The sequence below is a fragment of the Ruegeria sp. CE8 genome (assembly GCF_056537465.1).
This window is the reverse complement of record NZ_JBQFRP010000021.1, coordinates 1-49,499: the sequence shown is the minus strand read 5'-3', so window position 1 is coordinate 49,499 and position 49,499 is coordinate 1. Positions and strand designations below refer to the sequence as shown.

The window sequence follows — 49,499 nt, the reverse complement described above, 5'->3', positions numbered from 1 at the left end:
GCGCCATTTGCGCATCCGCAAGCCAGAAGAGATCAGACTTGTTCACCGCTCGTTTTTGAACCGTGAATCACGCCGTAAAACGGAAATCAATGGGTCCCGACGCTAGTATAGAGCGCGACCTTGATGAACCTCTCGACATGGGGCGCTGAACGGATTGGCCCTTCCGTTCCATATAGCGTAGAGTAAATCTCTCTTGATCAGGGTAAATGAAGCGGTCATGCGCTTTCAGAAATGCCATCGGTGGTTCGCTTTGGACCGCTGAATACTGGCCGCGGCGCGGGGTGGAGTAACGCCACGCCATGCCTCAGCAAGAAAATGGCCCAGGCAATACACCAGATCAGGGGCACCAATGCGTACCCTTGTGCATCGGTCGGGGCGAATACCCGCAAAACAGCAGCTACCCACAAAAACGCGAAACCGCCTTGGTCGATCAAAGACGGCTGCAATTGACTGCCGCGTTGCGCCACAGCACGCGAAGCGACAGCATAGATAGAACAGGCGATCGCCCCAGCGGTTAACGCATGCAGAGCTGCGCTGTCGGGCACCTTCCCCAAATCTGCCCTGCTCAGTACCACCAACAACAGGCCTAATGGCAGCCAAAAGTAGGCCAGTCTAAGCATGCTTAGTAAAGCGTCCCTGAAAGTGTCTGTAGAATGCCAAATCAACAATCGGGCGGCCTCGGTTGCGGCTGCAACTATCAGACCTGCAAAGACCCAATAGGATGCGCTTCCAATTGTGTCCAGAATGAGTGTGACGAGGAGTGCCGCCGCAGAAGCGTATCCGCACAGCTTCGCCAATTTGAAGCGCCTGGAGTAAGGAGCGGTGCAACTCAGCCTGTTCCAGGTAAAGGCGGCAACCATACGGCCGCCGACGACCGACAGCAGGGCGGCAAATCCCAGTACCGGGATGGACGGCATAGTTCCGCCGCGAAGCACTGCGATCTGGATACAGGTCATCGTTAGCGCAAAAAGCGCAAATCCCACACCTTTTATGGATGGGCGTCGCAAGGCCGCACACGCAAGGGTCACCGTGACAAAGCCCATAAAGGCTGCTGTTCCAAACACAACCACGGCGGGATCGGTTCCAATTGCGCCTGCCGCAGTCAGCCGGGCAAGGAGCCAAAGAACCAAAAGGAGAGCAACACTCCGGGCCGACATACGAGCTCTACTGGACCAGCTTGGCATCGCAGTCAGCACGTAGCCAGCAAACATGGCTGCGGCGAACCCAAAGACCATTTCGTGCCCGTGCCACGCCCACCGGTTACCAAACGGCGAATTCGTCAGATCTATTCCCGAGTTCCAGCCGACGATGCCTACCCCCACGATTGCCCAGGTCGCGCCAGCAAGAAACATGGGTCGATGGGGCATCACCATTGGACAGTCCCAACTGCGTGACAATGCCGGATTGTCGGTGATGAGGCGACGGTATCCGGCCTCTCCGAGAAAGAAGCCGTTTCTAAGGTGGGCGTGGTTTCTGAGTACTGTTTCAACTCCATTCGAACCCGATCGCGCCAGACTTTGGCCTGACAGACAACCAAAATGCGCCAAAAGCCCCTTGGTTCTCCTTCTGTTTGGTTCGAAAGCTCATCATCTAGTTTCTTTGCGAGTAAAAAGTGTATCTGATCATCTATGCGGAAATTACCTAGCCAAACCACCCGGTATTTCGAGCGCTGAGAAGGGCATCAAAGTGCTAGGGTACTACTTCTGGCTTTGCAACGGGCAAGTTTTTGACTGGCCCAATCAATCCAACCAAAAGGCATAGAAAGCGAAAATTGCTCTAGGACTGAAGAGAGCCGCCGATCTTCAAGCGCGACATCTCGAAGCCGGAGGGGACCGCTGGTTTGCCCTCGATTTTGCTCGACTCGCAGGTCTGCGTCGCTACGTGAAGCGTGGAAAAAGTTGTTCAAGGTTAATGCTTACGAAAGCCATACCGGGCCCCAAAACCCGTCTCACGACATTTCGATGTTTATGAACCTGCACGGCATCAACAATGATGCCCTCTAGGGCGGGAGAGTGGCAAGATCAGGGCGCTTCACAAACCATTATATAGGAAACTGTGCCAGTTGTTGTGAACTAGGTGTTTGATCCCAAGGTTTGATAGTCGGATCCATTCGATGGAATGGAAGGATGCCTTATGGGACAGATACGTCACGGCTGCGTCACGACATAGGATACTGGTTCGGGATAAGATTTGGAATTACTGCGTTTTCTCATGATTTTGAGCACCCCAAAATCCGTGTTAACCTCGTGGCAAGTTTCGTTTTTCGGCGAGGTTCGGCGATTTCCTCTCCGAATGCGCGAAATAAAGCCACCGGATCGAGCGTCGGACCTTCGTGCCTGCGTTACCGTGGAACAAGCCCACCGCCGCTTATCCCTGTACCGTCAAAACCTGTATCGGCAAGGAGTAGCACGTACCCCAAAGGTTCCAACTAAGTCAGTCGGGTCTGGCTCGCCAGAGACTCACCAGTATCTCCCGCTTCAAAGTTAACCGATCCTTTTTCAGCCGGGTTGAAAAACCCAACTTTTTCTCGATTTTCGGCTCCATTTCCGTGGGTTTCATGCACGACGGCAAAATCGCTTGACGCTCCATCGTTGAGCGCGCAGTTTCAGCCAAAAAAGGGATCACTGTCGACGTTCTCTGCTACATGTAACAGTACACAAGATTCAGTTCTAAGTATCGCCCAGAATTGAAGCTCTTGGCTGGACGTTTCCTGCATATGACCAATTGTCAGACGGAAGTTAGGTTTTTCCGAAACGGTCGGCATAAGCTTTCATGAGCTCAGGGCTGCGTCGGGCAAAGAGTGAATTGGGTATGTTTTTACCGGCGAGACGCCAGAATTCGAGACCTGTGGCGTTATAGTTTGGACCGATGAATTGGAAACTAGGATCCTTGCAAAGCTGATGCCCTATTGGGCTTGCGTCGATGGCGGCCAGATCCTTTAGATAAACCTCCCTTTCCACGAGGTCTTACAAGACTTTCACAAACCCATTTAGCAGATGATGCGCAGATTTTTGATGCCCGTGCGCGATGTAGACACCGGCGCAATAGCCGAAATAGTTGCCGGGAAGAACCGGGCGTCGAAGGGCTCCCAGACTGAATTCAGCTTCAACCAGTCGGCACTCGCGGAACCTGGCTTCCAAATCTTCATCCAGGAAAACAAGCGAGATATGAGCGGCCAATTCGTCTCCAACCATGACGTAAACGCCGGACATCGCCCCATTCTTTAGAATCTCCGCCCAGATGGGATCGCAAGCGGAGAACCCGTCGGGAAACTCATGAGCACTAGCGAGTTCCAAGGCCTAAACTGCAGCATCGGCAAATTCGATAGATCCGTATTCCAATGCCACTTCATGTTCGCAAAGAACCCGGTAGGAGTCGTGCTTTTCATTTGAACGGATTTCCCAATCCTCACGGCAAGCCACAACTTCGCCTTGCGTCCATCCGAGCTTTTCTATCAAAAGGTGTTCTAGGTCACCTCTGATGTACGACAGTGACCGTTCATATTTGCTGATCGCATCTACACTTAACCCTCGCAAAACAGCCAATTGTTCCTGTGACATTCGACCGCGCTTGCCGTTGCGAGCTCGATAGCTTCGAAGTTTGTCGGCGAAGATGGGAGATGAGGCGGTCATGTTGTCTCCGAAACGGTGGTGCCGCTGCTTATCAATATGCCTGACAATAGGTGATTGCCCAAGTGACTTACGGATGACTTACGGGTTTTGGCGGATCACGTCCGTGTCCAAGTTCCTTAAAACGAGCCAAGCTCGACGCATAAACAGAGAAGGAACATGCCATGTCACGTCGCATAAGTCAGCTACCCGGTTCGCTCGACGCAATGTTCGTTGGGTTTGCTTCCGGCCCCAAAACCCGGAGCCGTCGCAGACCTGACACCAGTTATCCAAAGCGAATGAGACGAGATGGGCCTGTGTCCCCAATGCGCCGCCATCGGTTTACGGGAAATCTTGACGACTAGATCGGAGCCACCATTTGTGAATTTGCTGCAGAAGTCCGATTGCTGACATCTCCAGCCCGAAGCAGCCCTAAGAAACCATTCTTTGTAATTCTCACTGTAGGCGGATTTTACCGGTTCATCCGTTTCTTTAATGTCTCTGACGGCAACTCGCCAAAGAACGAGCGATAATCCCGTGCGAATTGACCCATGTGCCAAAATCCATGGTTATTAGCAACGTCAGCGATTGACTCCCAGGACGACCCATTGAGCAACTCCTCTCGAACGTTATCCAGCCGCAGCCTGACATAGTAAGCTTTCGGACCTTGCCCGAAGCGCTCTTTGAACGCGCGATTTAGGGTGCGTAGAGAAGCTCCGCTTTCGACGCATAGTTCTTCGATAGAAACCGGTGACGCAAAATTGTCCTGCATTATTTCCAATGCTCGGTCGAGAGCCCGGCGTCTGGTTTGGGCCGTACTCTTGTCTTGATGGGCTTCGCTATTTGTCAGGATATTCAGCACTCCAAGCATGAGCGCTTCGTCAACGCCTTCGGTCCATTGCTCCTCGGGATTGCCGAGCAAGCTCGCTATCTCACGCTCCAACCAGTCCATCCTGCGCGCGTTGTCTTCGGATAGCAGCAATCTGACCGCTGGACCGCCCGTTGCCAGGTTATATCCGCAAGACTGCGCAAGTTTTTCGAAACAAGAGGTGTTGAACGAAACAACGTTGCCAAAAAAACGGTCCGTAGACACGCCATCAAAACCATCATTGTTCCCGAATGTGAGGAACGCGTCATGCTCCATGTTGCAACCTTGCCACGAATTGACTGTGCCACGGCGGGAGATACCAAACGTGCTCCAGCCATCGGGTGAGACACCTCGTTGGTGGACTGCCGCATCTAACGAGATCTTCAACACAGAAGAAGTCCGGCTGGTACGAACAGCTAACTGTGTTGTCAGAGGACCTGCGTCCAATTGACGAAAGTCCATTTCCCATGGCGTCATTTCCGCAAGGTCATTTGGGTGCATCAGGTTCAGCCGGATCGCACGTGAACTGTTTTCACCCATGTTATCGACAGAATTAGACAAGTTTGGCCGATTTTTGATGTGGTCCATTCCGGCATCCTGACAGTTTACCGGAAAAGAAAACTAATCCGATAGGGACTGAGTCAAGTGACACATCAAATCCCCAAGCCGCCTATGGGTCGGCCTCGCCTGCCGATCTCCGACGCTCGTTCGGAGAGGGTTGTGACTTTTCTTACCCCACCAGAGTACCAGCGCCTAACGGAACTGGCCAATCAATCCGAACAATCGCTGTCGGCCCAATGCCATGACTTGATTGCTGAGGCGTTGAAACAAGTCGCCACCAACAGGAGAACCCGTAATGAAGACTAGGCTAAAACAAGTTGCGTCGGTAACAGCCGTGCTGACATCACTCCTGGGCGCGCCGGTTGCCGCACAAAGCGAACCAATAATTCACGACGGCGAATTTTCGTACTTGCGAGCCCAATTCGGCGAACAATGGGATGCGCAAGATGCGGATATCGAGACAAGGCTAACTGAAATTCGTGACGCCAATGGTGGTCAGCCACCTAACTTTCTGTACATCCTGATTGATGACGTCAGTTTCGGCCAGATGGGCAACCGGACAATGAACTACGTCACTGGTTTTGACACACCCAACATCAATGATTTTGCATCAGAGGGCATGTCTTTGATGCGAATGTATACAGAGCCGTCCTGCACACCCACGCGTACGGCAATGCTGACAGGCCGCCACCCAGTTCGCGCGGGTGTCGAGGAGGTCAAAGTTGCCCTTGTTGGAGAAGGTCTCTCTGCTGAGGAAGTAACGATTGCCGAAATATTGAAAGAAGAGGGCTACAACACTGCGCACGTCGGCAAATGGCACCAGGGGGACATCGAGCAGGCATATCCGCATAACCAAGGTTTCGACTGGGCAGCATTTCCCCTGCATCAACAGGTCCAACTCAGCCTGATGACACGTGATGCGATGGTCGCCAACAATATGCTCGGCTATCATCCATCCGGCCAATCCAACCAGTTTCAACTGGATGAGCGTTTTAAGCCATACGGCCTAGTAACGGGCGTCGAAGCTGTGGCCGGAGGTCAGGCACGCGAAGTAGACTTGGAGCCGGGCGAGGAGTGGACGCAGGCCAAATACGAAGAGATGAACCTTCGGTATCAGCAACAGGCATTGGAACAGCTAGAACGGTTAGCCGCCAGCGATGAGCCGTTCTTCCTGCAATACTGGCCGCTGTATCCGCTGAACTTTGCTTATCCTGATGAGGCCGTATCTCGGAATGGCGGCTTTCACGCGGATAAACTCCAAGTTCTCGACGCATGGATCGGGGATGTCTTGGCCAAATTGGAAGAAACCGGCAAGGCAGACAACACAATTGTCATGATCATGGCCGACAACGGATTGATGTATCATTACGAGGGAACATCCGGTCTGAACCAGCTCATCTATCGAGGGGGCAAGACACAACATCTGGAAGGCGGGGTTCGGACAGACGCGTTCATCAGATGGCCCGGTGTAATCGAAGCGGGAAGCGCTGCCGGTGACATTGTTCACGTATCAGATTTGTTTACGACCTTCGCCCGAATTGCGGGTGCGACGGACCGAATTCCGCGCGACCGTGTTATTGATGGGGTCGATCAAACGGCACTGCTTTTGGAAGGCGAAGGCAATTCCCGACGCGACTATGTCTACATTTATGAAGGGCCGGTACTGCGTTCTGTCGTGAAGCAGGAGTTCAAAATGCACTTACCAGCGCCGGGACAGCCCGGAGCTGCAGCCCCGGTTTATAACGTCTATCGTGACCCGCGGGAAGAGCATCCCCTAGTGGGGTATTCGCTGTGGTCGGGTGCTTCGTTTCAAGACATGGTGAAGCGACACCAAAAGACCATCGAAAAACACCCTCATAATCCGCTTGGCAAGGGCGTCCCATATGAAGGGATCGAAAACCTCCGGCCCGAAAGTGAACTGGCCCGCGAAGTGTTCTCAAGCTGGCAATAAACCGATCCAAGTGGGTGTAGGGGCTTGAACCGCTGCACCAGCGCCCGAGTTGGGACAATCGCAAAGGCCCCGAAAATGAACACTAGCTCTTTGGCTGACCGAAAATGGCGATTGTCCGCGATGGCTTGCGCCCTTTGGATTGCGTTTGCCTCATCCGCACGTGCAGAAAACCCGACCTGGGAATTCACGGGCTACCTGTATCTTTGGGGACCCGCCTTGAGCGGAGAAACAACGACGGGGACCAACATCTACATCAGTTTCAGCGAGATGTTAGACAACCTGAACTTTGGCCTGATGGGTGCGGTGGAAGCGCGGCGCGGAAAATTCTCGGTCTTTGTTGACGGTTTGTATCTCAATTTGGGCAATGACCAGAATTCTGCCGCTAGTCCGGGTATCCCGGCACCCGGAGACGTCGATGTAAAAGGCACGGTGTTCACTGGTTCGGTCGGGTACGACATAACTGAAACACAAGATGCGCGCTTTTCAATACTGGGCGGAATACGAAGCTTAAACTTTGAAAACACAGTCAGCATCGCTGTCGCGGGCGGATCACGGCGCATTTCCGGCAAATCAACAACTGGGATGCTATCGACGGCTTTTGCTGGACACAGCAACTCACTGACCGTTGGGGGCTATCTTACTACGCCGATATCGGCACCGGAGACAGCGACCTGACAACCCAAGTAAGCCTGGCGGCGAACTACAGGATTAACAATTGGGATCTCGTGATGGGCTATCGGTATCTCGATTGGAATATTGGCAACTCGCGGTCGATCTCGGACTTGACCCTTGACGGTCCATTTGTCGGCGCAAGGTTTGATTTTTGAAACCGGAGCAAATCAGCACCTTTGTTTCATCGAACTCAAGTCTGCGCCTGACGGAGAACGGACCTAATGATCACTTGAGAGGAGGAAGCAAATGACCATCCTACGAATGTTGACCTTGGCCGCCGCTCTTACATGTGGTGGAGCCTTCAACTATGCACTGGCTTCTGAAGACCGCGTCATCCCCATTGAGGGCGTAGCAAACACACGGGATCTTGGCGGCCTGAAGACCGACGATGGGCGTTCTGTCCGTATAGGGCAGCTCATACGTTCCGGCGAAATAGATGGCATGGGCGCCGACGGGATGACTCTGTTAGAAGACCTCGGAGTGACGTCAATCGTTGATCTCAGAACCACATTGGAAGCGACTGCTCATCCGATCCTCTGGCCGGACGGACAAGGACCCGCGCGCTACAATTTTCCCGTTATGGAAAAAGAAGCTCAGATGATTGATGATATGCGCCACGATATTAAGTCTGGAACGGCTACCGAAGCTGTTACAGACGCGCTTTTCTTTGATGCCTTCGGATACATCCCGACCGATTATACTACTGAGTTGCGTGGCTTGTTCGACGTCTTGATCAACCAGCCGGAGGGTGAAGCCGTTCTTTACCATTGTTCGGGTGGGAAAGATAGAACCGGCGTTGCAACGGCCATGGTCCTCAGTGCATTGGGGGTCACGCGAGAGGACATCGAAGCTGATTTCATGATGAGCAATGTCCTCAAAGATGCTGACAACGCGTCTGTGAAGATTGCTGACCAAGTGAATGCCGAACACGGCACCAGCATGCCCCCAGAAGCTGTCTGGCCATCCTTGGGCGTTCGAATAGAGTACTTGGACAACTTCTACAGGAGCGTGAACGAAACCTATGGCTCGGTGGACAATTACTTGCATGAAGGGCTTGGCCTGACGGACGAGGACCTGGAAAAACTACGCAACCGGTACTTGAACTGATCAACCGCGCATGGAAGCTAGCGCCGCTGAAGTCAACTCGATTTAGACCTATAAAACCGTGTTTTGCAGTTCCCGCTTTGTGGGATGAAGCTGGCTTTTGGACAAGGATTGCTTAAGCTGTTCTCCGAAGGGAATTTCCGATGGAGCTAATCCGGATACTCGCGCTAGTCGGCGCTAGCACTCTCTTGGTTGCCATTCCTCGGCCGAACGTAGCATAGATTGTTGGAAACACGCTGGCGTACGGATTTTGCTTCAGCGCGATGACAGTGTTTGGCATAACTATCGGTGTGGCATTGCAACTTGTAGTCGTCGTACTTGGCCTGGCCGCGCTCCTCGAATTTGCGGCTTCTGCTATTCTATGACTGAAATGGATCGGAGTGGCCTATCTGGTCCATCTCGGCGTGAACGCATGGCGTCAGGGCATCGCGGACCTCGACATCCGAGGCGCCAGCCGTGAGCCGCTGACTGCAGTCTTTTGGCAGGGACTACGACTCGCCACGATCAATCCAAAGACGTTGGTATTCAACGCGGCTTTCCTGCCGCAGTTTGCGGTTGCCGGATCAGGCGTTTCTGCCTTGCTTATTACCTCTGCGATCTACCTTGCCGTAATCATGCTTGGTGATCTTAAGTCGGTCGCGTCTGCGCAGACGGCGCGACCCGCAGTAGCTAGGCTCAGGCGGTTGCGTCACAGGTTGACGGGTGTCCTTTTCTTTGGGTCGGGTATCGGTCTCGCTTTGGCGCGAGTTGATAGGTAAACGAATACTTCGAAACAGCAGTAAATTGCTCCGCCTTGTTTAATGGTCATTTTAGGCTCACTGCAGACATCGGAGTGAGCACAGCATCCTGTGATATCGTCGCTCGTCAACGTCGGGTTGTCGTTGTGGGAGAGTAATGCCGATCAGCGGATCAGTCGTGGAAACAACAAACTTACCTGCCATTCGAGCGCTTCGCCCAGTTTGGAACAAAGGACGTATCGTTGGTCAGAAGCAGCCGGAAAAAACCAAAACATGTCTGGGCAATCCGAGTTCTACGTAAGGGTTTTGTTTTCAGCGTGGAAGATCCGGATCATTGCATTCTTGTTCAGATCGTCGGAAAAAGAATGGACATTGCCCGGGAAGGCGCATGGGGTGATCGAAAACACGAAACAAAGCTCGTTGCGATTGGTACGCCGGGAGCCGTTTCAGAACGCACACTTTCCGATACGCTTTTGGAGATGGCATAGCAGCTTACCTACCGGACGTCATGCATAACCACGCTGCAGCCAAGTCAGCAGGCATTGGCATTCACATGCGCAATGACCCAGCGGTCGCAGTCCGCGGTTCAACAACTGACCGGCTATGAGCGGTTATTCAAGCCGTTCCCTAACCGCGCAGATGTCGCACTGCGGCCCGTCATTCCTGACACTCGCTGCAACTGCACAGTCTGGACGGGTGTAAATTCACAAATTCATCCCACGTAGTCGATCCGGCTTTAAAAGGTGGATTCCATAAAATCGAGTTCTCAGGTAATACGTATTGATGGATATCGTCGTCATTACGACCATCATAACTTCTCTTTTTGTAGTAATCGGCCTGGCGGAACCACTTGCCGCACGATTGCGCTTGCCTTACAGCGTTATCCTCGCCGTCCTCGGGATAGTGATTGGGCTTGGCGCGACATTCTTTCTCAACACTAACCTGACGGATGCCCTGAACCCAGGTGCGCAAGCGATTATTGATCTGCCGATCCGGTCTGACGTATTCCTCTATGTTTTCCTGCCAACACTGCTCTTTCAGGCGACGCTCGGCATGAACTTACGCAGGATGCTGGACGACTGGATGCCCATCCTGATGATGGCCGTTGTGGCAGTGATTGTAGCGACGCTTTCCATTGGCTATGCGCTCAGTTGGGTCAGTACGCTTCCGCTGGCCGCGTGCCTGCTGATCGGCGCTATTGTGTCGACAACTGATCCCTCGGCGGTTGTCAGCATTTTTCGATCGATCTCCGCACCACGCAGGCTGTCGCGAATAATTGAGGGCGAAAGCCTCCTTAACGATGCAGCTGCGATTGCGCTTTTCGGGCTTTTCATGAGCTTTGTCATGATCGGACGACCCGATCCGTTGCTAAGTGAAGCCGTGGGGCAATTTCCGCTGTTGATCGCAGGTGGAGCGCTCACAGGTTGGTTCATGGCGCGCATGGCAGTTTGGTTGATGGTTTACGTAGACCGCTGGGAAATGGCGCAGATTTCAATTTCTGTGTCGCTGCCGTATCTCGCGTATATCGTTGCAGAACAAAGCGTTGGGGCTTCGGGCGTCATTGCGGTGGTGGCCGCAGGTCTTACGCTTAACCTCACGGGCCCCGGTCGTTTGTCACCGGTTGCTTGGAGCAATCTGCAAGAAGTATGGGATCTTCTGGCACATTGGGCCGGAGCGCTGATCTTTATTCTTGCAGCATTGTTGATACCGAGATTGTTGGAAGGGGCGCGACCGTCTGATTTTGGCCTGTTGGCTGTGGTGGTTTTTGCCGCAACACTCGCGAGGGCGGCTGTTCTGTTTGGCTTGTTGCCCTTGCTCACGGCAATCGGTGTGTCACCCGCTGTGGAACCCCCCTATCGCACTGCGATGCTGTGGGGTGGGCTGCGGGGTGCCGTGACTCTGGCGCTGGCGCTGGCAGTTACCGAAAGCACGCATATCCCGCTAGAAACCAAGCGTCTGGTCGGCATCCTGGCCACTGGTTTCACCCTGTTTACACTGATTGTACAGGGCACAACCTTGCGTACAGTGATCACAAAACTGGGGCTCGACAGGCTTTCTCCGCTTGATACGGCACTTTCACGCCAAGTGGTCGCAGTGGCCTTACAATCGGTTCGCGAGGACGTATCCCGCACCGCAGAAAACTACGACTTGACCCATGATATCGTCAGAAACGAAGCTATACAGTTTAGCGAACGCCTCGACGAGGCTGTAAAGGCCGCCGAAGACAGCGCTCAGATCCTTGACCGTGACCGGATCACGCTTGGCCTTATTGCGCTGGCCGGTGCAGAACGGGATTCCGTGTTGGCCCGCATGCGAGAGCGCATCATGTCATCGGTTCTGAGCGAGAAGATTCTGTCCGACACTGATCGGCTCATTGAAGGCGCACGGACCGGAGGCAGGATCGGCTACCAACGCGCGTCAAATCGGTCCATCGTTTATGGCAAGTCTTTTCGGATCGCCGTGTTTCTGCACAATCGCCTTCGAATCTCGTTCCCACTTACTCGTATTACGACGGATCGGTTTGAACGATTGCTCATGCAACGTCTGATCCTGCGGGATCTCGACGGATTCGTCCGTGGCCGCATACGCCGGATTCACGGCCGCCGTGTTGCGGAATTGCTTGATGACCTGTTGGCACGTCGATCCGAAGCGGTCGAGGCCGCACTTGACGGTTTGCGGCTACAATATCCAGGGTATGCGGAAAAGCTGGAGCGGCGGTTCATCCGAAGGACAGCGTTGCGACTGGAAGAGCGTGAATACACGGTCATGCACGAGGACGGCCTGGTAGGTGAAGAGCTTTATTCGGTATTGATGCAGGAAGTGGCGGCAAGACGCGCCTTATCTGAAGGGCGCCCGGTACTGGACATCGCCCTGAAAAGAAGAGATCTGGTCAGGCAGTTTCCGCTATTCTCTGATCTCGACAGAGCTTCACTGAGGAAACTCAGTAGAGCTCTGCGAACCCGTTATGCCAACCCAGGTGACACCATCATTTCCAAAGATGAATTCGCCCGTAGTGTTTTCTTCATTGCTTCCGGGGCGGTCGAAGTGGAGTTCGGCAGACACACTGCGCGGTTAGGTCGTGGCGAAATGTTTGGGCAATTGGCGATGTTGATAAAACGACCCCGTCGCGTAAATGTGCGGGCGTTGGTCCCCTCGACACTGCTTGTGCTCGACGAAGCGCGTTTCCGGCGATTACTCCAGCGAAGTGAAACGATGCATAATTCTGTCAAGATGAGCGCAAACAAGCGCATGATCGACCCTGCGCTGTTGGACCTGGATGAGCGCGCAGAACCTTCTGAACAAGAGACCACTTCTTGAGAGTGTCATCAATTGGAACGGAACCGCGACAACCATAGTGTCATTTCAAGGACGCCAGTCGGGTTCGGTTTTGTTTAATGTCTGCTCCAAATCAAAGAGCTTGGTCAGTCCGAATAGCCCTTACTACCCTCAACATCTAGGACAATCGTTCCAGTTTCCGACCTCACAAATTAGAAGCGCCCGCTCCGAGGCAGAAACGACTATTACCGCATTTCAGCGGAGGGAAAGCTGGTCCAGACACCACCAGTTCCGGGCAGCCTGGCAAGTGACGAAGTTGACGCTTTGCGAAGGCTCGGGCAAAGTTTGGCTATGATCCAAACAGTTCTGGTTGATGTCTCCGGAGTTCTCTACCAGGGGGCCGAAGCAATTCCCGGGGCCGCGGAAGCGCTTACCCGGTTGCGCTCCAGCGGGCGGAACGTGAGATACCTCACCAACAGCACCCGACAGCCAAAACACCGCATCATGGAAAAGCTGTACGAGCTTGGGTTTACGATTCAGCCGGAAGAGGTGTTTACACCGGTTGCCGCCTGCCTTGATTGGCTGTCGCGCACGGGGCACAGCCCGCATTTGCTCGTCCACCCTGCACTTGAGGAAGAGTTTTCCGGCTGCGACCGCAGCGGACCGCCCGCCGTTGTTGTTGGCGATGCCGCCCAAGAATTTTCCTATGAAAACATGAACCGGTCATACCGATTATTACAGAACGGGGCACCTTTGATCGCCCTCGCAAACAACCGCATTTTTATGGATCAGGATGGACAACTGAGCCTTGATGCCGGCTGCTTCGTCAAAGCCCTTGAACACGCTACCGGCATCCGGGCTCAGTTGCTGGGTAAGCCAGATCCCGGGTTCTTCAGAGCCGCTATTGCGACCACCAGGGCCGCGCCTGCGCAGTCAGCTATGATCGGCGATGATGCTGAAAGTGATATTGCCGGCGCCTTGGCCGCTGGAATCGCAGAGGCGTATCTGGTGCGCACCGGTAAGTTTCGTGATGGCGACGAGAGCCGGTTTGACCCTGAACCGACGGCGACGGTGGCTGATATTTGCGAAGCAGTGGCCCGTTTAACCAGAGCCGGCAGCATTTAAACGGAATCTTCAACTTGACTGTCGAGGAAGGATTTGACCGTACCGGCAGAATGCAGATAAATCCTCATATGGTTCATCACCCAATCTTATGGACGTTCCGCCGCTGCCCGTATGCAATGCGGGCCCGCCTCGCATTGGTAAGTTCGGGTGTCAAAGTCGAGCTGCGTGAAATTCTTCTTAGGGACAAGCCGCAAGCCTTCTTGCAAACATCTGCAACCGGCACCGTGCCAGCACTTCGGCTTGCGGATAGGGTTTTGGACGAAAGCCTGGATATCATGATCTGGGCTCTTGAACAAAATGATCCGCAGCGGCTTTTGGACATGCCTCAGGAAGGGTGGGACCTGATCAAGGAAAATGATGGCCCGTTCAAGGCTGCCTTGGATCACACAAAATACGCCACGCGCTATCCGGAAGTTGACCATGAAAAAGAGCGCAGGAAAGCTGCAAGCTACTTGGTCAGCCTCGACGAACAGTTGAACGGTCGGTCCTGGCTGTTTGGGCGGCGCCCATCCCTTGCTGATCTGGCTCTTCTGCCCTTTGTCCGCCAATTTGCCCATATAGACAGGCAGTGGTTTGACACACAGGAATGGCCGAGTTTGATTGCATGGCTGGATCGTTTCCTGGCAAGCGAAACGTTCTCGCACGTAATGAACAAATACTCGCCTTGGGCAGAAGGTGACGCGCCACTCTGGTTCAGCGGCCAGGTTCAATGAGGCCGTCAGATCTCTGGCCGATAATCACTATCTTCCAGAAATTTCTAATCTGCTTTCCCAGAGTTGTCTGAAACTATTTGCTTACTGGATTGCAGCCTCGGCGGCATTGCCGCCAATCGAGTTTTTGGAGCGCTTCAGCGGTTTGACCTTCGTCGACTTAGGTCACCATCTTGGCATGTCCATTCGTGCCAATTAGTCCCAAGCTGCGAAGAACGGAAGCTCCCTAAGTTACCACGGTTGCAACTCCATTCCATGGAACCGCGCCATTTTGACGCCCAGGTGTTTTGGGCAGATTGGCTGGGGGCTTTTTTGCCTGGGCGGCATATTGTAGACCTAAGAACGGCTTGGATTTTTGGGAGAAAGACATGCCGGTATCCGGACCACCACTGGCTGCACCAGCAGATTTGACGGACCTGTTTCGACGGGGATTGTCAACGGATCCCGAGGCGACCGCGCTTTATGCACTGGACGAGAAATTCAACTGGCGCGAGTTGGATGCCGCCTGTACGCGGCTCGCGCTGAGGTACCTGAGCCTGGGTTTAAACCCGGGAGACAGGGTCGCCTCGATCATGCCGAACCGGGCGGCGCTTTTGGTCCATTACCTGGCATGTATGCGGGCGGGTCTGGTGGCGATGCCGCTCAACTATCGCTACACGGCTGCGGATATCGACTATGCATTGGGGCTGGCGACACCTGCAGCGCTTCTTGTTCATGCCGAGCGGGCCAAGGATGTGGCCGCAGTACCTGGCGTAGCGCAATTGCCTTTTGGAGTAATTTCGTATGCAGGTGAAATGACCAGCGCGCTCGCCTTCGAAGATCTGCTGAAAGGCGAAGGCGAAGGGACGCTACCGCCGGTTGGAGCCGAGGCTCCGGCGTTTATTTTCTTTACCTCTGGGACCACCGGCAAGCCCAAGGGTGTGACGCATAGTCATTCCAGCATGGGATACATGGTGGCGAGCAATGCGCAGGGGCTGGGCCTAGGTCCCCGGGACGTGGTTCTACCAGCCTCATGGATTTCGCATACCGCTGGATTGCGGCTGACATTTGCAGGGCTTTGGGCCGGCGCTACAACTAATGTTGCGCAACGGTTCACGCCGGACGAGCTTTTGGCGCTCTTGCGGCAGACGCGGCCAACAGTGGCGCAAATATTACCTGCGCCTTTGGCGGCGTTGCTGACAGGACACGGAGCGATGCGTGAAGATTTTGGTTCGCTGAAAACGATGATGGCCGGAGGAGACAAACCCTCGCAAAAGTTAGTCGATGCGTTCGGCGCTTTAGCCGGCGTACCGATTGGGGCGTTTTACGGGATGACAGAAATGGGAACGTCGCATTCCAACACCCACGGGGGCGCTGAAAAGCTCGGAGCAGTCGGGCTGAACAATCCCGGTTTTGTTTCGGCGCTTCACGACGAGGCTGATGAGGAGGTGCCCGTGGGAGTAGACGGTCGGCATTGGGTAAAGAGCCCGACCATGATGACGGAGTATTGGCAGAATCCCGAGGCGACAGCAGCGGCGTTTCGGGATGGCTGGCTCGACACCGGTGATTTAATGCGGCGGGACGAGGACGGCTATTTCTGGTTCCGGGGACGGCGGAAACAGATCATTGTACATGACGGGTCGAATATCAGCCCGGCGGAAGTGGAAGATGCGTTGACAGCACATCCAGCCGTTGCGGCAGCAGTTGTGGTTGGAGTGCGAGACGAAATGCACGGCGAAGATGTTTGGGGGTTTGTGAGCCTGACCGAAGGCGCGGCACCGGTACGTGTCGGAGACATCATCGACTTTGCGCGAGAACAGATTGGATACAAGGCACCGGACGTAGTGCGGATTATGAGTGCGCTGCCTTTGACAATGGGCGGCAAGCTGGATCGGATGGCCTTGAAACAGCTGGCCGCGAAAGAAAGCGGTGCTGCACATGTGCTGTAACGCTCTTGGCGGTCTATTTACAGTTTCGAACGGAATTTTATTGGGTGTTCGCACTTCCAGAGAATTCGCACTGGCAAACCGAATGACCTCTCCTGTTTGGCATCCATACTAACGCGAACAAAAATCGCTATTCACCGATTACACCCTGTAGTCCACAAACTAATCATCAGTGCCCAAAAGCCGAAGCCAAAGGGTGGTTTGGGATCCAGTCAATCTGAGTTGATTGGTCCCGGTCGCATCGGCCAGTTGCAAGGCTTCATCCCAACTTGAGGATCCTGCGGAGCGCCCCGCCACGCCGGGCTGGCGATCACTATCGAACCATGCAATCCGTTAACGGAACTGGTTTGCCATAGTTCTCGCCTGAGCCGAGCAATACGCCGGTATCATCGGGTATTGCACAATTCGACATGCAGCGAGGCGCGAACACGTCTGGACGGGCATCGCAAATGAAACCATCGACATTAGGCATTTTCACCTGCATCAGACTGTCTCGATCCAGGCTTGCTCCTGCGGGTAAGATGTCGTTCAACACTAGGACATGCGCGGTAATGGCATAAACCTCGTCATCGCTCAGTGAATGGGCCGTTGCGAAGGGCATGGCGCGGCGGACGTAATCAAAGAAGGTCGTGGCATGCGGCCAGTAGCTGCCGACAGTTTGCGCAGGCTGTTTTTCGGTATCGGTCAACGGAGGTGTTGAACCGACAAGGGTGGGAAATGCACCGCGATCCAGCAGTACCTTCACGCCTACGCCTTTTTCGCCGTGGCAGGCCGAGCATTTGTCCCTGTATAATTGACGCCCCTCTTCGGCATTACCCATTCCTTCGGGAAGCCCGGTTCCATCGGGGAAAACGTTAAGAGACCAAGCCGCCAGATCTGCTTCGGAGATTGTTCGCCCAAGGCAGAGGGGGCGATCACTGCAATCAGCAGTCTGCGCAACGGCCTGCCCATAGGTCAACAGTGGCATAATGGCGAAGAAAACCAGGTTAACCCGTCGCATTATACACCTCACCATTGCTTTCGACCCGCCATGTCTGAATGCCATTGTTGTGGTAGGATGAGAACTTGCCACGCGCTTCAACCAGTTGCTGAACGAAAGGCTGCGTATAGCCGGTCTCGTCAGTGGCACGGCTCATTAACAGCGTTTCGCTGCCGTCCCATCTCCAAGGTATGGTGAACTCAGTAAGGCATTTTGACATTACCGGCTCTGTTAGTTGCGCCGGGGTCCAATTGCGCCCGCCATCCAGTGACACATCCACCTGTGAAATCTTGCCGCGCCCAGACCAAGCGATGCCTCGGATCTGGTAGAACCCTTTTTCCGGCAGGGATTGACCACCCGATGGGAAGGTGATGATCGATTTGGCCTCCATCACCAGCGAGGATATCCATGCTTTGCCGGATTTTTGCAGATCGGTGTACTGAGCGGTTTCGAACGTCGCAAACAGGGGTTGGTCGGTCACCTCTATCCGCTGCACCCATTTGATGTTCAGATTGCCTTCGCAACCCGGAACCAGCAGCCGTACCGGATACCCCTGCTCCGGGCGCAGCATTTCGCCGTTTTGTGCAAAAGCCAGAATACAATCATCCAGCGCCCGGGCCATCGGCAAGCTGCGCGCCAATGCTCCGGAATCCGCGCCTTCGACGATCAACCACGTGGCCCTGGCTGTGTCGGCCCCTGCCTCACGCAAAAGGTCGGACAGCCGGACGCCGGTCCATTCTGCGCAGCTGAGGAGGCCGTGAATATCCTGCGCGGTCAAATATGGCGACGTTTCCTGCCCGCCATAGGTTGCTTTGCCCCAGATCAGATCGCTGTTGCCGGAACATTCAAGAAACCTGAACGTGGTGACAGTGGGAAATCGGCGCAGATCCTCCATGCTGAGTTCAAGGTTGCGGTCGACAAGCCCGTGAATGGCCACTTTATGCTTGGCCGGATCCATGTCTGCATAGCCACCGTGGGATCGTTCATAGAACAGCCCGTTGGGAGTGATTATCCCGCGCAGATCCTGCAATGGAGTCCCAGTCCAGGAGGACTCGTTCATTGGCGGAACATAGCCCTCGGGCGAGTATTCGGGAGGGGTTGGGCGACGGATCACTGTCTTTTCGAAGGATGACGGGTGGCCATAAGGATTTGTGCCGACCGGATCGCCCAGTTCGGTCGCCCACGGGCGTTGCAAGGGACCTGCCGCTGCACCCTCGGCCCCAAGCCCGGCAACCAATGTGGCCGCCGTGCCGGTGGCCACGCCGACACCGCCCGTCAGCACGCTGCGCCGTGTGACGTTGGTACCGCTTTTGGCCTGGTTATCTTGATCATCATTCATGTCAAATTCCACTTTTCCCGTTCTTGGCGGGCACCACTTATTTCAGTATTGCTTCTACGTCGGCCTCGGTGAACTTGGGCAGGTCTGGTGTTTCGGCCGCGAAGGTGTGACGCAGAAAATTGGCCAATTGTGCGATCTGCGTTGGGGTGAAACGGTCCTTGAAGGCAGGCATCGGGCTGGAATTAGGTGTGGATCTGGGATCCGGAAATCCGTTAGCGATTGCATAGAGCATATTGCGGCCGCCGACCTGCGCAATCGTGGAATTGCCTGCCAGCGGTGGTGCCCCATCTTTCACTCCCTTACCGCGCGGGCCGTGGCACATTGAACAATTGTTCAAAAACAATGCCCGCCCTTCAGGATAGGATTCTGCAATTACCCCATTTGCGGCAGCAAGTGTTAGGTTGCCAGCGACACTTGGCGCGGATGGCAAATCCAGAAGATAGGTGGCGATGGCGAGCCGGTCTTCATCGGTCAACTGCGACAGTGAATTCTCTACCACGAGATACATTTCCTTGAACGCAGTTCCTTTGGGTCCTCTCCCTGTTTTGAAGAATTCGGTCAAATATTCAGCAGTCCATCCGCGTAGTTTCAGGGCCTCTGGCCGAATATCTGGCGCTTCATAGTCTGCAAGCGGTGCCCCGGCCAGCGCCCGGTCATGCTCTGCCGCGCCAAAGATGTTATGTGGCGTGTGACAGGCACCGCAATGACCCAGCCCTTCCACCAGATAGGCACCGCGGTTCCAAGCCGCATCTCGAGAACTGTCCGGATCGAAAGTCCCCCGCTTGGCGAAGAGCACATTCCAAAAAAGCACAAGCTGCCGAATATTGAAGGGAAAGCTCAGTTCATTTTTCGGAACGTCTTGATCCACCGGTGGCTGTGTCATCAGATACGCAAATATCGCATCGGAATCTGAGCGTGTGACCAAATGGTATGATGGATACGGCATAGCAGGATAGAGTGGCTGAAAGGTTTTGTAAGAGCCATACGCGAGTATTTGGTAGAACTCGGCCGAGCTCATGCCTTTGATGCCCTTTTCAGACGGGGTAATATTGGCGGAATAAATTCCACCAAACGGGGTATCAAGTTTGAGCCCGCCTGCGAACGCAGATCCGCCCTCCGTGGTGTGGCAAGACGTGCAGTCGCCGGCCGCGGTCAGGTATTTTCCTCGTGCGATGGTTTCGGCATTGGTGGCGATCGGGTGGTTCTCGACACTAGGTACGGCCCATAGCCAAAAGAAAAGAATAATCAGCGCCACTGCACAGATGGCAATTCGAACTATAACTTTAAACAAACGCGCCATAGTTGCTTCCCGACCAGCCGTTTCGACCTCGAGGGTTTTAGGACAATGCTAAAGCCTTACCACATCTACACATATCTGTCTCGGTGCGAGGTTCAGTTAACGGAAGTTCGGTTTCTCAGGTTTGAGTTTGGACGCGTCCGGATCCTGTTTTCCCGGTCATAGTTGACTAAATTAGCGGGCGACGGATGGTGTATGTTGAGAGCTTGGAATGGGCGGGTTTGGTTACTGAGCTTTGGGAGCTTGTCACATAACTTCGGCGGAGGATGGCGGCGCTTGAGCTGGTCAAAGTAACGGTTCCGTTTCCAGCCAATGACCATGTGCAATTCAGTGGGAGCAGACAAGTCACTAGAGTTGTCCGGAACAACAGTGGACAAACTCACTCGGATAATATCGGCGCGTTCAATGTCGGCACGGATGGGGCTTGCAACTGACAGCGTAGCTTTGGGTAAATCTGCGTCAGTAAGATTGCTTCGTTAGCCACAGCTGTGGTCAGGTCAGCCGAAATCTAATCGGCTTCGGCAGATCTGCTCCTGACAAGTCAACAGAACGCACCTAAATGCGCAAAAAACGACCATCTCGAGGCGACAAAGGCCAGAGATGCACGAACAGTTTTATTCGGGCCTGTCAGATATGGCTGCGCCGCACCGAGAATATCAACATCGCGCCCGAGGCGGGATTTTGCACGCGACAGATCATTTAGGACCATGGCGTCTCTGAAAACAGATGCTGTTACCGCAGGAGTTTCCGGCCCAATCCAGGCGCACAGAAAATGTCACTTTGTACAGCGATCAAATCAAACTGCCCTGTCTTTCGGCAAGACACAAATTATCGCTGATAAATTGAGCGCTGCCGCCGCCTGAAGAAGAGTTAGAGGACTTTCTGATTGTGGTTCGCAAAATCTGGCCCCAGCCAATTCTGCATGACCCAAAACCTGACTGTCGTTGTGGTCGAGCACAACCGAGACCGCGCTTTCGCAATTGTTGATGCCTTGAAAGAGTCCGGGGATGTCGACGTCTATGTAATCGGCAACGTCTCGGGTCTTGCGCGCAAAATTGCCGCGCACAACCCCGATATTGTCCTGATCGATATCGACAATCCATCGAGAGATATGCTGGAAGAGCTGACGGTTGCTTCGGGTCCGCTTGAGCGGCCCGTAGCCATGTTCGTATCTAACGCAGCGGGTCGTTGGGCCAAAGCTGCTGTCGAAGCGGGCGTTTCGGCGTATGTCGTCGATGGTTTGACGGCGGAACGCATCAAACCAGTGATCGACACCGCCATTGCCCGGTTCCAGATGTTGCGTCAAATGCGGACGGAACTGGCCGAAACACGGCGCGCGCTGGAAGAACGTAAAGTGATCGACCGAGCAAAAGGGGTGCTCATGAAAGCCAGAGGCGTGTCCGAAGATGAAGCCTATGCCCTATTGCGCAAGACCGCGATGAACCAGAACCGTCGTGTGGCCGAAGTGGCCGAGGCTTTGGTGACGGCGTCGGGATTGTTGTCATGAGAACGGTTACCTTGCCCGTCGCCTATATGCCGCTTGTCGACGCGGCACCCTTGATCGTCGCTCGTGAAATGGGGTTCGATCATGCAGAAGGTATCTCACTGGACCTTCAACCGGCCCCCTCGTGGTCATCCCTGCGGGACATGCTGGCCTTTGGGCATGTCGACGCAGCGCATCTTTTGTCTCCGGTTCCCGTGGCGATGGCCTTGGGTCTGGGCGGCATTGCGACACCCCTTTCCGCAGTCTCTGTTCTCTCCCTCAATGGCAATGTCATTGGCGTTGGCACCCAATTGGCACGTCAACTGGCAGATCATGGCTACGGCTTTGACTTTATGAATGCCACGGCCGCCGGGTCCGCGTTGGCAAATGCAGCCGGTGACGTTCTTACATTTGGAGTACCGTTCCCCTTCTCCATGCATGTCGAACTGCTGCGTTATTGGGTGGCAGGAACCGAGCTTGCCTCGAAACAAGTCGAAATTCGCACGGTTCCGCCGCCACTCATGGCGCAAGCGCTGGCGGGCGGGGAAATTGATGCCTTCTGCGTGGGCGAACCCTGGGGGACTTTCGCCGTAGACAATAACGTAGGCGCTTTACTGCTGCCGGGTCAGGCGATCTGGACTTGCGCACCGGAAAAGGTTCTGGCCGTCAGAAATGACTGGGCTGAAACCGAGCCCCATTTACTGGGCAGCCTCATGAGGGCGGTTTGGCGCGCAGGCCGGTGGCTGTCCAACCCCGAGAGCCGGACAACCGCATCCGAGATGCTGTCGCGCAAAACTTATCTCAACGTCTCGCCAGAGTTGATTGATCGCGCGCTTTTGGGCGAATTCACGATCTCCGCGCTAGGGGAGCAGCGCCATGTGAACGGTTTTATCGAGTTCTTTGCCGGCGCGGCCACTTTTCCTTGGCGCAGCCAGGCGAAATGGGTCGCGCATCAGCTGGCGAAACGAAACGGGCTGGACCCGGCGACAGCGGAACGTCAGGCGGCCAAGGTCTTTCGCAGCGACCTGTATCGCCGGGAATTGCAGGGATTGAGTGTTGAGACACCCGGTGCCTCGGAGAAACTGGAAGGGGCACTACCCGAGTCGACGGCTGTGGCCTCGGCGACCGGCAATCTGATTCTGCCTCGAAACGTGTTTTTCGACCGGCGCATTTTCGAGCCGACCGGGTAAGTTTGCACAAAAATTTTGCAGTGCAGCATCCGCTCACGCTGCATCGCAGAAATTTCTACGCCAAATTGTCGAAAACTGATGACGCGCCAGCGTGCGACTGGCTTAATCAACTCATCGGCAGGCAACGAAGCCCACCGACAGAATTCGCCCAAAGTACTGGGCACCCAACAAGAGCAAAGCCGCTCGACCAACCGCCAACTCCTCCCGGCGGTGTGTGTCGGCGGCTTTTTTGTTTGCCCAAGGGGTTGGGCTGAACCGAAAGGGATCGAAATGAAAAAGCTACTTCTGAGCCTCGCGGCAACGACAGCGCTTGTGTCTCCGGCATTGGCTGAGCTGGAGCTGGAAAAAGACGAACTGACCTTTGGCTTTATCAAACTGACCGATATGGCGCCGTTGGCTGTTGCCTATGAGCAGGGGTATTTTCTGGACGAGGGCCTGTTCGTCACATTGGAGGCACAGGCCAACTGGAAAGTCCTGTTGGACGGAGTGATCGACGGGCAGTTGGACGGGGCGCATATGCTTGCTGGGCAACCTTTGGCCGCGACCATCGGATACGGGACCGAAGCGCACATCATCACGCCTTTTTCCATGGACCTGAACGGTAACGGCATCACCGTGTCCAACGAAATATGGGACGAAATGAAGCCGAACATCCCTGTGATGGAGGACGGCCGCCCTCAGCACCCGATCAGCGCCGAGGCACTGGCTCCGGTCGTCGAGAAATACAAATCCGAAGGCAAGCCCTTCAACATGGGCATGGTTTTCCCGGTTTCGACCCACAATTACGAACTGCGTTACTGGCTGGCAGCTGGTGGTTTGCATCCGGGCTTCTACAGCCCGGAAAACGTAACCGGTCAGATCGGTGCGGATGTGTTCCTGTCGGTGACCCCTCCCCCGCAGATGCCTGCGACGTTAGAGGCTGGTACGATCTACGGATACTGCGTGGGTGAGCCGTGGAACCAGCAGGCCGTCTTCAAGGGCATCGGCGTCCCGGTGATCACCGACTATGAGCTTTGGAAGAACAACCCCGAGAAGGTCTTTGGCATCAACGCCAAGTTCGCCGAGGAGAATCCAAACACAACTCTGGCCGTGACCAAGGCGCTTATCCGCGCCGCGATGTGGCTGGATGAGAACGACAATGCCAACCGTCCCGAGGCAGTCGAGATCCTTAGCCGCCCGGAATATGTGGGCGCGGATTATGACGTCATCGCCAACTCGATGACCGGCACCTTTGAATATGAGAAGGGTGACAAGCGCGACGTCCCCGATTTCAACGTATTCTTCCGCTATAACGCAACTTACCCGTTTTACTCGGACGCCGTCTGGTACCTGACCCAGATGCGCCGTTGGGGTCAGATCGCCGACGCGAAGCCTGACAGCTGGTATGACGAGGTGGCCAAGTCGGTCTACAAGCCCGAGATCTATCTGGAAGCCGCGCGTCTGCTGGTCGACGAAGGTTTGGCGAATGAGGCCGATTTCCCCTGGGACAGCGACGGCTACAAAGCGCCGACCCCGGCCGAGGATATCATCGACGGCATCGCCTATGACGGCCGCACCCCCAACGCCTATCTCGAAAGCTTGTCCATCGGTCTGAAGGGCGATCAAAAGATCGTCGGCTCAGACGTGCAAGGCTAATCCCACACAGCCACGCCCGGCTTGAACCGGGCGTGGCGCCCACCAGTGCCCCGCCAACGCAAGGACACATCAGATGACAACGGTCGATCCAGAATTCAACGCAGACGCCGCCCGCGAGGAACGTCGCGCCCGCCTTTTCACCCGCATCAATGCCGCCGACAAATGGTTTCAGGTTCTTGGCCTCAGCTGGGCTACGCCGGTTCTGAAAGCTGCCGCCGGAGACAACCCGCGTGCCCAGATGACCGAGATCTGGCGGTTGCTGATCGTGCCTCTGTTGTCGATCTGTGCCTTCCTGCTGTTGTGGGCGACATTGGCCCCAAAAGTGCAAACCTCTCTGGGCGCGGTCCCCGGACCGGCTCAGGTCTGGGCAGAAATGGTCAACCTGAATGAGGACGCGCAAGCCAAGGCCGCCAAGCGCGCCAAGTTCGAAGCAATGGTCGAGAAGCGGAACCAGAAGCTGATTGATGCGGGTCGCGGGGATGAGGTCAAACAGGTCGCCTATACCGGCGCGCCGTCGTACTATCAGCAAATCTGGACCTCGATCAAAACCGTGTTCTTCGGCTTTTTGATCGCGACAGTCGTGGCCGTTCCGCTTGGGATCGCAGCCGGTCTGTCGCCGACTGCAAACGCCGCGCTGAACCCGCTGATCCAGATCTTCAAACCGGTCTCGCCATTGGCTTGGCTGCCGATCGTGACCATGATCGTTTCGGCCGTTTACGTCACCAATGACGGCTGGTTTGCCAAGTCATTCCTGATCTCTGCTATCACTGTAACACTGTGTTCGTTGTGGCCCACCCTGATCAACACGTCACTGGGGGTGGCATCCATCGACAAGGACTTGGTCAACGTCTCCAAAGTCCTGAAAATGAACACTTACACCAAGATCACCAAACTGGTGTTGCCCTCGGCCCTGCCGCTGATCTTCACCGGTCTGCGCCTCAGCTTAGGTGTCGGCTGGATGGTTCTGATCGCGGCTGAAATGCTGGCGCAGAACCCCGGTCTTGGCAAATTCGTCTGGGATGAGTTCCAGAACGGTTCGTCCAGCTCTTTGGCCAAGATTATGGTTGCGGTTTTCACCATCGGCATCATCGGCTTCTTGCTGGACCGGGTGATGTACGCGCTGCAATCCCTCTTCACCTTTTCGAATAACCGGTGAGCGAAATGAGCATTCTTAGCTTCAAGAACGCCTCGAAATCCTTCGGTGAAGGCACCGCGCGCGCGGATGTGCTGAAAGGCATCGATCTGGACGTGCAGGAAGGTGAGTTTCTGGTGATCCTCGGGTTTTCAGGCACCGGCAAGACAACCCTGATCAACTTGATGGCAGGGCTGGACACCCCAACCAGCGGAGAGGTCACGTTCAAAGGGGCACCGATCAAGGGTCCGGGCCCGGAACGCGGGGTGATTTTTCAGAACTACTCGCTGATGCCGTGGCTAACGGTCAGCGGCAACGTAGGGTTGGCCGTCGATACCGTCTTTCCCAACCTCAGCAAGACAGAAAAGGCCGAGAAGGTAGCGCATTACGTGCAAATGGTGGGACTTAACCACGCGGCAACACGCCGCCCGGCGGAACTATCCGGCGGGATGCGCCAGCGGGTCAACGTGGCTCGGGCGCTGTCGATGAACCCTGAAGTATTGCTGCTGGATGAGCCGCTGTCCGCGCTCGACGCGCTGACCCGCGCCAATCTGGCGGATGAGATCGAACACATCTGGGAAGCCGACAAGAAGACCTGCGTTCTGATCACCAATGATGTGGACGAGGCAATAATTCTGGCCGACCGGATCGTTGCCCTGAACCCAGATGGCACGCTGGGGCAGGAATTCCGCGTCTCGATCCCACGCCCGCGCGAACGCGGAGCCATGAACAACGATGAGACGTTCAAACGCCTGCGTGCCGACGTCACCAAATACCTGATGGATGTGGGGATCGAAGCCAAGGTCGAAGGCTCGCGCATCCTGCCCGACGTCACGCCAATCCATGGCGTACCTACGGCGGTGGCCGAAGCGCAGAAGGGGATGATCGAGAGCCGTTTCCTCGACTTCTCGCAACTGCACAAAGTTTACCCGACGCCCAAAGGCCCGCTGACCGTGGTCGAGGATTTCGATCTCAAGATCGACAAGGGCGAGTTCATCTCGCTGATCGGCCATTCGGGTTGTGGCAAGTCCACGGTTTTGACCATGGCGGCAGGGCTTAACGAAATCTCTAAAGGCGCGATCAAGCTGGATGGCCGCCATGTCGAAGGGGCCGACCCAGAACGCGCGGTGGTGTTCCAATCCCCCAACCTGTTCCCGTGGCTGACCGCCAAGGAAAACGTCGCTATCGGTGTCGACAAGGTCTACCCCAAGGCCACCATGGCCGAGCGGCAGGATGTCGTTGAATACTATCTGGAACGCGTCGGTCTGGCCGATGCGATGGACAAATCTGCCTCCGATCTGTCGAACGGCATGAAACAACGTGTCGGCATCGCGCGCGCTTTTGCCCTGTCCCCCAAACTGCTGCTACTGGATGAACCCTTTGGGATGCTCGACAGCCTGACGCGTTGGGAATTGCAGGAAGTATTGATGGAGGTCTGGTCCCGTACCAAGGTCACCGCGATCTGTGTGACCCATGACGTGGACGAGGCGATCCTGCTGGCCGACCGCGTGGTGATGATGACCAACGGCCCACAGGCGACAATTGGCAAGATCACCAAGGTTGACCTGCCGCGACCAAGGACCCGCAAAGCACTTTTGGAGCACCCGGATTATTACGCCTACCGGCAGGAGGTTCTCGATTTCCTAGAAGAATACGAACACGGCGCCAAGCCGAAATCGCCCGCCCCCAAGGCGATTGCAGCGGAGTGAAACCATGAAACAAAGACTAGTTGTCATAGGCGCAGGCATGGCTTCGGGCCGGGTGCTGGAACATCTGACCGATGCTGCGCCAGATGCGTTCGATATTACCCTGTTCAACGCCGAACCGCGTGGGAACTACAACCGCATCATGCTCAGTCCGGTTCTGTCGGGTGAGAAAACCTATAAAGAGATCGTCACCCATGACGACACCTGGTATGCCGAACGCGGCATCGCCTGCCGTTTCGGCGAGAAGGTCGAAAAGATCGACCGCGAGATGAAGGTGGTGGAAGGCGCGACCGGGCATGTACCTTACGACAAGCTGGTGATCGCCACCGGGTCGAACCCGTTCATTATCCCCCTGCCCGGTCATGATCTGGATGGCGTGATCGCCTATCGCGATCTGGAAGACACACAGCAGATGATGGGAATGGGCCCGGACAACAAGGTCGTCGTGATTGGCGGCGGTTTGCTGGGACTAGAGGCCGCCGCAGGGATGGCCGCACACGGCGTTGACGTCACCGTCGTACACATCATGGGTCATCTGATGGAACGCCAGCTGGACGAGGCCGCCGGGTACCTGTTGAAAAAGTCGCTGCAGGACAAAGGCATCAAGATTTGCCTGCAGGCGAACTCCAAGGAAATACTCGGACAAGACGGCAAGGTTCGTGCGCTGTTGCTGGACGACGGAACCGAATTGCCCTGCGATTTGCTGGTCATGGCCGTGGGCATCCGCCCCAACACGGCGCTGGCGCAACAAGCAGGGCTCGCCACCGGTCGCGGCATCCATGTCGATGACCAGATGCTGACCTCAGACCCGGACGTCTATGCAGTGGGTGAATGCGTGGAGCATAACGGAGATGTCTTCGGCCTTGTCGCGCCACTTTACGATCAGGCAAAGGTGGCGGCACAAGCATTGTTGGGTGAAGAGGCCGCGTTCGTTCAGAAAACACTGTCGACGAAGCTGAAAGTCACTGGCTGCGACCTGTTCAGCGCGGGCGATTTTGCAGACGCCCCGGGGCGCGAGGATATCGTGTTTCGAGACCCCTCGCGCGGTGTCTACAAACGTCTTGTTATCGAAGGAGATCGCCTGATCGGCGCCGTCATGTATGGCGACACTGCCGACGGCAGCTGGTTCTTTGGCCTGATCAAAGACGGCCCCGATATCGATGAGATGCGCGAGACGCTGATCTTCGGGCCAGCCTATCAGGGGGGGGACACCGCGGACCCTCTCTCAGCCGTTGCAGCATTGTCGCCTGAGGCGGAGATCTGCGGCTGCAACGGCGTATGCAAAAGCGATATCGTCGAGGCGATCAGCACAGGTGCCAATGATCTCGGTGCCGTTCGGGCAACCACAAAGGCCAGCGCCTCATGCGGGACATGCACGGGGTTGGTCGAGCAATTGCTTCGGGTCACTTTGGGCGACGGCTTCGAAATGCCGACCGCTCAACCGATCTGTGGCTGCACGGACCTGACGCACGAGGATGTGCGCCGTCTGATCAAAGGGCAGGAACTGAAGAGCCAGGCTGCCGTCTGGCAGGAACTCGGCTGGAATACGCCCAACGGCTGCCACGTCTGCCGCCCGGCGATCAACTATTACCTGTTAGCGGACTGGCCGCTGGAATATCAGGACGACCCGCAAAGCCGGTTCGTGAACGAACGCAAGCACGCCAACATTCAGAAAGACGGCACGTTCAGCGTTGTGCCCCGTATGTGGGGCGGGATCACTACACCTGAAGAGCTGCGTGCCATTGCGGATGCAGCTGACAAGTACGACGTGCCGACAGTCAAGGTCACCGGTGGTCAGCGTATCGACTTGCTGGGCGTCAAGGGTGAGGATCTTCCCGCGATCTGGTCGGATCTGAACAAGGCCGGGCTGGTCTCGGGTCATGCGTACTCGAAGGGCTTGAGAACGGTCAAAACCTGCGTCGGCACCGATCATTGTCGGTTTGGAACGCAGGACAGCACCGGACTTGGGGTCAAGCTTGAGAAAGTCCTTTGGGGGTCTTGGACGCCCCACAAACTAAAGCTCGCCGTGTCCGGCTGCCCCCGCAACTGCGCCGAGGCAACCTGCAAAGATATCGGCGTGGTCTGTGTTGACTCGGGCTATCAGATCAGCATCGGCGGGGCCGCCGGCATGGATGTGAAAGAGACCGAGCTGCTGTGCCAGGTGCCAACCGAAGACGAAGCGATTGAGGTCGTGATGGCCGTCACGCAAGCCTATCGCGAAGGCGGCAAGTATCTGGATCGGCTGTACAAATGGCTGGGGAAGGTCGGCATGGATTGGGTCAAGGCTCAAGTCATTGACAATCTGGAAAACCGCGTCGCCTTGGTCGAACGGTTCGAACTGTCGCAAAGCATCTACCGCAAGGACCCATGGGCCGAGCACGTGCGGGACAAGGCGCAGACTTACGCGCCGATTGCAGATTTCACCTTGGAGGCCGCAGAATGAGCTGGATCGACATCGGACATATCGACGAAGTACCATTGCGCGGCGCGCGTTTGGTGAAAACACATATCGGTTGCATCGCGGTCTTTCGAACGGCCGAGGCTGAGGTGTTTGCGGCGACCAACAGCTGCCCGCACCGGGGCGGTCCGTTGTCCGAAGGTATCGTACATGGGCAATCCGTTACTTGCCCTCTGCACAATTGGGTCTTTGATCTGAACACGGGCGAAGCGCAGGGTGCGGACGATGGGCGGATCACCACTTATCCGGTACGTCTTGAAGGTGGCCGCATCCTGCTGGACGACAGCGCTGTAGCTCAGCGGAGTGCAGCCTGATGGACGGCACCGGCCTGCCCGAGGTTAGATCGACCTGCGCATATTGCGGTGTTGGATGTGGTGTCCTGCTGCGCCCTGACGGAGCCGGAGGATTGTCGGTTCGAGGCGACCCGGACCATCCCGCGAATTACGGGCGTTTGTGCTCCAAAGGTATGGCCTTGGGCGAAACGGTAGGAATTGATCACCGTTTGCTGACGCCCAGAGCATACGGCAAGGACGTTCAGTGGGACGAAGCTCTGCAATTGGTCGCCGATCGCTTTTCGTCCACCATCGAGGCATACGGGCCGGACAGCGTCGCATTCTATGTTTCCGGGCAGCTGTTGACCGAAGACTATTATGTCGCCAACAAACTGATGAAGGGCTTCATCGGTTCCGCCAATATCGACACCAATTCAAGGCTTTGCATGGCCTCAACCGTGGCGGGGCACAAACGTGCTTTCGGGACAGATACGGTCCCGGGAACCTATGAGGATCTGGATCAATCCGATCTTGTGGTTTTGGTGGGATCCAACCTCGCTTGGTGTCATCCAGTGCTCTATCAACGCGTGCTCGCAGCGCGGATGGCGCGCGGGACAAAAATTGTTGTTGTCGATCCGCGTCGAACAGCAAGTTGCGATCAGGCGGATCTTCATCTGGCGCTGAAACCGGGCAGTGATGTTTCCTTGTTCAACCAGTTGCTGCGCAGAATTCACGCAGGGGGGCATTTCGATCAGGAGTTTCTAGATCGGACAAGCGGCTTCGCAGAGGCCATAAGCGCGGCACAGCAGGACGATCCATCGGTAACTGGCCTAAGTCGATGTGAGATCGAGAAGTTCTGCGAACTTTGGATAGAAACCGAACGTGTGGTGACGATCTTCAGCCAAGGCGTGAACCAATCCTCCAGCGGAACGGATAAGGTCAACGCGATCTTGAATTGCCATCTGGCGACAGGTCGGATTGGGCGTGAGGGAATGGGACCGTTTTCGGTCACCGGACAACCCAATGCCATGGGCGGCCGAGAGGTAGGCGGGCTGGCCAACACGCTGGCATGCCATTTGGAAATCGAAAATAAGGACCACCGCTTAGCCGTCCAAGACTTCTGGAATGCGCCATCCATGCCTCAGAAGCCGGGATTAAAAGCGGTCGACCTGTTTCGAGCCGTCGAGGACGATCAGATCAAGGCCCTTTGGATTATTCACACCAACCCAGCAGTATCAATGCCCGACGCTGATCGCGTGAAAGGTGCGATATCGAACTGCCCATTCACGGTTGTCAGCGATATGACGGCCAACACGGATACCGCCCGCCTCGCAGATGTGCTGTTACCAGCGGCGGGTTGGGCCGAAAAAAGCGGGACCGTAACCAACTCCGATCGCACGATCAGCAGACAACGCGCCGTGTTGGCACCTCCGGGGCAGGCTCGTGCGGACTGGGATGTCTTGGCCGAAGTGGGGCGACGCATGGGATGGACAAAGTCTTTCAACTACGACTCCCCGGCGCAGATTTTTCGAGAGTATTCGGCAATGTCATCTGTTGCGAAATCATTTGGCAAGGACTTCGACATTTCCGCGTTTTCGAACATTGATGACGATGAATATGCTGAGTTGAGCCCAACGAGATGGCCGGTGATATCACACGCTACCGACGGGCGGTTTTTTGGCGACGGACGGTTCTTTCATCCAGACGGAAAAGCGCGTTTTGTACCAGTAACCCACAGCGCACCCAAGGCAGAAACATCAAAGCGATTTCCGTTTCTTTTGAACACCGGGCGGAATCGAGACCAATGGCACACTATGACCCGGTCTGGTTTGTCGCCCCGGTTATCGGCCCATCTTGCCGAACCCTTTGTGGACATAAACCCAGAGGACGTCTGCCGCCTGGGCCTCGCCTCTGCAGACTTGGTCGAGCTCGAAAGCCCCGTTGGCAAGGGAATATTCCGTCTTCGTATCACCGATACTGTCCAACCCGGCCAGGTGTTCGCGCCCATTCACTGGACTGGTGAAACGGCTCCGACTGCCCGTGTTGATACGCTTGTTCCAAGTGTTACCGACCCAATCTCTGGTCAGCCGGAGAGTAAGGCAACCGCAGTATCTATTCGGCGTATGGATGCCGCCTGGTATGGGTTCGCAGTGTCGGTTGCGACCGCATCACCCAAGGCGGACTACTGGGCAAGGGCTAAAACGGACAAAGGTTTCAGGACAGAGCTGGCAGGATATCGTGCCATCGACGACTGGGAGAGCACGGCCCGCGAATGGTTCAGCATACCCGACGCTGTGGCCACTTCGATAGAGGATCCAAAGCGCGGGTCATTCAGGATTGCGTTTTCAAAAGGAGAGCGGCTGTTGGCCGTGTTGTTTGTATCCTCTGAGCCGATCACACTGATGCGAGACTACCTTGCAACATTGCCAGAGGTCGCACCTTACCAAATATTGTCCGGCCGCTCATCCGTGGAATTAGAGGATTGCGGACCGATGATCTGTTCGTGTTTCGGAGTTGGGCTAAAAACCTTAGTCCGCGCAATTCACGACGAACAGTTGATTGACGTGGACGAAATCGGAGAAGCCCTTCAAGCGGGAACGAATTGTGGTTCATGTCGGCCAGAGCTCGCCGCTTTGATCAACGAATATGCGAAACCGTTGGTCAACAATCCAGGCACAGGACCCATTGATTTCCGTGAACTGACGTAATTCTCGGTTGCTAAAACGATCAGAGAACATGTCAGTTCTGATCAGGTTGACGGATGCGCAAGTGGCGGGATTGGAAACCTATGTTTTTAAGTTCCGCGGCAAACCTCGCGTTAATGGTCCCCACGTTTTTACCAGTATTTTTATTTATTAACAATGTGTTAAGAGGGACCAATGCGCGTGCAAAACACGATTTGCACAACAGCCCTACAAACGGTGGAAGCGGTGGCGCAACCGGGTTGTGCTTCGTGCTTGGCAAGTTTTAGGACTGGCGGCGGGTCGCTACTCGTCACGACAGGTTCCCGATGGTCATCCGGTCGACAATCGCCCTCGCCGCACATGTTGTCGATTGGTAGCGTATCCTGCCCTGGCAAGCGCGTGAAGTTGGGGTATGGTAAGGGTCATTACGCCCAAAAAACAATGCGCCAGATGTGTTGGCAGCCCATGTCATATCGTTGTTGTGAAAAGCCCGCAAAAGGCGCGTTAACCCATGAACCTGAAAGGTGACATATGTCTTTCTCCAGCCGCTCCAAAATTTCTCGTCGCCAGTTTCTCGCCACAACAACTGCCAGTGCTGCAGCCATAACTCTGCACCCATTCTCGGCTGCTGCGGCCAACAATCAAGCGCATTTGCGGATCATGGAAACCACGGACATTCATGTCCATGTCTTCCCTTATGACTACTATGCGGACAAACCTCGTGACACGGTGGGCCTGTCCCGCACAGCTTCGATCATCAATGAAATCCGATCCGAAGCGACGAACTCACTTCTGGTCGACAATGGTGACTTTCTACAGGGTAATCCGATGGGCGACTACATCGCCTATGAGCGGGGTATGAAAGAAGGGGACAGCCACCCAATTATCACCGCATTCAACACGGTCGGCTACGATGCTGCTACATTGGGGAACCACGAATTCAACTACGGCCTGGAATTCTTGGACAAGGCTCTGGCCGGGGCGGACTTCCCGGTTGTTCTGGCCAATGTCGCAAAAGAGAAAGGGGCGACCCCTCGCGACGACAAGACGCTTGTGCAGCCCTACGCCATTCTCGACCGTGAAATCGAATTGGGCGACGGAACTAAACATCCGATCAAAATCGGCGTCATCGGCTTTACGCCACCGCAGATCATGAGCTGGGACCGTAGACATCTGGACGGCAACGTTCAAACCCGCGACATCGTCGAAACGGCACAAGCCTATGTACCCGAAATGAAGGAACAGGGGTGCGATCTGATCATCGCCCTGTCACATTCGGGGATTGGTGCCGCCGATCATGAAGAGGGTATGGAAAACGCTTCGGTCGTTCTGGCTGGTGTCGACGGGATCGATGCGCTGGTTACCGGTCACAATCACCTTGTCTTCCCGTCGCCGACCTTTGCAGACCGTCCGGGCATTGATGTGGAAAAAGGCACCCTGATGGGCAAACCTGCGGTCATGGGCGGCTTTTGGGGGTCGCATCTTGGCCTGCTGGACCTGCTGCTGGAGCGGGACGGAAATGAATGGCGGGTGGTTACCACAACGTCCGAGGCACGACCCATTTCCAAACGTAACGAAGACCGTTCGGTAACTGCTTTGGTCGGCGACGATCAGAAGGTTCTCGACTCGGCCGCGAAGGATCACGATGAAACCTTGGCCTATGTTCGTCGTGCGGTCGGCAAAACCTCGGCCCCGTTGCACAGCTACTTCGCGCTGGTCGCGGATGACCCATCTGTCCAGATCGTGTCGATCGCGCAGAAATGGTATGTTGAAGAGATGCTGAAAGGCACCGAGCACGAAGGTCTGCCGATCCTATCGGCAGCAGCACCGTTCAAGGCTGGCGGTCGAGGTGGCCCGGAATACTATACAGATGTTCCTGTCGGCGACGTTGCAATTAAAAACGTAGCAGATCTCTACCTCTACCCAAACACAGTGCGCGCGGTGCGTGTGAATGGTGCGCAGGTGCGGGGTTGGTTGGAGCGGTCTGCCGGCATGTTCAATCAAGTTGAAGCTGGCTCAGAGGATGCGATCCTGCTGAACCCTGAGTTCCCGTCCTACAATTTCGATGTGATGGACGGTGTAACTTATCAAATCGACCTGTCCCAGGCTTCGCGCTTTGGACCGAAAGGTGAGGAGGTAAATCCCGATGCTGCCCGGATCGTGAACCTTGCCTTCAACGGCGAACCCGTCACGGATGACATGGAATTCATCATCGCCACCAACAACTACCGTGCATCCGGCGGCGGCTCGTTCCCCGGTGCGCTGGGTGACACAATCGTCTTTGAGGCCCCGGACACCAACCGTGACGTCATCGTGCGCTATATTGTCGAGCAAGGCACAATCGACCCAAAAGCAGATGCCAACTGGTCGTTTGCTCCGCTTGAGGGCACGACAGTGTTGTTCGAGACCGGTCCAAAAGCCCGGGACTACATGGATGACGTCAAAGGTGTCTCAATCGAGGATGCCGGGGAAGGCTCGGACGGCTTCGCAGCTTTCCGCATCAAGCTCTGAGCCAATCGATAAGTGTCTTCTATTATCTCACCCGCCACCTGAGTGTTTCGGTGACGGGTTTGCGCTGAGGATGTATCAGCCCCAGCTTCCGGCCTTTCGTGTCGAACGCATATCAAACAGCCATGGCAGCGATATCATTTTCCAGACAACTTGACTGTCACTCGTAACCCGTGTGCGGGTCACTCTATGCCCTTTTTGGGAAAGGCTTCCTGCACTTCACCAAAAAAAGAACGGCTGAACGAACCAATCGTGTGTTAGCTCTGCATAGCTGATCGAGAAGCCTATCACGTGCTCAGCGCCACTTAGTGTGGAAAACCGCGCATCGGCTTTGACTTCGATCATCCCGTTGCCGGATACGACGCCATGTGAATCCGGCATTGCAACCGCCAGATTGTCGAAGGTGGTCTTGCTTCCATCAATGGCCAACCCGTTTCCGAGGCCACCTCCTCTGCGAAGTGTAGTACCTCTGCTTCCGGGACCTTTCCGTCGCCATCCAAGTCGATATGGGCAAAGATCTCTGCGCCTTCATCATACGAGGGCAAGATGCGGATACGTATGGCCGCACGCTCGAGACCTATGGAAAGAATGGCTTGCTGTTCGACTTTGGTGTGCGGGTGGGCGGCAAGCGGTCCGGTAAGAAGAAGCAGTGCCAGGAGAAAACGCATCATTGTGCTCCGATCCAGCCTGCTCCGTAGTCGTTAAGCGTGTTTCGGTACATGCTGTACGCATGCTCTTGCCCTGGCGTTTCACGTACAGAATTGGTCGCGTTGGACTGCGATGCTGAACTGTTCGAAATCAGTAGTATCCCTCGAATTTCTAGTGCCGCGAAAGGAAATGCTATCGGCTTTGGCTAGAAGCCTGCATGGGGCGGCAATCACCCATCCGATCTACCACCAGGCGCAAACCGGCATCAGCTGCATCGCGCACAGCCTTGGCAAACAGCGTGACGTCGATACTGGTGGCCAGAAAGGTAACGCCCAGATCCAGACACTTACGCTGCATCTCAGGATCAAGTGTCAGGATACCTGCCGCCTTGCCCGCCGCCACGATGCGGGTGATGGCGTCCAGAACTGCCACGACCACTTCGGGGTGACCCGCGTTACCGATATGCCCCATATCGGCGGCCAAATCCGAGGGGCCGACAAAAACACCATCTACATCGGTGGCCAGAATGTCATCCAACGCCTCAAGCCCGGCGCGGTTTTCAACCTGCACCAGCAAGCAGATCTGATCATCCGCGGTTGCCAGATAATCCGGGATCGCAGCAAAGCGCGACGCGCGCGCAAGCGCTGAACCGACGCCGCGCACTCCATGAGGCGGGTATTGTACAGCGCGCACCAGATCCCGCGCCTGATCACCACTTTCGACCATCGGCACCAGAATGTTCTGAATGCCCGCATCCAGATACTGTTTGATCATCCACGCCTCGCCGATCGGCAGGCGCGCGACGGGTGCACTACCCGATCCTTCGATCACGCGCACCTGTTCCAGTACCGAGCGCAAGTCGTTTGGCGCATGTTCCCCGTCAACCAACAGCCAGTCGAACCGTGCGGTCGCGGCGATTTCGGCGGCGTAGGCGTCGGCCATGCCGACCCAACAACCGACCTGAGGCTTTCCGGCTGCCAGGGCCGCTTTGAACGTGTTCTTTGGCGCAGGCATTCACAGCGCTCCTTCAGGCAAAATTGATATCGACCGATCCGAACGGACCGAAATCCGCGTGGATTTCCGTGCCCGAGGGGCATTCAACTGGGCGGATGAAGCTGCCCGACAGGATCACCTGACCGGGTTCGATGCTTTGGCCGTATTGCGCCATGCGGCGGGCCAGCCAGACTACGCTTTCGACCGGGTCATTCAGCACTCCCGCGCCCAGCCCCGTTTCTTCGATTTCGCCATTGCGGAAAGTCAGTGCGCCGACCCAGCGCAGGTCACAGGCTTCGACCGCGTGCCGGTCGTTGCCCAGAACAATGCCCGCATTGGCGGCATTATCACTGATCGTGTCAAAAACTGTGCGTGCTTTACTGGTTTCGGGGTCCACTCGTTGAATGCGCGTGTCGAGGATCTCAATCGACGGGGCGACGTAATCCGTGGCCGCAATGATATCGTCGCGGGTGACATGTTCACCGCCCACTGCAGATTTCATGACGAACGCGATTTCGGCTTCGATCCGAGGCTGGATGAAGCGGTTCGCGGGTACGGTCGCGCCATTTTCGAACGCCATGTCATCGAACAGAATACCGCTGTCGGGGATGTCTATATTCAGCGCATATTGCATCGCCTTCGAGGTCAGCCCGATCTTCCAGCCGATCACCTTGCGCCCTTCGGTCAGCTTCTGGCGATAGATGGCGTTCTGTACCTCATATGCGTCATCCATCCCCATCTCGGGATGGCGCAAGGTCAGCAGGCCAATCTGCTCGCGCGTACGCTCTGCCTGTAGCAAGTCAGCGGCAGCGCGGTTGTGATCCTCGGGGGTCATACCTGTTCGTCCTCAACCGTGTTGCGCAGCGTGCCGATGCCTTTGACCGAAACCTCGACCATGTCGCCCGGCGCCAGATATTTCGGGGGATCAAACCGCGCCCCTGCCCCTGTGGGGGTGCCAGTGACGATGATGTCACCTGGCTGCAGGGTCATGAAAGTCGAGATATACTCGATCTCGTGCCGGATCGGGAACATCATGCGGTTCAATGTGTCGTCCTGGCGCAGTTCGCCATTCACGCGGGTCTGAATGCGCGCATCATCCAGTTGCGCCGCATCAGTGAAGGGCACCAGCCATGGGCCGATTGCGCCCGAGTTATCCCAGTTCTTGCCCTGCGTTACGTTGAATTTGGCGTGCCGAACCCAATCGCGGATCGTACCCTCGTTACACAGGGTCAGCGCTGCGATGTGGTTATAAGCATCCTCCTGCGAAATCCGGCGGCCGGTCTTTCCGATTACGATGGCGACCTCGCCCTCGTAATCCAGCGTGTGGTTTTCCGGCGGACGGATCAGCGGGCGGTCATGGCCTGTAAATCCGCTCGCAAAGCGCGGGAACAGCGACATGTATTTGGGCTGTGCGCTGCCATCCTTGTATTCCGCATTGCGGTCGGGAAAGTTCACGCCGACGCAGAGGATACGGCGGACATCCGGCATCACCATTTCATAAGTGAACTCTGCATGCGTCACTTCGCGGCCCTCTGCTGCCCCGGTCAGTTTGTCAAAATCGCCCGCGGCGATCACCTCATAGAGGCTGGCCTGATCGGGGAAGGCGTCGTTCAGCGCGATTGCGCCTTTATCGGTGATGGCACCGAAATAGGTCGCTCCTTTGGCGGTGTAAGTTGCAAAGCGCATCAGGCCTCCTTGGCGGCGTCAATGCCACCCATGCACAGGTATTTCAGTTCCATGAAGTCATCCAGCCCGTGGCGCGAACCTTCACGGCCTAGACCAGACATCTTAACTCCGCCAAATGGCGCTTCGGCGGTCGAGATCAGGCCGGTATTGATCCCGACCATGCCGTATTCCAACGCCTCGGAAACGCGCCAGACGCGGGCGAGATCGCGAGAGTAGAAGTAAGACGCCAAACCAAAGTCGGTATTATTCGCTGCGTCGACAACTTCGCTTTCAGTGTCAAATTTGAACAGCGGGGCGACAGGGCCAAAGGTTTCTTCGGTGGCCACCGCCATATCCGAGGTTACGCCGGTCAGAATGGTAGGCTCAAAAAAGGTACCGCCCAATTCGTGGGCCTTGCCGCCCAGCGTCACAGTCGCACCTTTCCCGGTCGCGTCGGCGACATGTTCGGCCACTTTTTCGACGGCGGCCTGATCAATCAGGGGACCAAAAATTATGCCTTCGTCAAATCCGTTACCGGTCGGCAAGGTTGCGACTTTTCCAGCAAGTTTTTCGGCAAAGGCGTCATAGACACCGGCCTGAACGTAAATGCGGTTGGCGCAGACGCAGGTCTGGCCGTTGTTGCGGAACTTGGCGATCACGACACCCTCGACAGCCGCGTCCAGATCGGCATCGTCGAACACGATGAACGGCGCGTTGCCGCCCAGTTCCAACCCCAGTTTCTTGATCGTTGGAGCGCATTGGGCGTAAAGCAGCGCGCCGATCTCGGTGGAACCGGTAAAGGTCAGCTTCTGCACGATCTTGCTGGAGGTCATCTCTCCCCCGATCCCGCGCGCGGACCCGGTCAGGACCGAGAACAACCCGTTCGGAAGACCCGCCCGATCAGCCAGTTCCGCCAATGCAATGGCCGAGAATGGCGTCTGGCTGGCCGGTTTCAACACCATGGAACAGCCTGCGGCAAAGGCTGGACCGGCCTTGCGGGTAATCATGGCATTGGGGAAGTTCCACGGTGTGATCGCCGCAACCACCCCGATCGGTTGCTTTATAGTTACGATCCGCTTATCCGGCGCGTGGCCGGGCGTCACATCGCCATAGGCGCGGCGCGCCTCTTCGGCGAACCACTCAATAAAGGACGCGCCATAGGCAATCTCACCCTTCGCCTCAGCCAGCGGCTTGCCCTGTTCGGCTGTCAGGATTGCGCCCAGATCGTCCTGATGTTCCATCATCAGATCGAACCAGCGTCGCAGAATCTGGCTACGCTCCTTCGCGGTGCGGGCCGCCCAGTCTTTCTGAGCGTTTTGCGCTTCCGCAATGGCAGTGGCAGTTTCGGTCGCCCCAAGTTTGGGGACCTTGCCGATAAGCTCGCCGGTCGCCGGGTTGGTGACGTCGATTGTGTCCACCGCATCGGCGGTGCCAACCCAATTCGTACCAACTTTCGCTGCCTGGATCAGCAAAGAGGGGTCGTTGAGACGCAGTTCTGTCATTCTGTTGGTTCCTGTAATCCTGCGTCAGACCGAAAAGCTGACATTGGCCTGACCTGTGCCGGAGCTTCCGAAATAAGGCGTGTAGATGTCGATCTCACCCTTGTAGCTGCCCCAGCCAAGGGCTCCGAACAGCAGGGCGGTATCGTTCATGGCGCACTCGCCTGCGCATTTCTTTGCGTAGTCGGGCAAAAGCGCGAGGAATTCTTCGAAACGGCCCTGCTCCCACAGCTCCAACACGCGCAGGTCCATCTGGCGATTGAACTCACCGTTGACCGAGTTCAGTCCGTCCTGCGAACGTTCGTTGGGCGAAAAATCATGGCTGAGCGAGCCCGAGGCCAATATCGAGACATTGCGCCCGGACCGCCGGATGCCCTCGGCAATCGCCTCGCCCCAGACCCGGTTTTCGGCAATGGACGAGAACTGATTGACCGCGACAGGCAGGACGCGCGCGTTTACGCCATCATTGATGAAATGCATCGGCAGAAGGGTGCCATATTCCATGCCCATGTCGGGGTGCGAATGGCCTAGCGCCCGTTCTCCACGCTCACGCAGAACGTCCAGGATGGTTTCCCCCAACTCGTGATCACCGCGATAGTCGAACTCCATATCCGCCAGCATGTGCGGTAGTTCGTGGCTGATGAAACGGCCTTTGTGGTGTTCTTTCGTGTTCAGGTGAAAGCCCTGATTGGTGATCCAGTGGGTGTCGAAAACGACAAAGGTGTCGACCTTCCGGTCGATCGCATCCTGACGCAGGCGCGCATAGCCATCGATGGCAGGTTGGCGGATGCCTTTGTATTTCGGCATCGTGTGGGACATCCAGATACTTGGCACATGCGTAATCTTCGCGGCCTGTACAATCTTTCCCATGATCGACTCCTCTCCAAAAATGGCGTTGCGCGCCTGTCAGCTGGTTCAGGTTACCGGGAAGATCACATTGGTTTGCCCGGTTCCGGAGGACGGAAAATACTCGGTAACAACCTCGCATTTCGCAACATACGAGTCCCAACCCAGAGCGCCGTAGAGCATGGCGGTGTCATGCATCGACCCTTCGCCGCAGCAGAAATTTGCGTATTCACCAAGCATTTTCAGGAATGTAGCGTGATCTCCGGCCTGCCACATGTCCAGAACATGCAGATCCACCTGACGGTTGAACTCGGAACTGATGGTGAATGTACCATTGTTTGCGGCATAATCCTTGTTCGGCCAGATCTTGTGGCTCAGCGATCCGGAGGCGACCAGCAGAACCTTGCTGTCGCTGGCCTCCACCGCCTCGCGGATGGCTTCGCCAACAAGGCGGCTTTCATCGTGACAGTGAACAGTGCACCAGGCGGCAATCGAGACCACCTTAAAATCCGCCTCGCGGCTCATGAAGCGCATTGGAACAAGGGTGCCGTACTCCAGCTCGAGGCTGTCCACCTGATGGCTGAGCGTGTGCACGCCCTTTTTCGTGGCGATGTCGGCTATGGCATCCCCAAGCGCCGGGTCACCGTCATATACGTAAGGCAGGTCCTTGATGAATTGCGGGAATTCGTTCGAGGTGAACAGGCCCTCGAAATGCTTATTCGAATTGATGTGAAAACCCGCGTTCACAACCCAATGCGTATCGCAAATCACCACCGTATCGGCACCCAGTTCCTTTGCGCGCCGCGCAATCTCCCGGTGGCCATCAATCGCGGCTTGACGCGCGCCTTTGACCGGGCCTTCCTGTTCCGACATCAGCATGGTCGGCACATGGGTCATTTTGGCCGCAAGAACGATTTCTCCCATTTTCTCCTCCTGGAGGTTAAGGTGCGCGCGCTTCCAGATTCTGTTGGGGCAGGCTGTTACAGCTTGCCCAACTGCATGATTTTGTGCTGGCCGGTGGCAAAGCCCACATGTTTCTGTTCCATGTAGAACTCGAAGGACCAGTCGCCGCCGTCCCGCCCGATGCCCGAGGCCTTGACCCCACCAAAGGGGGTTGGCAGGTGACGCACGTTTTCCGAATTCACCCAGATCATCCCGGCCTCAAGCTTGTCGGTAAAGCGCAGGGCGCGGGTCAGGTCGTTGGTCCAGACGTAACCGGTCAGACCATAGGGGGTGTCATTGGCCATCTGCAGGGCTTCGTCTTCGGTCGAGAACGGGATCGAGGTCAGCACCGGGCCAAAGATCTCCTCTCGCGCTATGCGCATGTCGTTGTTGGCGTCGGTGAACAAGGTGGGACGCACGAAATAGCCTTCGTCACCGACTTTGACACCTCCCGCCGCGATGGTCGCGCCGTCCTCTTTGGCAATGTCGAAATAGCTGGTCACCTTGTTGTAGTGCTCTTCTGTCACCAACGGGCCAATCTCAGTCGCCGGATCCAGCGGGTGGCCGACCTTGATGTTGTTCACACGCTCGACCAGTTTGGCCTCGAACTCTTCCTTGATTGTGTCCTGTACCAGCAGACGTGAGGATGATGTGCAGCGTTCGCCGTTGATCGAGTAGATCATGAAGATCACCGCATCCAGTGCCCGATCCAGATCGGCGTCATCGAACACGATCACCGGGTTCTTGCCGCCCAGTTCCAGATGCATCCGCTTGAGCGTGTCAGCACCCTGCTTGGTAATGATGCTGCCGGTACGGCTTTCGCCGACAAAGGCAATGGCCTTGATCAACGGATGTTCGGTCAGCGCCTTGCCAGCATCAGGGCCAAAGCCGTTGACGGTGTTCAACACGCCCTTCGGCAGGCCGGCCTCTTCTGCGACTTCCACCAACAGGCGGGCCGAGAGGGGGCTGTCTTCGGCCGGCTTGTGGACCACGGTGCAACCCGCCGCCAGCGCCGGAGCGATCTTCCAAGTGGACAGCATGAACGGCGTGTTCCACGGGGTGATCACGCCCACCGGCCCGATCGGAACGCGGGTTGTGATGTTCATCAACGTAGGCGACTTCAGGTGTTGGCCGTCCCGAGCCTGAACCACCTGATCCGCGAAATAGCGGAAGTTTTCGGCCCCGCGCAGCGCGGCCTTGGACATAAAGCGCAAGGTTTGGCCGGTGTCCCAGCATTCGCACAGGGCAATTTCTTCGGCGCGCGCCTCAATGGCGTCGGCCACGTTGAGCAGAATGCGACGGCGCTCGGTCGCGGGCATGTCGCGCCACTCGGCAAAGGCGGCGTGGGCAGCTTTTGCTGCGGCATCGATGTCGTCTGCCGTGCCATGCGCCACGTTGCAGATCACCGATTTATCGACCGGTGATGTAGTCTGAATCACACCTGCCGCCCCGTCGCGATCCTCTCCGGCGATGCGGTTCTTGATGCCTGTCTCTTTGAAGCGCGCCAAGAAACCCGCTAGTTTATCGGTATTTGTATCCAGTGCGCTCATGCTTCAGGTCTCCTGGGTATTCGCGGTCAAATGGTCCCGAATCGTGCCGGTTTTGGGCGAAAGGTTCGGTTCGATGTCGCGCATCTCAAGCGAGAGCGCGATGGAATGCTGTAGGAAGGCTGGTGCCAGATACGCCTTGACCGCGTCAAAAATGCGGGTTGTAGCGTCCTGCTTAACCTCGTCGGGTCGTCCGGCGCGCAGACGGATCGAAATGTCGATGAACCCATGCGCGGGATTGCCGTCTGCAATGGCGAAATGATCGACCCTCACGGCGCGGACACGAATTCCCGGCATTGGAAACGCGTCGATGTCAGCTGCCGTTGCCCGGATGCACTCACACAGGCCAGCCATGTCGATCTTGTCTTCCAGATTCCCGGAATATTCGACGTGAAAATGTGGCATGTGCTCTCCTTTATTTGTTAACATGTTTACTTTTTTGAGTCCCCGCCGTCAAGTGCTTGCCTTGTTAATCTTTGCAATTTCAGAAATGCCGCTCTAGAAGATGGCATGAACACTCAAAGCCACACAAAGAGCACCGCGCGCTCTCTTCCGATTGCGTTGCTGCGCGCCCGCGAAACCGTCATGGCCCCCGTGCGCGACATGCTGCAGGGCATTCAATTGACCGAGCAGAAGTGGCGAATCCTGCGTGTTCTGGACGAATTGGGCGAGGTCGAGCAAAGCACCATCGCCCACGAAGCTTGCCTGCTGCTGCCAAGCCTCACCCGCATTTTACGTACAATGGAGGCTGAATGTCAGATCAGCCGCCGCCAAGACAGTCAGGACAAGCGCCGAACCATGGTCAAGATCACGGTTGAGGGCCGCAAGATACTGGAAGAGAACCTTGCCGCTTCGTTGGAGATTGCGGACAAAATCGAGGCACAGATGGGCCGCAAGAAACTGGACGACCTGTTGGATCTGCTCGAGGAATTGCAAGCGGTCAAAGTCTAACCCCCGGTCAGATCTACCACTGTGCGCTGTTAGTTCGTCCAGTTCGCTAAGTTCATAACTCCGATATCGTCTTCAACGATAAACCCAGCTTCCGTATGGCGCGCGACCTCTTCGACAGTTGTGCCCGGAGCGAGCTCTCTGAGAACCAAGCCGTCCAGCGTTGGCACAAAAACGGCCAGTTCGGTTACTATCAGGTCCACGGGCCTGGTCGACGTCAAAGGCAGGTCACATTCAGCCACGACCTTCGATTTACCTTTTGCTGAATGCTGCATCGCGACGATGACGCGGCGGGCGCCGGTAACCAGATCCATTGCGCCACCCATGCCCGGTATCAGATTGCCCGGAACCATCCAGTTTGCCAGCCGCCCCATGGCATCAACCTGCAGCCCACCCAGGACTGTCATGTCCAGGTGGCCTCCGCGAATTATGCCGAAACTCATTGCGCTGTCGATGGACGCAGCCCCCGGCACTGCGGAGACAAAGCCGCCGCCTGCATCCGTCAGATTTTCGTCCTCCATCCCCTCGGGCGGGCGGGCCCCCAGACCGATAACGCCATTCTCGGCCTGGAAGAACACGCCCGCGTCCAAGGGTAGATGATTGGCCACCAAACTCGGCAGGCCGATACCCAGATTGACGAGCATTCCCGATTTGATTTCTTGCGCCACGCGCCGGGCAATGATGTCTTTGGGGCTGGATGGCAGGGTCATTTGCGCGCCCTTTCTAGAATATGATCCACCAGAATACCCGGTGTCTTGACGCTGTCACGCGGAATAGCACCAACCGGCAGGATATGCTCGGGTTCGGCAATCACGGTTCTTCCGGCAAGCGCCATGACGGGATTAAAGTTATGCGCGGTCAGCGAATACTCGAGATTGCCAACATAGTCGCAATTTTTGGCCGCGATCAGCGCGAACTCGGCCGAAATGGCCTGCTCCAGAAGATAATCCCGATCGCCAACGGTCACGATTTCTTTTCCTTCCGCAACACTGGTGCCCAATCCAGTCGGGGTGAGGATTCCACCGAGCCCAACACCTGCTGCACGTATCTGTTCCACCAGCGTGCCTTGCGGGACAAGTTCAACCTCGATCTCGCCGGACATCATCTTTTCCTGCGTCTGCGGGTTGAGGCCGATATGGCTTGCCACAACACGACGCACAGCATTCGCAGCGATCAGCTTGCCGATGCCGACATCGGGCATCGCGGTGTCGTTCGCAATGATCTCAAGGCCTTTGGCACCCCGCGCAACAAGGGCATCGATGATCCGGTTCGGAGTGCCAACGCCCATGAAACCTCCAATCAAAAGACTGGCGCCATCAGGGATAAGTTCAGCAGCGTCTTCCGCTTTAATGGCTTTTTTCATTTTGTCATGCGCCCGCTCTGATCGCCCGCGTCGGCCTCAAAACTCTCGCCTCGAACTATGGCGCCTTGCAACTATTTTTTGGCTTGGGACTTTCCGCAAACTGCGCGCATAGGCAGCTATCGTTTGATGGAGCGCAGCCGGATTCAGGTGTCGTTAAAGACGGGCTGGAAAACCACGCCCGACCAAGCGGGCGTGGCGATCTTTACTTTGCGATTTCAATTGCTTCTTTCAAATCGTCCAGTGATCCAATCTGGTTGGCAAGGATCAGAACCAGACGCGCATTCATGTCATTGGCGTCTTCATCCGTCAAATCGCGCTGTGCATCTGTGAGCAACTGATAGAAATCGTCCGGAGACTCGATATTGGGTGTCAGGTTCAGGCTCATCAGATAGCTCCCGCTGTGGCTTTGGAAATCGCGGATTTTACGGCGTCCGCGTCGAAACTGCGCCAGCGGGCCGCGATATGCTGATCCGGGCGGATCAAATACAGCGCGCCGTCCGCCGCGTCATAGCGCTCGGACACCAGCCCCTGTGGATCGTCAAAGCTGCTGCCCAACGTGACCACCTTCGGCGTGAAGACTCCGGCATCGACCGGCTCAGCCTCAACGCCCAAGGCAAGCAGGACAAAACCGCCAGTGAACTGATCCAGCAGCCAACCATCCTTGCCATCCAAAACTACTGGCGCGTCAGAAGCACAGGTGCCAGGCACCATCCGCCCCTTCCACGCGCAGTCATCGGCCGTGCTCAACGCGCTGTCCAGATACGGCGTAGGCGTAGACAACCGGCCCGAATTGACCAACGGTCGGGCGAACTCGGTCTCGTTTGCAAGATGCAGAACTGCGTTGCGGAACCGTTTCGATGCGCCGCTCTTGGGCGTGATGAAATCTGTGGATCGGGTTGAATTCAGCAAGTTGTCATCAGCAGCATAGGCCCGCTCGGCATGATACGTGTCCAACAGGGCAACCGGGGCTTCGCCGCGCAGAACGGCAGCCAGTTTCCATGACAGGTTGTCAATGTCCTGAACCCCGGTGTTGGCTCCGCGTGCGCCGAAGGGGGAAACCTGATGCGCCGCATCTCCGGCAAACAGAACGCGACCGTGACGGAACTGATCGACGCGGCGGCAGGCGAACTGATAGACGGATGCCCATTCCAGTTCGAATTCCACATCCTCCCCAATCATTGCCCTGACCCGGGGGATGATATTTTCAGGGCGTTTTTCGACCTCTGGGTCAGCGTCCCAGCCCAGTTGAAAGTCCAACCGCCAGACGTCATCGGATTGCTTGTGCAACAGAGCCGACTGCCCCCGGTGAAAGTCAGGATCGAACCAGAACCAACGTTCGGCCGGGAAATCCGCCTTCATTACGATGTCGGCGATCAGAAAACGGTCCTGAAAGAACTGGCCGGTAAATTCGGCCCCGACCATGCGCCGGGTATCCGAATTTGCTCCATCGCAGGCCAATAGCCAGTCCGCTTCGAGGGTGAAAATCCCGTCAGGAGTTTCAACGGCCATCTCGACATGGTCATCCTGCTGGTGCAGCGACACGACCTTGTGTTTCCACCGGATGTCGATCAGCGAATTCCGATCACAGGCTTCAACCATGTATTCTTCGAGATAGTATTGCTGAAGGTTGATGAAGGCTGGGATTTTGTGTCCGTTTTCCGGCAACAGATCGAAGGTGTAGACCTCTTTATCGCGCAGGAACACACGCCCCAGCTTCCAGTCGACGCCCTTTTCGATCATCCGCTCGCCTACACCAAGGCGATCCCAGATTTCTAGCGGACGCTTGGCATAGCAGACGGCCCGAGAACCGACCGAAACCGTGTTGTTGTCGTCCAGCACAACAACCTTGATCCCTTGCGCAGCTAGGTCCAGCGCTGCGGTCAACCCGACCGGACCACCGCCGACGATCACGACAGGGTGGCGAACCGATTGACCGGATTTCTGATCCTCTGATTGCACATAGGGAAATTTGGGAAAATCATAGGTGTTGAGCATCACTTTTTCCCCAACTCTTTGGCGTGAAGCCAGTCCGCATGCTGAGGCGCCTTCTTGGTGCGCGACCATTCTTCCAGCATGTCCCATTTCACCGCGTCCAGCCGCTTGATCATTTCTTCTTCCTCTGGACCGGGACAAGCCAGTTCCACACGGTGGCCGTTGGGATCGAAGAAGTAGATCGAATGGAAAATCGAGTGATCGGTGACGCCCAGCACATCTATGCCGTTGGCTTCGAGGTGTTCCTTGAACCCGATCAGCGTTTCTCGGTCTTTGACCTTGAACGCGATGTGCTGGACCCATTTCGGCGTATTCGGATCGCGCCCCATTTCAGGTTTGGTCGGCAATTCGAAGAACGCCAGCACGTTTCCGTTACCCGCGTCCAAAAACAGGTGCATGTATGGACCGGGTTCATGCGTCGAAGGAACATGGTCTTCGGCAATTGCCAGAACAAAATCCATGTTCAGCATTTTGGTGTAGAATTCGACCGTTTCCTTCGCATCCTTGCAGCGATATGCGACGTGATGAATTTGATCGAGTTTGAGAGTCTGAGCGTTCATTTTGGCCTCCTCCATAATTGTTGCATTTGCAATGATTATCTCGAATCGGATTACCGCCACTTGATCTAAATCAAGTCGTTGCACTTGCAACGAGTCGAGTTGGCGGAAATAGGTGCAATCCCAGGGACGAAGAAACTCCCCCTAAGCAGCCGAGGCTTTCTCATGACAGATTGCTGAGGGCTATTGCCGTCCCCAAGGGCAGTCACTGAAAATAAGTGAGACCGAAGAGCAATCGGTTGATCTAAATGGGCATCGATCCGGATGCGCGTCAAAAAGGCCGTATTCTCGGCCAACGCGGTCCTTATACGCAAAACTTTCGGCGCGTCACTCAGTTCAATGCTCCACCGAGGCGCATTGTGTAGCTGTGGCACCAGGCAATGCGAGTTTTTGGACAGACGCGCTTTGGGCTGCTGTTCGGTTTACATCAGTTTTACCACAACACCTTCCTTGTTTTCCCGGGCATGGCCAAGAGCAATCCGAACCCTACAGTTTGCCAAAATCGTGATTTTTTCAGTTCTACTGTTCGTCCGACAGCAAATCGAGGGCGTTTATCAAAGCTTCCTCGGCTTCGCCAAGTTTGGCTTCTAGGCTGGATTGAAATGACATCGCGATTGGGACAAGTTGACTTAGAAGATCGGCGCCTTTGCCTGTCAAAGCGAGATTGACCAACCGTCGGTCATCGGGATCCACAACTTTGGTAATCAGGCCGCGGCCTTCGAGCCGTGCCGCCGCGCGGCTGACCTTTGACTTTTCCAGATTGACCCTTTTTTCAATGTCCCGAACCGACGGATTCTCGGCATATCCAACATTCACAAGGACGCGCCATTCGGAATTCGAGATTCCAAATTGGTTTTTATATTGTTGCGCCATTTCTGCGCTCAGGTGCGCGGCCAGAACTGTAAGTCGATACGGCAAGAACCCTTCCAAATCGAATTCAGGCAAGTCTCTGGTGCTCATGCATCAATTTCCTTTCAACGTCATTGAAGCCAGATCTTCGTTGCACCTGCAACAAAAATATTGACTTCGTTGCAATTGAAACGTTTATTGAGCATAAGCTCAAAGTCTGCCCGAATCGTTTGAACAGGAGACCCTGATGACTGACCTCCAGAAGAATAGCGGAATGACTATCGCTAATGATGAGGCCGCCATTTCCAAGGGTTACATACCCGGCTTTGGGAACGATTTTGAGACCGAGGCATTGCCGGGTGCGTTGCCGCGGGGGATGAACAGCCCGCAGCGGTGCAATTACGGTCTTTATGGCGAACAGCTGAGCGGC

42 protein-coding genes and 1 pseudogene are annotated in these 49,499 nt (G+C 55.9%); 21 read left to right on the top strand and 22 right to left on the bottom strand.

Translation table 11 applies throughout. The features are described from left to right. Window positions 1–215: 215 nt before the first annotated feature. The 4 genes from ACR0AA_RS22745 to ACR0AA_RS22730 all read right to left on the bottom strand — a co-directional run bounded on the left by ACR0AA_RS22745 (window position 216) and on the right by ACR0AA_RS22730 (window position 5,064). Window positions 216–1,373, bottom strand: coding sequence for an NnrS family protein (locus ACR0AA_RS22745; protein WP_480757627.1), 1,158 nt, complete (start codon window positions 1,371–1,373; stop codon window positions 216–218). 1,593 nt (window positions 1,374–2,966) lie between these two features. Then, complete coding sequence (locus ACR0AA_RS22740; protein WP_480666165.1) at window positions 2,967–3,212, bottom strand: hypothetical protein; 246 nt, start codon at window positions 3,210–3,212, stop codon at window positions 2,967–2,969. 87 nt (window positions 3,213–3,299) lie between these two features. Beyond that, window positions 3,300–3,632: a helix-turn-helix domain-containing protein gene (locus ACR0AA_RS22735; RefSeq protein WP_480757623.1), complete on the bottom strand. Its 333-nt coding sequence runs from the start codon at window positions 3,630–3,632 to the stop codon at window positions 3,300–3,302. A gap of 448 nt (window positions 3,633–4,080) precedes the next feature. Then, a complete protein-coding gene (locus ACR0AA_RS22730) occupies window positions 4,081–5,064 on the bottom strand; it encodes a helix-turn-helix domain-containing protein (protein WP_480666163.1) in 984 nt (327 codons plus the stop codon). Window positions 5,065–5,332: 268 nt separating this feature from the next. Here ACR0AA_RS22730 and ACR0AA_RS22725 point away from each other — a divergent pair, with 268 nt between their 5' ends. The 10 genes and pseudogenes from ACR0AA_RS22725 (at window position 5,333) to ACR0AA_RS22680 (ending at window position 16,540) form a co-directional block, all read left to right on the top strand. Then, window positions 5,333–6,988, top strand: coding sequence for a sulfatase-like hydrolase/transferase (locus ACR0AA_RS22725; protein ID WP_480757620.1), 1,656 nt, complete (start codon window positions 5,333–5,335; stop codon window positions 6,986–6,988). A 75-nt stretch (window positions 6,989–7,063) separates the two neighbouring features. After that, window positions 7,064–7,663 (top strand): hypothetical protein, encoded by a 600-nt coding sequence (locus ACR0AA_RS22720; protein WP_480757616.1) that lies wholly within the window; start codon window positions 7,064–7,066, stop codon window positions 7,661–7,663. Window positions 7,664–7,906: 243 nt separating this feature from the next. Continuing rightward, window positions 7,907–8,767: a tyrosine-protein phosphatase gene (locus tag ACR0AA_RS22715; RefSeq protein ID WP_480666160.1), complete on the top strand. Its 861-nt coding sequence runs from the start codon at window positions 7,907–7,909 to the stop codon at window positions 8,765–8,767. A gap of 362 nt (window positions 8,768–9,129) precedes the next feature. Continuing rightward, window positions 9,130–9,522 carry a LysE family translocator gene (locus tag ACR0AA_RS22710; RefSeq protein WP_480666170.1) on the top strand — a complete coding sequence of 131 codons (393 nt, stop codon included), beginning with the start codon at window positions 9,130–9,132 and terminating at the stop codon, window positions 9,520–9,522. Window positions 9,523–9,679: 157 nt separating this feature from the next. Beyond that, window positions 9,680–9,794 (top strand): annotated as a pseudogene (locus tag ACR0AA_RS22705) (integrase); the annotation flags it as partial. A 24-nt stretch (window positions 9,795–9,818) separates the two neighbouring features. Continuing rightward, entirely contained in the window at window positions 9,819–9,989 is a 171-nt protein-coding gene (locus ACR0AA_RS22700; RefSeq protein WP_480666169.1) for a GTP-binding protein, read from the top strand. A gap of 295 nt (window positions 9,990–10,284) precedes the next feature. After that, window positions 10,285–12,819 carry a cation:proton antiporter gene (locus ACR0AA_RS22695; RefSeq protein ID WP_480757610.1) on the top strand — a complete coding sequence of 845 codons (2,535 nt, stop codon included), beginning with the start codon at window positions 10,285–10,287 and terminating at the stop codon, window positions 12,817–12,819. A 309-nt stretch (window positions 12,820–13,128) separates the two neighbouring features. Then, a complete protein-coding gene (locus ACR0AA_RS22690; RefSeq protein WP_480666158.1) occupies window positions 13,129–13,902 on the top strand; it encodes a TIGR01458 family HAD-type hydrolase in 774 nt (257 codons plus the stop codon). Between the two features lie 68 nt (window positions 13,903–13,970). Further along, on the top strand, window positions 13,971–14,615 hold the full coding sequence (locus ACR0AA_RS22685; protein ID WP_480666168.1) for a glutathione S-transferase: 645 nt from the start codon (window positions 13,971–13,973) through the stop codon (window positions 14,613–14,615). 365 nt (window positions 14,616–14,980) lie between these two features. Beyond that, complete coding sequence (locus ACR0AA_RS22680; protein WP_480666157.1) at window positions 14,981–16,540, top strand: class I adenylate-forming enzyme family protein; 1,560 nt, start codon at window positions 14,981–14,983, stop codon at window positions 16,538–16,540. A gap of 310 nt (window positions 16,541–16,850) precedes the next feature. On the opposite strand, the gene ACR0AA_RS22675 is transcribed toward ACR0AA_RS22680, so the two are convergent. From ACR0AA_RS22675 to ACR0AA_RS22665, 3 genes are read right to left on the bottom strand one after another with little or no spacing between them, the layout of a single operon-like run. Next, window positions 16,851–17,537 carry a c-type cytochrome gene (locus tag ACR0AA_RS22675; RefSeq protein WP_480666156.1) on the bottom strand — a complete coding sequence of 229 codons (687 nt, stop codon included), beginning with the start codon at window positions 17,535–17,537 and terminating at the stop codon, window positions 16,851–16,853. Then, entirely contained in the window at window positions 17,524–18,855 is a 1,332-nt protein-coding gene (soxC, locus tag ACR0AA_RS22670; protein WP_480757604.1) for a sulfite dehydrogenase, read from the bottom strand. The genes ACR0AA_RS22675 and soxC overlap by 14 nt, the downstream gene beginning before the upstream one ends. 37 nt (window positions 18,856–18,892) lie before the next feature. Then, entirely contained in the window at window positions 18,893–20,155 is a 1,263-nt protein-coding gene (locus tag ACR0AA_RS22665) for a c-type cytochrome (RefSeq protein WP_480757600.1), read from the bottom strand. 919 nt (window positions 20,156–21,074) lie between these two features. On the opposite strand from ACR0AA_RS22665, the gene ACR0AA_RS22660 reads away from it, so the two are divergent. From ACR0AA_RS22660 to ACR0AA_RS22620, 9 genes are all read left to right on the top strand, one after another. Beyond that, window positions 21,075–21,659 carry an ANTAR domain-containing response regulator gene (locus tag ACR0AA_RS22660; RefSeq protein WP_480666153.1) on the top strand — a complete coding sequence of 195 codons (585 nt, stop codon included), beginning with the start codon at window positions 21,075–21,077 and terminating at the stop codon, window positions 21,657–21,659. Continuing rightward, window positions 21,656–22,825, top strand: coding sequence for an ABC transporter substrate-binding protein (locus ACR0AA_RS22655; protein WP_480666152.1), 1,170 nt, complete (start codon window positions 21,656–21,658; stop codon window positions 22,823–22,825). Before ACR0AA_RS22660 ends, ACR0AA_RS22655 begins: the two co-directional genes overlap by 4 nt. 270 nt (window positions 22,826–23,095) lie before the next feature. Continuing rightward, window positions 23,096–24,460, top strand: a complete 1,365-nt coding sequence (locus tag ACR0AA_RS22650; RefSeq protein WP_480666151.1) for a CmpA/NrtA family ABC transporter substrate-binding protein — start codon at window positions 23,096–23,098, stop codon at window positions 24,458–24,460. A gap of 73 nt (window positions 24,461–24,533) precedes the next feature. Beyond that, window positions 24,534–25,616 (top strand): ABC transporter permease, encoded by a 1,083-nt coding sequence (locus tag ACR0AA_RS22645; protein ID WP_480666150.1) that lies wholly within the window; start codon window positions 24,534–24,536, stop codon window positions 25,614–25,616. A 5-nt stretch (window positions 25,617–25,621) separates the two neighbouring features. Continuing rightward, window positions 25,622–27,301, top strand: a complete 1,680-nt coding sequence (locus tag ACR0AA_RS22640; protein ID WP_480757596.1) for an ABC transporter ATP-binding protein — start codon at window positions 25,622–25,624, stop codon at window positions 27,299–27,301. Window positions 27,302–27,305: 4 nt separating this feature from the next. Further along, window positions 27,306–29,741 carry a nitrite reductase large subunit NirB gene (nirB, locus tag ACR0AA_RS22635; protein WP_480757594.1) on the top strand — a complete coding sequence of 812 codons (2,436 nt, stop codon included), beginning with the start codon at window positions 27,306–27,308 and terminating at the stop codon, window positions 29,739–29,741. Continuing rightward, the gene (gene nirD / locus ACR0AA_RS22630; protein ID WP_239338221.1) at window positions 29,738–30,070 is read left to right on the top strand and encodes a nitrite reductase small subunit NirD; all 333 of its coding nucleotides are present in this window, start codon (window positions 29,738–29,740) and stop codon (window positions 30,068–30,070) included. The genes nirB and nirD overlap by 4 nt, the downstream gene beginning before the upstream one ends. Further along, complete coding sequence (locus ACR0AA_RS22625; RefSeq protein WP_480757591.1) at window positions 30,070–32,736, top strand: molybdopterin-dependent oxidoreductase; 2,667 nt, start codon at window positions 30,070–30,072, stop codon at window positions 32,734–32,736. The genes nirD and ACR0AA_RS22625 overlap by 1 nt, the downstream gene beginning before the upstream one ends. 507 nt (window positions 32,737–33,243) lie before the next feature. Beyond that, window positions 33,244–35,223, top strand: a complete 1,980-nt coding sequence (locus ACR0AA_RS22620; RefSeq protein WP_480666146.1) for a bifunctional 2',3'-cyclic-nucleotide 2'-phosphodiesterase/3'-nucleotidase — start codon at window positions 33,244–33,246, stop codon at window positions 35,221–35,223. A 338-nt stretch (window positions 35,224–35,561) separates the two neighbouring features. Here the strand turns inward: ACR0AA_RS22620 and ACR0AA_RS22615 are convergent, their stop codons facing one another. The 9 genes from ACR0AA_RS22615 to ACR0AA_RS22575 all read right to left on the bottom strand — a co-directional run bounded on the left by ACR0AA_RS22615 (window position 35,562) and on the right by ACR0AA_RS22575 (window position 43,765). Continuing rightward, window positions 35,562–35,891, bottom strand: coding sequence for a hypothetical protein (locus tag ACR0AA_RS22615; RefSeq protein WP_480666145.1), 330 nt, complete (start codon window positions 35,889–35,891; stop codon window positions 35,562–35,564). A 169-nt stretch (window positions 35,892–36,060) separates the two neighbouring features. Continuing rightward, the gene (locus ACR0AA_RS22610) at window positions 36,061–36,882 is read right to left on the bottom strand and encodes an aldolase/citrate lyase family protein (protein WP_480757589.1); all 822 of its coding nucleotides are present in this window, start codon (window positions 36,880–36,882) and stop codon (window positions 36,061–36,063) included. A 13-nt stretch (window positions 36,883–36,895) separates the two neighbouring features. Further along, window positions 36,896–37,696 (bottom strand): 2-oxo-hept-4-ene-1,7-dioate hydratase, encoded by an 801-nt coding sequence (hpaH, locus tag ACR0AA_RS22605; protein WP_480666143.1) that lies wholly within the window; start codon window positions 37,694–37,696, stop codon window positions 36,896–36,898. Beyond that, the gene (locus ACR0AA_RS22600; protein WP_480666142.1) at window positions 37,693–38,547 is read right to left on the bottom strand and encodes a fumarylacetoacetate hydrolase family protein; all 855 of its coding nucleotides are present in this window, start codon (window positions 38,545–38,547) and stop codon (window positions 37,693–37,695) included. The genes hpaH and ACR0AA_RS22600 overlap by 4 nt, the downstream gene beginning before the upstream one ends. Next, a complete protein-coding gene (locus ACR0AA_RS22595) occupies window positions 38,547–40,028 on the bottom strand; it encodes an NAD-dependent succinate-semialdehyde dehydrogenase (RefSeq protein ID WP_480666141.1) in 1,482 nt (493 codons plus the stop codon). Before ACR0AA_RS22595 ends, ACR0AA_RS22600 begins: the two co-directional genes overlap by 1 nt. A 24-nt stretch (window positions 40,029–40,052) precedes the next feature. Beyond that, complete coding sequence (hpaD, locus tag ACR0AA_RS22590; RefSeq protein WP_480666140.1) at window positions 40,053–40,895, bottom strand: 3,4-dihydroxyphenylacetate 2,3-dioxygenase; 843 nt, start codon at window positions 40,893–40,895, stop codon at window positions 40,053–40,055. 45 nt (window positions 40,896–40,940) lie between these two features. Continuing rightward, a complete protein-coding gene (gene hpaD / locus ACR0AA_RS22585; protein ID WP_480757586.1) occupies window positions 40,941–41,795 on the bottom strand; it encodes a 3,4-dihydroxyphenylacetate 2,3-dioxygenase in 855 nt (284 codons plus the stop codon). A 56-nt stretch (window positions 41,796–41,851) separates the two neighbouring features. Then, window positions 41,852–43,363, bottom strand: a complete 1,512-nt coding sequence (gene hpaE / locus ACR0AA_RS22580) for a 5-carboxymethyl-2-hydroxymuconate semialdehyde dehydrogenase (protein WP_480757584.1) — start codon at window positions 43,361–43,363, stop codon at window positions 41,852–41,854. A gap of 3 nt (window positions 43,364–43,366) precedes the next feature. Further along, window positions 43,367–43,765: a 5-carboxymethyl-2-hydroxymuconate Delta-isomerase gene (locus ACR0AA_RS22575; RefSeq protein WP_480666137.1), complete on the bottom strand. Its 399-nt coding sequence runs from the start codon at window positions 43,763–43,765 to the stop codon at window positions 43,367–43,369. Window positions 43,766–43,870: 105 nt separating this feature from the next. On the opposite strand from ACR0AA_RS22575, the gene hpaR reads away from it, so the two are divergent. Further along, complete coding sequence (hpaR, locus tag ACR0AA_RS22570) at window positions 43,871–44,311, top strand: homoprotocatechuate degradation operon regulator HpaR (protein ID WP_480666136.1); 441 nt, start codon at window positions 43,871–43,873, stop codon at window positions 44,309–44,311. A 29-nt stretch (window positions 44,312–44,340) separates the two neighbouring features. Here hpaR and ACR0AA_RS22565 read toward each other — a convergent pair whose 3' ends face one another. From ACR0AA_RS22565 to ACR0AA_RS22540, 6 genes are all read right to left on the bottom strand, one after another. Then, on the bottom strand, window positions 44,341–45,018 hold the full coding sequence (locus ACR0AA_RS22565; protein ID WP_480666135.1) for a 3-oxoacid CoA-transferase subunit B: 678 nt from the start codon (window positions 45,016–45,018) through the stop codon (window positions 44,341–44,343). Beyond that, window positions 45,015–45,671, bottom strand: coding sequence for a CoA transferase subunit A (locus ACR0AA_RS22560; protein WP_480757581.1), 657 nt, complete (start codon window positions 45,669–45,671; stop codon window positions 45,015–45,017). The genes ACR0AA_RS22565 and ACR0AA_RS22560 overlap by 4 nt, the downstream gene beginning before the upstream one ends. Before the next feature lie 202 nt (window positions 45,672–45,873). After that, entirely contained in the window at window positions 45,874–46,056 is a 183-nt protein-coding gene (locus tag ACR0AA_RS22555; RefSeq protein WP_480666133.1) for a DUF2783 domain-containing protein, read from the bottom strand. Continuing rightward, entirely contained in the window at window positions 46,056–47,666 is a 1,611-nt protein-coding gene (locus tag ACR0AA_RS22550; RefSeq protein ID WP_480666132.1) for an FAD-dependent oxidoreductase, read from the bottom strand. The genes ACR0AA_RS22555 and ACR0AA_RS22550 overlap by 1 nt, the downstream gene beginning before the upstream one ends. Next, on the bottom strand, window positions 47,666–48,223 hold the full coding sequence (locus ACR0AA_RS22545; protein WP_480757577.1) for a VOC family protein: 558 nt from the start codon (window positions 48,221–48,223) through the stop codon (window positions 47,666–47,668). Before ACR0AA_RS22545 ends, ACR0AA_RS22550 begins: the two co-directional genes overlap by 1 nt. 516 nt (window positions 48,224–48,739) lie before the next feature. Further along, complete coding sequence (locus tag ACR0AA_RS22540; RefSeq protein WP_480666130.1) at window positions 48,740–49,180, bottom strand: MarR family winged helix-turn-helix transcriptional regulator; 441 nt, start codon at window positions 49,178–49,180, stop codon at window positions 48,740–48,742. 163 nt (window positions 49,181–49,343) lie between these two features. On the opposite strand from ACR0AA_RS22540, the gene ACR0AA_RS22535 reads away from it, so the two are divergent. After that, window positions 49,344–49,499: homogentisate 1,2-dioxygenase (locus ACR0AA_RS22535; protein WP_480757629.1), on the top strand; the 156-nt coding region annotated here is incomplete at its 3' end.

Bases quoted from the DNA above. Each gene is read 5' to 3' on its own strand.
- ACR0AA_RS22600 (WP_480666142.1), bottom strand. From the start codon at position 38,547: ATGCGCTTTGCAACTTACACCGCCAAAGGAGCGACCTATTTCGGTGCC.
- hpaR (WP_480666136.1), top strand. From the start codon at position 43,871: ATGAACACTCAAAGCCACACAAAGAGCACCGCGCGCTCTCTTCCGATT.
- ACR0AA_RS22565 (WP_480666135.1), bottom strand. From the start codon at position 45,018: ATGACCCTGCCATCCAGCCCCAAAGACATCATTGCCCGGCGCGTGGCG.
- ACR0AA_RS22655 (WP_480666152.1), top strand. From the start codon at position 21,656: ATGAGAACGGTTACCTTGCCCGTCGCCTATATGCCGCTTGTCGACGCG.
- ACR0AA_RS22540 (WP_480666130.1), bottom strand. From the start codon at position 49,180: ATGAGCACCAGAGACTTGCCTGAATTCGATTTGGAAGGGTTCTTGCCG.
- ACR0AA_RS22575 (WP_480666137.1), bottom strand. From the start codon at position 43,765: ATGCCACATTTTCACGTCGAATATTCCGGGAATCTGGAAGACAAGATC.
- ACR0AA_RS22730 (WP_480666163.1), bottom strand. From the start codon at position 5,064: ATGGACCACATCAAAAATCGGCCAAACTTGTCTAATTCTGTCGATAAC.
- ACR0AA_RS22695 (WP_480757610.1), top strand. From the start codon at position 10,285: ATGGATATCGTCGTCATTACGACCATCATAACTTCTCTTTTTGTAGTA.
- ACR0AA_RS22675 (WP_480666156.1), bottom strand. From the start codon at position 17,537: ATGCGACGGGTTAACCTGGTTTTCTTCGCCATTATGCCACTGTTGACC.
- soxC (WP_480757604.1), bottom strand. From the start codon at position 18,855: ATGAATGATGATCAAGATAACCAGGCCAAAAGCGGTACCAACGTCACA.
- hpaH (WP_480666143.1), bottom strand. From the start codon at position 37,696: ATGACCCCCGAGGATCACAACCGCGCTGCCGCTGACTTGCTACAGGCA.
- ACR0AA_RS22615 (WP_480666145.1), bottom strand. From the start codon at position 35,891: ATGATGCGTTTTCTCCTGGCACTGCTTCTTCTTACCGGACCGCTTGCC.
- ACR0AA_RS22680 (WP_480666157.1), top strand. From the start codon at position 14,981: ATGCCGGTATCCGGACCACCACTGGCTGCACCAGCAGATTTGACGGAC.
- ACR0AA_RS22725 (WP_480757620.1), top strand. From the start codon at position 5,333: ATGAAGACTAGGCTAAAACAAGTTGCGTCGGTAACAGCCGTGCTGACA.
- ACR0AA_RS22740 (WP_480666165.1), bottom strand. From the start codon at position 3,212: ATGTCCGGCGTTTACGTCATGGTTGGAGACGAATTGGCCGCTCATATC.
- hpaD (WP_480757586.1), bottom strand. From the start codon at position 41,795: ATGGGAGAAATCGTTCTTGCGGCCAAAATGACCCATGTGCCGACCATG.
- ACR0AA_RS22690 (WP_480666158.1), top strand. From the start codon at position 13,129: ATGATCCAAACAGTTCTGGTTGATGTCTCCGGAGTTCTCTACCAGGGG.
- ACR0AA_RS22665 (WP_480757600.1), bottom strand. From the start codon at position 20,155: ATGGCGCGTTTGTTTAAAGTTATAGTTCGAATTGCCATCTGTGCAGTG.
- ACR0AA_RS22620 (WP_480666146.1), top strand. From the start codon at position 33,244: ATGTCTTTCTCCAGCCGCTCCAAAATTTCTCGTCGCCAGTTTCTCGCC.
- ACR0AA_RS22595 (WP_480666141.1), bottom strand. From the start codon at position 40,028: ATGACAGAACTGCGTCTCAACGACCCCTCTTTGCTGATCCAGGCAGCG.
- ACR0AA_RS22715 (WP_480666160.1), top strand. From the start codon at position 7,907: ATGACCATCCTACGAATGTTGACCTTGGCCGCCGCTCTTACATGTGGT.
- ACR0AA_RS22640 (WP_480757596.1), top strand. From the start codon at position 25,622: ATGAGCATTCTTAGCTTCAAGAACGCCTCGAAATCCTTCGGTGAAGGC.
- ACR0AA_RS22560 (WP_480757581.1), bottom strand. From the start codon at position 45,671: ATGAAAAAAGCCATTAAAGCGGAAGACGCTGCTGAACTTATCCCTGAT.
- ACR0AA_RS22645 (WP_480666150.1), top strand. From the start codon at position 24,534: ATGACAACGGTCGATCCAGAATTCAACGCAGACGCCGCCCGCGAGGAA.
- ACR0AA_RS22735 (WP_480757623.1), bottom strand. From the start codon at position 3,632: ATGACCGCCTCATCTCCCATCTTCGCCGACAAACTTCGAAGCTATCGA.
- ACR0AA_RS22555 (WP_480666133.1), bottom strand. From the start codon at position 46,056: ATGAGCCTGAACCTGACACCCAATATCGAGTCTCCGGACGATTTCTAT.
- hpaD (WP_480666140.1), bottom strand. From the start codon at position 40,895: ATGGGAAAGATTGTACAGGCCGCGAAGATTACGCATGTGCCAAGTATC.
- ACR0AA_RS22685 (WP_480666168.1), top strand. From the start codon at position 13,971: ATGGTTCATCACCCAATCTTATGGACGTTCCGCCGCTGCCCGTATGCA.
- nirD (WP_239338221.1), top strand. From the start codon at position 29,738: ATGAGCTGGATCGACATCGGACATATCGACGAAGTACCATTGCGCGGC.
- ACR0AA_RS22625 (WP_480757591.1), top strand. From the start codon at position 30,070: ATGGACGGCACCGGCCTGCCCGAGGTTAGATCGACCTGCGCATATTGC.
- ACR0AA_RS22660 (WP_480666153.1), top strand. From the start codon at position 21,075: ATGACCCAAAACCTGACTGTCGTTGTGGTCGAGCACAACCGAGACCGC.
- ACR0AA_RS22545 (WP_480757577.1), bottom strand. From the start codon at position 48,223: ATGAACGCTCAGACTCTCAAACTCGATCAAATTCATCACGTCGCATAT.
- ACR0AA_RS22610 (WP_480757589.1), bottom strand. From the start codon at position 36,882: ATGCCTGCGCCAAAGAACACGTTCAAAGCGGCCCTGGCAGCCGGAAAG.
- ACR0AA_RS22650 (WP_480666151.1), top strand. From the start codon at position 23,096: ATGAAAAAGCTACTTCTGAGCCTCGCGGCAACGACAGCGCTTGTGTCT.
- ACR0AA_RS22720 (WP_480757616.1), top strand. From the start codon at position 7,064: ATGAACACTAGCTCTTTGGCTGACCGAAAATGGCGATTGTCCGCGATG.
- nirB (WP_480757594.1), top strand. From the start codon at position 27,306: ATGAAACAAAGACTAGTTGTCATAGGCGCAGGCATGGCTTCGGGCCGG.
- ACR0AA_RS22550 (WP_480666132.1), bottom strand. From the start codon at position 47,666: ATGCTCAACACCTATGATTTTCCCAAATTTCCCTATGTGCAATCAGAG.
- hpaE (WP_480757584.1), bottom strand. From the start codon at position 43,363: ATGAGCGCACTGGATACAAATACCGATAAACTAGCGGGTTTCTTGGCG.
- ACR0AA_RS22745 (WP_480757627.1), bottom strand. From the start codon at position 1,373: ATGGTGATGCCCCATCGACCCATGTTTCTTGCTGGCGCGACCTGGGCA.